This window comes from Paenibacillus xylanivorans (genome assembly GCF_001280595.1).
Classification (GTDB): Bacteria; Bacillota; Bacilli; order Paenibacillales; family Paenibacillaceae; genus Paenibacillus; species Paenibacillus xylanivorans.
Genome location: NZ_LITU01000021.1, coordinates 8,635 through 56,722 on the forward strand (window position 1 = coordinate 8,635; position 48,088 = coordinate 56,722).

The following is a 48,088-nucleotide window of genomic DNA, read 5'->3' on the forward strand; positions in this document are numbered from 1 at the left end:
TTGTCAGCCATCTGCTGTGGATTCATCTGTACAAAAGTATAGAAGAATGTGAACCCGAAAATCATCACTACATAGAGTAACATACCCAGAGGTTTGTGAGTAGTGAGATTCGCTCCGATCCACTGTGCCCATGTACGATCAGCCCAGAAGTTTGCGATGATCGATGGGAACATCAACAGAGATGAAGCAAAGATGACAGGGATAACACCTGCTGCATTAATCTTCAGCGGGATATGTGTGTTCTGTCCACCGTACATTTTATTACCTACGACACGTTTAGCGTACTGTACAGGAATTTTCCGAATCGCCTGCTGGATGTAAATGACACCTATGATAATCAGCACAATAACAATTGCGACGATTACCCCTTTAAGAATGTTCATGAACAGTTGATCAGCTTGGATGAAGTCGGATTCGATCGTTTGTTTGATAATATTAGGCACCGTTGATAGGATACCCGCAAAGATCAAAATCGAAATCCCGTTTCCTATGCCCTTCTCGGTGATCTGCTCACCAAGCCACATTAGGAATGAAGTACCGGCCGTAAGTACAATTGCGATCAAGATATAATCTGCAAATGTTGCGTTAGGCACCATTTCTGTATTGTACAAGCGGTTGAATCCGATCGACGTACCAAACGCTTGAATCAATGCCAGACCTACCGTTAAATAACGGGTCAGTTGTGCAGATTTCTTCTTACCTTGTTCACCCTGCTTTGCCCACTCCGCTAATTTAGGAATAACGTCCATGGAAAGCAGCTGCACTATGATAGACGCAGTGATGTAAGGCACGATCCCGAGCGCAAATATCGAGAACTGAAAGAGCGCTCCACCCGAGAACGTATTGAGAAGTCCAAAAACTTCTTTACCCGCAGAATTTGTCGCTTCGAAAACCTCTTTATTAACCCCAGGTACTGGAACGAAGGATCCGATGCGGTAAATGATCAGTACAAAAAGGGTAAATAATACCCTTTTGCGCAGATCTTCAACCCGCCAGATATTCTTTAGGGTCTTGAACATTAAATCACCTCGGTTTTACCGCCGGCAGCTTCAATTTTCTCCACCGCAGATTGAGAAAACTTGTTAGCTTTAACAGTTAACTTCACAGTGACTTCACCGTTACCCAGAATTTTGATTCCGGATTTAGCGTTTTTAACTACGCCATTCGTCATCAAGAATTCTGGAGTTACTTCAGTACCCGCAGCAAAACTGTTCAGGTCTTCAATATTCACAACTGCATATTCTTTGCGAGTTGGGTTTACGAAACCGCGTTTTGGCAAGCGACGATACAATGGATTTTGTCCACCTTCGAAGCCCGGACGAACACCACCGCCGGAACGAGCGTTTTGTCCTTTGTGACCGCGACCTGATGTTTTACCAGTACCACTACTTGGACCGCGACCAAGACGTTTACGTTCTTTGCGGGATCCAGGAGATGGTGAAAGCTCATGTAACTTCATCGTTCGTTGCACCTCCTTAAAGATTTGTGGGATTAACCCTTTTAAGCTTCTACTTCTTTAACAGCTACCAAGTGGCTTACTTTGTTAATCATACCACGAATGGCAGGATTGTCGTTTTGAACCACTTTGCTGTTGATTTTGCGCAAGCCCAATGTTTTCACAGTTGTTCTTTGCGTCTCCGGACGTCCGATCAAGCTACGGACGAGGGTAATTTCTAATTTAGCCATGAGATTCCCTCCTTAACCCAGAAGCTCTTCGACGGATTTGCCGCGCAGTTTTGCCACGTCTTCAGCACGTTTCAAACGGGACAAACCTTCCAAAGTCGCATTGACCATGTTCATGGAATTCGAAGAACCCAGAGATTTTGTCAAAATGTCACCTACACCAGCAAGTTCGAGAACCGCACGTACAGGACCACCAGCGATAACACCAGTACCTTCAGATGCTGGTTTCAACAGAACGCGTCCTGCGCCGAACTTACCTGTTACCAAGTGAGGAATCGATGTTCCTACGAGTGGAACGTGTACAAGGTTTTTCTTAGCGTCTTCAATACCTTTGCGAATTGCATCAGGTACTTCGCCCGCTTTACCGATACCAGCTCCAACCCAGCCGTTGCCGTCGCCGACTACAACCAGTGCGCTAAAGCTGAAACGGCGTCCGCCTTTTACTACTTTAGCTACGCGATTAATATTTACAACTCTTTCAGTCAGTTCCAAAGTATTCGGATCTACACGCAAGTCGTTAACCTCCTTTTGAAAAATATCTTAAAACTCAAGTCCTGCTTCACGAGCCGCTGCAGCCAATGCTGCGATACGACCATGGTACAGATAACCGCTACGGTCAAATACGATGTTTGAAACGCCTTTGTCTTTCGCACGTTTAGCAACGAGTTCGCCGACTTTACGAGCAGATTCAACAGATGCGCCGTTTTGGATGTCACCGCTCAATTCTTTGTCTACAGTAGACGCGGAAGCGATCGTAACACCAGCTACATCATCGATGATTTGAGCATACATATGTTTACCAGAACGGAATACGTTCAAACGAGGACGTGCTGCCGTTCCTTGGATTTTCTTACGAACACGCAAGTGTCTTTTCAGACGTGCCTTGTTTTTATCTTGTTTCGTAATCATCTCAGGGATTCACTCCTTTCAGGTTACCTCGCTGGCTTCAAACCGGAAGCCACGGGGTATATTAGAAACACAAGAAGCAAGCAAGCCGAAAACCGCGCAAAGGCGGTAAGAAAAATCTTATTTCTTCTTACCGGCTTTACCTTCCTTACGGATGATACGCTCGCCTTCATATTTAATACCTTTACCTTTGTACGGCTCAGGTTCACGAACGGAACGGATTTTAGCAGCGTAAGCACCTACACGCTCTTTATCGATTCCTCGAACGATGATTTTCGTATTCGAAGGAACTTCGAATTCGATTCCCGCTTCCGGTGTAATTTCAACCGGGTGAGAGTAGCCAACGTTCAGAACGATTTTATCTCCGGATTTGCTTGCACGATATCCGACCCCAACCAGCTCCAGAGATTTTGCGAATCCTTCAGTAACACCACTCACCATATTGTTTACAACGCTACGCGTTGTGCCGTGCAAAGAACGGTGAGTTTTGTTATCGGAAGGACGCACAACTGTAATTTCGTTGTTTTCAACTGTTACCTTCATGTCTTTATGAAGTTCACGAGTCAAAGATCCTTTTGGTCCTTTTACCGTAATAACGGTGTTGTCCAGTGTGATGTCCACACCACTTGGTACTGTAATTGGTTTGCGACCAATACGAGACATATGTTGCACCTCCTATCTTGTGACGTTATATTACCAAACGTAGCAGACGACTTCTCCGCCGGCTTTTGATTGACGAGCTTCTTTGTCCGTCATGATACCTTTGGATGTCGAGATAATAGCGATACCCAGACCACCAAGTACACGAGGTACTTCGTTGCTTTTCGTGTAAACACGAAGACCAGGTTTACTGATTCTTTTCAGACCAGTAATAACACGCTCGTTATTTTGACCGTATTTCAGGAAAACACGGATAATCCCTTGTTTGTTATCATCGATAACTTCAGCGTCACGGATGAAACCTTCACGCTTCAGGATGTCGGCGATTTGTTTTTTCATTGTCGAAGCAGGCATTTCTACCGTTTCGTGACGAACTGTGTTCGCGTTACGAATACGAGTAAGCATATCTGCAATTGGATCAGACATAGTCATTGTGAGTTAACCTCCTTCCCGTTCAGGACTTTTTACCAGCTTGCTTTTTTCACGCCAGGAATCTGGCCTTTATAAGCTAATTCACGGAAGCAAATTCTGCAAATTTTGAACTTCTGCAGTACCGAATGTGGACGTCCGCAACGCTCACAGCGTGTATAAGCACGTACTTTAAACTTTGGTGTACGTTGTTGTTTAACTTTCATCGAAGTTTTTGCCACTTAGCCTGACACCTCCTAAATAATTTCGGAGAAAAGGGAGTCTTTCCAGACACCCGGAAACGTTATAGCAACATTATTTAACGAAAGGCATTCCCAGTTGCGTGAGCAATTCACGGGACTCTTCGTCTGTTTTCGCCGTTGTAACAATGACAATATCCATACCGCGGACTTTGTCTACTTTATCATACTCGATCTCTGGGAAGATCAGTTGTTCTTTCAGACCCAGTGTGTAGTTACCACGTCCGTCGAAAGCTTTGCTCGATACACCGCGGAAGTCGCGGACACGAGGAAGCGTAACGTTGAGCAGTTTATCGAGGAAGAAGTACATGCGCTCGCCGCGCAATGTTACTTTCACACCGATAGGCATGTTCTCACGTAGTTTGAAACCTGCAATAGATTTTTTAGCACGAGTGATTACAGGTTTTTGACCTGCGATCAATTGCAAATCGTTTACTGCGGAATCCAACACTTTGGAGTTTTGGACAGCGTCGCCCACACCCATGTTGATAACGATTTTCTCGATTTTCGGCACTTGCATTACCGTTGTATAGTTGAACTTCTGCATCAAAGCAGGAGCAATTTCGTTCAGGTAACGTTCTTTCATTCTTGCTGCCATGAATCATAGACCTCCTTTCTCATTCGGTTCAATTAGTCGATAATTTCTCCGGAACGTTTAGCAACGCGCACTTTCTTTCCGTTATCCAACACTTTGTAACCTACACGGGTTACTTTTCCGCTCTTTGGATCGATGTGCATTACGTTGGAAACGTGAATCGGAGCTTCCTTCTCGATAATGCCGCCTTGCGGATTTTGCTGGTTAGGCTTCTGGTGTTTTTTAATCATGTTAACACCTTCCACAAGGACGCGGTTCTCACGAGGATAAGCAGCGATGACACGGCCTTTTTTACCTTTGTCTTTACCGCTGATCACCATAACTGTATCTTCTTTTTTAACATGAAGTTTATTGTTATGGGATTCCAGAACTTTTTTCACTCTTGGCATTTCGTACACCTCCTGTTTCTAACATCACGAGATTAAGCTTTAGATAACTTCTGGGGCCAAGGAAACGATTTTCATGAAGTCTTTCTCGCGGAGTTCACGAGCAACAGGTCCGAAAATACGTGTTCCACGTGGGCTTCTGTCGTCTTTTACAACAACCGCTGCATTTTCATCAAAACCGATGTAGGAACCGTCTTTACGACGTACAGAACGTTTCGTACGAACGACAACCGCTCTAACTACATCACCTTTTTTGACAACGCCGCCTGGTGTTGCTTGTTTTACAGAACAAACGATCAGATCACCGATTTGAGCTGTACGACGTCCCGTACCGCCGAGTACGCGGATACACATCAGTTCCTTCGCACCGGAGTTGTCAGCCACAGTCAAACGTGTAAATGGTTGAATCATTTAGTATTCCTCCTTTCAGCTATGCTGCTGATGCATTAGATGATAACCGCTTTTTCTACGATTTCAGTAAGTCTCCAGCGTTTATCTTTCGAAAGCGGACGAGTCTCCATGATTTTCACCGTGTCACCGATTTTCGCAGTGTTTTCTTCGTCATGCGCTTTGAATTTTTTAGTAACCTTAATGCGTTTATGGTACAAGTTGTGTTTTTTGTAAGTTTCTACAGCAACAACAATCGTTTTGTCCATTTTATCGCTGACCACTTTACCGGTTTGCACTTTACGTGCGTTACGTTCTTCGCTCATTGTTGGCCTCCTTCCTGATTACGGACGGATTATACATCCGATCCCTAATTAACCGATTCCCAATTCTCTTTCACGGATAATGGTTTTAGCACGAGCTATTTCTTTCCGCACATCACGGATTCGAGTCGGGTTATCCAGCTGACCGGTAGCGAGTTGAAAGCGGAGGTTAAAGAGTTCTTCTTTAAATCCGGCAATCTTTTGCTCGATTTCAGCAGAGGTTAGGTTGCGAAATTCACTAGCTTTCATTTGCTTCACCACCCAATTCTTCACGTTTCACAAACTTTGTTTTGATTGGCAGTTTGTGAGCGGCAAGACGCATTGCTTCGCGTGCAATCTCCTCCGGTACACCAGCAAGTTCAAACATGATCTTACCTGGTTTCACAACTGCAACCCATTTTTCTACGTTACCTTTACCGCTACCCATCCGAACCTCGAGAGGCTTTTGAGTGATTGGTTTGTCTGGGAAGATCTTGATCCAAACTTTCCACCACGTTTGATGTAACGAGTCATCGCAATACGAGCCGCTTCGATTTGACGGTTCGTAATCCAAGCCGGTTCCGTAGCTTGCAGACCGTATTCACCAAAGTTCAGCGTAGTTCCGCCTTTAGCTTGGCCCTTCATATGTCCACGTTGTTGCTTACGGTGTTTTACACTTTTTGGTACCAACATGATTAGTTGCCTCCTTCCTTAGCAGCTTGTTTCTTAGCCGTAGGAAGAACCTCTCCACGATAGATCCATACTTTCACGCCGATACGGCCGTAAGTAGTATGAGCCTCTGCTGTACCGTAGTCGATGTCGGCACGAAGCGTGTGCAGTGGAACAGTTCCTTCGCTGTAGCCTTCCGAACGAGCAATCTCAGCACCGCCAAGACGTCCGCCCACTTGAGTTTTAATACCTTTTGCACCAGAGCGCATTGTTCTTTGAATAGCTTGTTTCAGAGCACGACGGAAAGAAACACGACGTTCCAATTGTTGCGCAATGCTTTCAGCTACCAGGATTGCGTCCAGGTCTTGGTTCTTAATTTCAGAAATGTTAATGTGTACTTTTTTACCGCCTGCGATTTTCGTAATTTGATTACGCAGATTTTCAACTTCCGAACCACCCTTACCGATTACCATACCTGGTTTCGCAGTGTGAATCGTTACGTTTACGCGGTTAGCCGCTCTCTCGATTTCAACACGAGACATAGCGGAGTCTTTCAATTTATTTTTCAGGAATTCACGAATTTTCACGTCTTCCATCAAAAGATCGCCGAAGTCTTTACCTGCATACCACTTAGATTCCCAGTCACGGATAATTCCGACACGGAGTCCGACTGGATTTACCTTTTGGCCCACACATTTCCCCTCCTTCTACTTTTCAGATACCACCAAAGTGATGTGGCTAGTACGTTTGTTAATACGACTTGCACGTCCCATTGCACGAGGACGGAAACGTTTCATTGTCGGTCCTTGGTTCACGTAAGCTTGCGAAATGACCAAGTTATTAACATCCAAAGAATAGTTATGTTCCGCATTTGCAATCGCGGAGTTAAGCAACTTCTCAACAATCGGAGAAGCGGATTTCGGAGTGTGACGGAGAATGGCAACCGCCTCACCAACTTGCTTGCCGCGAATCAAGTCAACAACGAGTTGAACTTTACGAGGAGCAATCCGGATAAACTTAGCATGTGCTTTTGCTTCCATTGTGTAACCTCCTCTCAAACATTAAAGATGTTCATTTATCTTCTTGTTTTCTTATCATCATCAGTATGGCCTTTGTACGTACGGGTTGGAGCGAACTCACCCAATTTGTGTCCGACCATGTCCTCAGTTACGTATACTGGCACGTGTTTACGTCCATCATATACGCCAAAAGTGTGTCCGATGAATTGTGGGAAAATTGTAGAACGACGGGACCAGGTTTTAATAACAAGCTTTTTACCGGATGCTTCCATGTCTTCTACCTTTTTCAGCATGTAGCCATCAATGAATGGCCCTTTTTTCAAACTGCGACCCATGTGGAGATCCTCCCTTCAAACGTTGCTATTATGCATCCGCAGATGCCTCACGAAATCATGCACAGTGTGTATTACTTCGTGCGGCGGCGAATGATGTATTTATCAGAAGCTTTATTTTTCTTACGCGTTTTGTAACCAAGAGTAGGTTTACCCCATGGTGACATTGGCGATTTACGTCCGATTGGAGCACGACCTTCACCACCACCGTGTGGGTGATCGTTAGGGTTCATTACTACACCACGAACTTCAGGACGTTTACCCAACCAACGGCTACGACCGGCTTTACCGATTTTGATGAGCTCGTGGTCTTGGTTACCAACAGATCCAATTGTTGCGCGGCAAACTTTCAAAATACGACGAACTTCTCCGGAAGAGAGACGAACGGAAACGTATTTTTCTTCTTTACCAAGCAATTGAGCTTCTGTACCAGCAGCACGAACCAATTGTCCGCCTTTACCTGGTTTCAACTCGATGTTGTGGATAACAGTACCTACTGGAATATTTTCGAGTGGCAATGCGTTTCCGATTTTGATGTCTGATTCAGGTCCGGAGAATACTTGATCTCCAACTTTCAAACCTTTAGGAGCGATGATATAACGTTTTTCACCATCAGCATAGTGAATCAGAGCGATGTTAGATGTACGGTTCGGGTCATATTCAATCGTAGCAACGCGGCCCGGTATTCCATCTTTAGTACGTTTGAAGTCGATGATACGGTATTTACGTTTGTGTCCACCACCATGGTGACGAACTGTAATTTTACCTTGGTTGTTGCGGCCTGCTTGTTTGCTCAATGGGGCCAACAACGATTTCTCCGGCTGATCTGTGGTAATTTCCTCAAATGTAGAAACGGACATGTTCCGTCTTGCCGGGGAAGTTGGTTTATACTTTTTGATTGGCACTGGGTTTCCCTCCTTACTTCAAAAATTCAATTATACAGTTTCAAAGAACTCAAGCGTTTTGCTGTCTTGTGTCAGCGTTACAAACGCTTTTTTCCATTCGCTAGTATATCCGGAATAACGTCCGTACCGTTTTGGCTTAGCTGGAACACGAAGCGTGTTCACGTTTTTCACTTTTACGTTGAAAATAGCTTCCACGGCTTTCTTGATCTCGGTTTTGTTTGCACGGATATCGACTTCAAATACATATTTCAAGTCATTCATCATGTCAGCTGTACGTTCCGTAATAATCGGACGTTTTACAATATCACGAGGATCCTTCATTACGCGAGCACCTCCTCTACCTTCTGAACTGCTTCTTTCGTAATGATCAGTTTGTCGTGCGAAAGCACGTCAAGAACATTAATGCCGTCAGCAGCTACGAATTTCACGCCTGGAATATTCCGTGCGGAAAGAGCTACATTATCATCATAGCTAGGAGCTACGATCAAAGCCTTACGTCCCACTTTGAGGTTACTCAAGATGGCTGCGAATTCTTTAGTTTTAGGCGTGCTCAACGTGAGAGCGTCCAAAACGATAATGTCATTGTCAAGCACTTTGGATGAAAGGGCTGATTTGATCGCCAAACGGCGAACTTTCTTAGGCAGTTTATACGCATAGCTCCGTGGTGTTGGACCAAATACGATACCGCCGCCTTTCCACTGTGGTGAACGAATTGAACCTTGACGAGCGCGACCTGTACCTTTTTGTTTCCAAGGCTTACGTCCACCGCCACGTACTTCAGAACGTCCTTTTACTTTGTGGGTACCTTGACGAAGGGAAGCGCGTTGCATAAGAACTGCATCGTATAGAACGTGTTGGTTCGGCTCAATTCCGAAAACCGCATCGTTCAATTCAACTTCGCCTACTTGGCTACCATCTACATTGTAAACTGATACTTTTGGCATTTTGTGTTCCTCCTTTCTTCAGTGGTTATTTTTTCACCGTTTCTTTAACTTTAATGAGACTGTTTTTCGGTCCAGGAATGGAACCTTTCACGAGCAACACGTTACGCTCAGCGTCTACTTTAACTACTTCAAGACGTTGGATTGTAACAGTATCATGCCCCATGTGTCCTGGCAGGCGTTTGCCTTTAGGAACGCGGTTAGCTTGGATCGAACCCATTGAACCAGGGCCACGGTGGTAACGCGAACCGTGTGACATAGGTCCAGTGCTTTGTCCCCAACGTTTGATAACGCCGGCAAAACCTTTACCTTTAGAAACACCCGTTACGTCAACGAATTCGCCTTCAGCGAAAATGTCAGCTTTCAGTTCTTGGCCAACTTCATATTCTGCGATGTTGATACCGCGAACTTCACGAACGTAGCGCTTAGGGGCAGTATTCGCTTTTTTAGCGTGACCTGCTTCTGGCTTGTTAGCATTTTTCTCTTTCTTATCGGAGTAACCGATTTGAATTGCTTCGTAGCCATCGTTCTCAATGTCTTTCTTTTGCAAAACAACACAAGGGCCTGCTTCGATAACCGTTACTGGTACAACGTTACCCTCAGGTGTAAATACTTGAGTCATTCCGAGTTTTTTTCCTAAGATTGCTTTCATGTTGACACCTCTTTTCCTTTATACATGGTCTTTGTTGTAGCTTGTATTACAATTTAATTTCGATATCTACACCGGACGGCAGATCCAAGCGCATCAAGGCATCCACAGTTTGTGGAGTCGGGTTAACGATGTCGATCAAACGCTTATGTGTGCGTTGTTCGAATTGTTCCCGAGAATCCTTGTACTTGTGCACCGCACGAAGAATAGTAATGATTTGTTTTTCAGTAGGAAGCGGAATCGGACCGGATACACCTGCACCCGAACGTTTTGCTGTTTCAACAATTTTCTCCGCGGATTGATCAAGAATTCTGTGGTCGTAAGCTTTCAAACGAATACGAATTTTTTGCTTTGCCATTTTAGTCCCTCCTTCTATCGCCCAATTTTTTATCGGACATACTCCGTGAAAATTTTCTAGCCACTGTCCCATGGCAAAGGGGCCGGGTGTGCCAGTAACCTCTCACATCATCGCAACGTCACAGAACAACATTCATTATTATATAGAAAAGATGGGCGTATTGCAAGCATATTTAAGAAAAACATTTAAACTAATCTTTTCTCAAGAAATGACTTCGTTTAGTGCAGTGTTTACCTTCAATATCCATGCTGCCTTACCAATCCTTCTACACTCGCAAATGATGTTCATTTCGTATGACGCAGGTTCCGAAACTATTACATAATAAAAGAGTTCTTTATCCGATGTCGGATAAAGAACTCTTCCGAAACTTCGTTACAGTACAATGTTACTCGTTCCAGTACACTGTTGCATATGCTTACTCAGCGATAAGCTGAATTATTTTTGGATAGTTGCTACGGAACCTGCACCAACTGTACGTCCACCTTCACGAATAGAGAACTTAGTTCCTTCTTCGATCGCGATTGGAGAGATCAGTTGAACAGTAACCGTGATGTTGTCACCAGGCATTACCATTTCAGTACCTTCTGGCAAGTTGATGATACCTGTTACGTCAGTTGTACGGAAGTAGAACTGTGGACGGTATCCAGTGAAGAAAGGCTTGTGACGGCCACCCTCTTCTTTAGTCAAAACGTAGATTTGTGCAGAGAATTCTGTGTGTGGCTTAACAGAACCCGGTTTTGCCAAAACTTGTCCACGCTCGATTTGAGTACGATCAACACCACGCAGCAATGCGCCGATGTTGTCACCCGCTTGAGCGGAATCCAGCAATTTACGGAACATCTCAACGCCCGTAACTACGGATTTTTTAGTTTCTTCAGTAATACCAACGATTTCGATCTCTTCGCCGACTTTAACAGTACCACGCTCTACACGACCTGTAGCAACAGTACCACGACCAGTGATGGAGAATACGTCCTCGACAGGCATCAAGAAAGGTTTGTCAGTTTGACGCTCAGGCAGTGGGATGTACGTATCGATTTCTTTGAACATCTCAATGATTTTTTGAGCCCACTCGCCATCAGGGTTTTGCAGAGCTTCACGAGCGGATCCACGAGTGATTGGAGTGTCATCACCTGGGAATTCATATTCATTAAGAAGGTCGCGAACTTCCATCTCAACCAATTCCAACAACTCTTCGTCTTCAACCATATCACATTTGTTCAAGAATACAACAATGTAAGGTACGCCAACTTGACGGGAGAGCAAAATGTGCTCACGAGTTTGTGGCATTGGGCCGTCAGCTGCGGATACTACCAAGATAGCTCCGTCCATTTGTGCCGCGCCAGTGATCATGTTTTTAACATAGTCGGCGTGACCTGGGCAGTCTACGTGAGCGTAGTGACGAGTATCAGTTTCGTATTCAACGTGTGATGTAGAAATTGTGATACCGCGTTCGCGCTCTTCTGGAGCTTTATCGATTTGATCGAATGCGATTGCTGCGCCACCGTAAGTTTTGGACAATACAGTTGTGATTGCAGCAGTCAGAGTTGTTTTACCATGGTCAACGTGACCGATAGTACCAATGTTAACGTGGGGTTTATTACGTTCGTATTTAGCCTTTGCCATTTGAACGTGGCCTCCTTAAAATTATAATTTTATGTTTTCACTAAATGAAGTGCAAAGAATACATGACTCTTATGCACTTTCATTCAATGAGAGAAAACTACTCGGTTCCTTTTGTTTTGGCAACAATCTCTTCAGCGATGCTCTTAGGAACTTCTTCATAGTGAGAAAGCTCCATGGAGAATACGCCGCGTCCTTGTGTACCGGAACGAAGAGTTGTAGAGTATCCGAACATTTCAGACAAAGGTACTTTAGCACGGATGATTTGGGCTCCACTACGGGAATCCATACCTTCGATGCGGCCACGACGGGAGTTAAGCATACCCATAACGTCACCCATATACTCTTCTGGAACGGTTACTTCTACTTTCATGATTGGCTCAAGCAGAACCGGCTTACATTTGTCTTTCGCAGCTTTCAGCGCCATCGATCCGGCAATTTTAAATGCCATCTCGTTGGAATCGACATCATGGTAAGATCCGTCTACGATTGTAGCCTTAACGTCAACAAGCGGGAAGCCTGCGATAACGCCGTTTTTCATTTGCTCTTCGATACCTGCAAGAGCTGGTTGAATGTATTCTCTTGGAACAGAACCACCGACAACCTTACTTTCGAACTGGCTGCCTGTACCTGCCTCGAGAGGTTCGAACTCAACCCATACGTGACCGTATTGACCACGACCACCGGATTGACGAACGAATTTACCTTCAACGCGCGCTGGTGCACGGAAAGTTTCACGGTAAGCTACTTGTGGTTTACCCACAGTAGTTTCAACCTTGAACTCACGACGCATACGGTCAATGATGATATCAAGGTGAAGTTCACCCATACCTGCCAAGATCGTTTGGCCTGTTTCTTCATCAGTATGAGCACGAAGAGTAGGATCCTCTTCAGTCAACTTACCGAGAGCAACACCCATCTTATCTTGGTCAGCTTTGGTTTTAGGTTCAACGGCGATTTCGATAACCGGATCAGGGAAGTTCATTGACTCCAGGATAACCGGATTTTTCTCATCACACAGTGTATCACCTGTACCCGTATCTTTCAAACCTACAGCAGCTGCAATGTCACCGGAGTAAACTTCAGTGATCTCTTGACGGCTGTTAGCATGCATTTGAAGGATACGACCGATACGCTCACGTTTGCCTTTAGTGGCATTCAATACATAAGAACCGGATTGAAGAACACCGGAGTATACGCGGAAGAATGTCAATTTACCAACGTAAGGGTCAGTCATGATTTTGAAGGCCAATGCGGAGAAAGGCTCTTCATCGGATGACTTACGAATTGCTTCAGTTCCATCTTCAAGATGACCAGTGATAGATGCAACGTCTGTTGGAGCCGGCAAGTAGTCGATAACAGCATCCAACATCAGTTGAACACCTTTGTTACGATACGAGGATCCACAGATAACCGGGAAGATCTTAACATCAACAACACCTTTACGGAGGGCAGCTTTGATCTCATCAATAGTGATTTCTTCGCCTTCCAGGTATTTCATTGTCAAGTCTTCGTCGAGTTCTGCAACACGCTCAACCAATTCATTACGGAGTTCTGCAACTTGATCAGCAAATTCCGCAGGAATTTCGGTTTCTTCGATATCTTGTCCCAGGTCATCTTTGTACATATGAGCCTTTTGTGCAACGATATCAATGATACCTTTGAAATCATTTTCAGCACCGATTGGAAGTTGAATCGCAACTGCGTTCGCTTGAAGGCGATCACGCATGTCAGAGACAACGTTCAGGAAGTCAGCACCGATGATATCCATTTTGTTTACATAAGCGATACGAGGTACGCCGTACTTATCAGCCTGTCTCCATACGGTTTCGGACTGAGGCTCAACGCCTTCTTTCGCACTGAATACACCAACTGCTCCGTCCAATACACGAAGGGAACGTTCAACTTCAACAGTGAAGTCAACGTGTCCCGGGGTATCAATGATGTTAACGCGGTGGCCTTTCCAAGCAGCGGTAGTCGCAGCGGAAGTAATTGTAATTCCGCGCTCCTGTTCCTGTTCCATCCAGTCCATTGTCGCAGCGCCTTCGTGTACTTCACCGATTTTGTGCGTACGTCCTGTGTAGAACAAGATCCGCTCAGTTGTCGTGGTTTTACCCGCATCAATATGAGCCATGATCCCGATATTACGTGTATTTTTCAAGGAGAACTCTCTTGCCATGAAATGGGTCTCCCTTCAAAATTGAAGTTATTATTGTGAACCGAATCCTACCAACGGTAGTGAGCAAACGCTTTGTTCGCTTCAGCCATTTTGTGCGTATCTTCACGTTTTTTAACGGAAGCGCCTGTGTTGTTGGAAGCGTCGATGATCTCAGCCGCCAAACGCTCTTCCATTGTTTTCTCACCGCGGTTGCGGGAGTAGTTCACGAGCCAACGTAATCCCAAAGCAGTACGTCTCTCTGGTTTTACCTCGATTGGTACTTGGTAGTTGGCACCGCCGACACGGCGAGCTTTAACTTCCAGGACTGGCATGATATTCTTGATTGCTGCTTCAAATACTTCCATAGGGTCATTACCCGTACGTTCTTGAATCAACTTAAACGCATTATACAGAATGCTTTGAGCAACACCGCGTTTTCCGTCGAGCATGATGCGGTTGATCAAACGAGTAACCAGCTTGCTGCTGTATACCGGATCTGGCAACACGTCTCTTTTCGTAACTGGACCTTTGCGTGGCATGGATATCCCCCTTTCTTTCTTCATGAGCACATCCTACACCTCCTGGGATTAACCCAGAAGATATTCAGGACTGCTACTTATAATATTTTAGGCTTTTTTAGCTTTTGGACGTTTAGCACCGTATTTCGAACGAGCTTGCATACGGTTGTTCACGCCTGCAGTATCAAGAGCTCCGCGAACGATGTGATAACGAACCCCTGCAAGGTCTTTAACTTTACCTCCACGGATCAACACAACACTGTGCTCTTGAAGGTTATGTCCGATACCCGGGATATAAGCAGTTACCTCGAGACGGTTCGTCAAACGAACACGGGCATACTTACGAAGTGCAGAGTTTGGTTTACGTGGAGTCATTGTACCTACACGAGTGCAGACACCACGTTTTTGTGGGGCACTGATGTTAGTTGATTCACGTTTCAAAGCATTGAACCCTTTTTGCAAAGCTGGTGATTTGGACTTTTCAACTTTAGCTTGACGTCCTTTACGTACCAGTTGGTTAATAGTTGGCATGTGATTGCCACCCCCTTCCTCAATTTTTCATGTTTCTTTATAAACCCTCTTACGCTAAGTCCACAGACCCAGGCGGTTCATAAAAAGACAAATGAAAAGTTTTTGCCTTGGAGAATCCCTAAAAGTTCTCGGACAAAAACGTTCCTTACCGTATCATTTTACGACAGCAGCCATTGCTGCTCCCACTCCAATCCCGCAAGCTTTGCCGAGATTTTTCATTGTGTCCACTTTCGTGCACTTCACATTGTGTTGTTCACACAAAGCAATGATTTTGGAAGTAAGCTGCGGATCACAATCTTCAGCCACATAAACTTCAGAAGCCATACCTGCCTGAACCATCCGCGTGGTCTGTTTGGTACCTATTTTGACATGAGCATCTTGCAGACCTTTTTCATTAGACATTGTTCATTCCTCCGAATAGGACCAAATACAATCAGCTACTCACGCACCTTTGATATATTAGCATCTAGCGTAAGCAATGTCAATGCTAATCCTAAAACATTTTATATAAAGTTTTGCCTCGCCGGGAAACGTCCTTCTGTATGAAACAGCCGTCGCCTCCCGGCGTACAAAACCTTAGTTCACCCTTATAATAAGGACGAATCTAGTTAAATATCTTAATCAACCGAAACTGGCTCAAGTTCTTCTACCGAAGATTGGCCATCTTCCGGCTCAGCAAATTTGATGCTGCGGTAACGGTGCATACCTGTACCTGCAGGAATCAGTTTACCGATGATTACATTCTCTTTCAGACCGAGCAACTGATCGACTTTACCTTTGATTGCTGCATCTGTCAGTACACGTGTAGTCTCTTGGAACGAAGCCGCCGAGAGGAAGGAGTCTGTTTCCAGGGATGCTTTCGTAATACCGAGCAAGATTGGTTTCGCAACCGCTGGCTCTTTATCACTCAGAATCGCTGTCTTGTTAGCTCTTTCGTACTCATGCGTATCCACGAACGATCCTGGCAACAATGTAGTGTCCCCTGCATCGACGATACGGATTTTACGCAACATTTGACGGATCATAACTTCAACGTGTTTGTCATTGATTTCTACGCCTTGGTTACGGTATACGCGTTGTACTTCCTGCAAAATGTAGTTCTGTACGCCACGTACGCCTTTAATGCGCAGCATTTCTTTTGGATCGATAGAACCATCTGTCAACTCGTCGCCTGCTTCAATTTCCATGCCTTCGCTAACGCGTACACGGGAACCGTAGGTAACAGAGTAAACTTTGGATTCTGCTTCACCTTGAATTTCAATTTCGCGACGATCTTTCGCTTCGCGAATTTCTTTAACAACACCGTCGATCTCACTGATTGTTGCTTGACCCTTAGGATTACGAGCCTCAAACAACTCCTGGATACGCGGCAAACCTTGCGTAATATCGTCTCCGGCTACACCACCGGTGTGGAATGTACGCATTGTCAACTGTGTTCCTGGCTCACCAATGGATTGCGCTGCGATAATACCAACTGCTTCACCGATCTCCACGTGTTTACCAGTCGCCAAGTTGCGACCATAACACTTCTTGCAGACACCGTGACGCGCACGGCAGCTAAGTACGGAGCGAATTTGTAGTTTGGTTACGCCAGCTTTGATGATTGCCTCTGCTTTATCAGAGTCAATCAGTTCATTACGGTGTGCAATAATTTCTTTTGTTTCCGGATGACGAACAGTCTCGAAGCAGTATCTGCCTTCAATACGGTCGTAGAGATCCTCAATAACCTCTTTACCATCCTGGATACGGCTTACCGTAAAGCCTTTATCTGTACCACAATCATCTTCACGCACGATCACGTCTTGTGCCACGTCTACGAGACGACGAGTCAGGTAACCTGAATCCGCTGTACGCAGGGCCGTATCGGCCAAACCTTTACGGGCACCGTGAGTCGAGATAAAGTATTCGAGTACCGTCAGACCTTCACGGAAGTTCGATTTGATTGGGAGTTCAATGATTCGACCGGATGGGTTGGCCATCAGACCACGCATACCGCCCAATTGGGTGATCTGCGATTTGTTACCCCGTGCTTTGGAGTCAACCATCATCATGATGGAGTTGTAGCGATCCATCGATTTCATCAGAATCTCGGTGATATCATCTTTCGATTTCGACCAGATATCGATGATGCGGTCATAGCGCTCTTCGTTCGTAATCAGACCACGACGGTACTGATTCGTAACGATTTGTGCTTTTTCCTCAGACTGTCTAAGAATTTCAAATTTCTCAGGTGGAACGATAACATCAGACACCGCTACAGTGATACCAGCACGAGTCGAGTATGTGAATCCAAGTTGTTTGATTTTATCCAAAATAACGGCTGTTTCCGTTGTGTGATAAATTTCAAAACAACGTGCGATGATAGAACCGAGATATTCTTTGCCGACGCCACCAGCCAAAGGAGCATTCATGATCGCTTCTCTAAGGTCAGCACCCTTCTCATAAACAAATGAATGCTCAGCGGTACCCTGGTAGAGGTTCGCACGAGTTGCATCATTGATGTAAGGGAAGCTTGCCGGGAAGATTTCATTAAAGATGATTTTGCCGACAGTAGTCAGCATCATTGCATCTTGTTGCTCATCGGTAAAGATTGTTTTGCCAAGTGCTCTAACCGGAATCGCTACACGTGCATGCAAACCTGCAGTACCACGTTGGTACGCGGATACAGCTTCGTTAACCGTACGCAAGATCATGCCCGTTCCCTTTTCTTCCTTGTTGTCCATGGTCAGGTAGTAAGAACCAAGAACCATATCCTGGGAAGGGGTAACAACCGGTTTACCGTCTTTCGGGTTCAAAATGTTACCTGATGCAAGCATCAAAATACGTGCTTCCGCTTGAGCTTCAGCAGACAATGGAACGTGCACGGCCATTTGGTCACCGTCAAAGTCGGCATTGTACGCCGTACATACGAGCGGGTGAAGACGAATCGCTTTACCTTCAACGAGAATCGGTTCAAATGCTTGAATACCGAGACGGTGAAGCGTAGGGGCACGGTTCAGAAGAACCGGGTGCTCCTTGATTACTTCTTCAAGAACATCCCATACTTCAGGACTTACGCGCTCAACCTTACGTTTAGCGCTCTTGATGTTGTGGGCAAGCCCTTTATTTACAAGCTCTTTCATCACGAAAGGCTTGAACAGTTCAAGCGCCATATCTTTAGGCAGACCACACTGATACATTTTCAGATAAGGTCCAACTACGATAACGGAACGACCAGAATAGTCAACCCGTTTACCGAGCAAGTTCTGACGGAAACGTCCCTGTTTACCTTTCAGCATATGGCTGAGAGATTTCAATGGACGGTTACCAGGACCCGTTACAGGGCGTCCACGACGGCCGTTGTCGATTAATGCGTCAACAGCTTCCTGCAGCATCCGTTTTTCATTTTGCACGATAATGTCTGGCGCGCCCAAATCAAGCAAACGTTTCAGACGGTTATTCCGGTTGATTACACGGCGATACAGGTCATTCAGGTCAGACGTTGCAAAACGTCCACCATCCAGTTGTACCATCGGACGAAGTTCCGGCGGGATAACTGGAAGTACATCCATGATCATCCACTCAGGTTTATTACCCGAGTTGCGGAATGCTTCGATTACTTCCAGACGTTTGATTGCACGGTTACGACGTTGTCCTTGTGCAGTGCGGAGCTCTTCCTTAAGGAATTCAAGCTCTTTGTCTATATCAAGGTCTTGAAGCAATTTCTTAACTGCTTCTGCACCCATGCCAGCCTGGAACCCATATCCGTATTTCTCACGGTAGCTGCGGTATTCCTTCTCGGACAACAGCTGTTTTTTCTCCAGTGGAGTTTCTCCTGGATCAGTTACTACATATGATGCAAAATAAATAATCTCCTCGAGAGATCTTGGAGACATATCCAAAGCGAGACCCATGCGGCTCGGAATACCTTTGAAGTACCAGATATGCGATACCGGAGCAGCGAGCTCAATATGGCCCATCCGTTCGCGGCGTACTTTCGCACGTGTGACTTCAACGCCACAGCGATCACAGACAACGCCTTTATAACGGACGCGTTTGTATTTACCGCAATGACATTCCCAGTCTTTTGTAGGGCCAAAAATCTTTTCGCAGAACAGCCCTTCTTTTTCCGGTTTCAACGTACGATAGTTGATCGTTTCCGGTTTTTTCACTTCTCCGCGGGACCAAGAACGAATTTTTTCTGGGGAAGCAAGCCCGATCTTCATGTATTCGAAATTGTTGACGTCCAACAAGGAGCAACCCTCCTTAACCAAGTCCTGTATTCTAGGTTACGCCCCCTCCGGCCGAAGCCGGAGCAAGACGCGAGCCTGATGAAAAACGCCGGTCATCATGCGCCCGAAGCGGTTACTCCGCTCCGACCTCTGTACCCTCAAGGTTGAGGCTGAGCTTATCGCTCGCAGCGTCATCTTCATCGTCCATTTCTTTCATTTCAATCTCTTGCTCATCTTCGCTCAAAATCTTAACGTCCATACCCAAGCTTTGCAGCTCTTTGATCAATACTTTGAATGACTCAGGAACACCTGGTTCCGGAACATTCTCGCCTTTGACGATGGACTCATATGTTTTCACCCGACCTACAACATCATCGGACTTAACAGTCAAGATCTCTTGCAGTGTATAGGCCGCACCATAAGCCTCAAGCGCCCATACTTCCATCTCCCCGAAACGTTGTCCACCGAACTGGGCTTTACCACCCAGAGGCTGTTGCGTAACGAGTGAGTAAGGACCTGTGGAACGAGCATGAATTTTATCGTCAACCATGTGCGCCAGCTTGATCATATGCATGACGCCAACAGTAACTTCACGTTCAAACTCTTCTCCAGTACGACCGTCGTACAGAACGGTTTTACCATTTCGCTGCATACCTGCTTCTTCCATCGTATCGAAGACGTCATACTCCTTCGCTCCATCGAATACAGGAGTAGCTACGTGAATACCGAGCTGCATGGCTGCCATACCCAAGTGAACTTCAAGCACTTGACCGATGTTCATCCGGGAAGGTACGCCCAGCGGGTTAAGAACGATTTGAACTGGTGTACCGTCCGGCAGGAAAGGCATATCTTCTTCCGGCAGGATACGGGCCACGACCCCTTTGTTACCGTGACGTCCGGCCATTTTATCACCCTCGGAAATTTTCCGTTTTTGAGCGATATAGACACGAACGAGTTGGTTAACACCTGGAGGCAGTTCATCACCGTTTTCACGGGTGAAGACTTTTACATCAACTACGATACCGTCAGTACCGTGAGGTACACGCAAGGAAGTATCACGCACTTCGCGTGCTTTCTCACCAAAGATCGCATGCAGGAGACGTTCTTCTGCAGTCAGTTCTGTTACACCTTTTGGTGTTACTTTACCAACCAGAATGTCACCGGCACTGATTTCCGCACCGATACGGATAATACCGCGCTCATCCAGATTACGCAGCGCTTCTTCCCCAACGTTAGGGATATCACGCGTGATCTCTTCAGGTCCGAGCTTAGTATCACGTGCTTCAGACTCATACTCCTCGATATGGATAGATGTGTAGACATCTTCCTTCACGAGTTTTTCGCTGAGCAGGATCGCATCCTCGTAGTTGTAACCTTCCCAAGTCATGAAGGCAACAACGACGTTACGTCCCAGTGCCAATTCACCCATTTCCGTCGAAGGACCGTCTGCAAGGATGTCGCCAGCTTTGACAACAGCACCTCTTTTGACAATCGGACGTTGGTTAATGCATGTTCCTTGGTTCGAACGCATAAATTTGTGTAATTTATATTTAACGATATCGCCTTTGACTTCTTGACCATCGACTTCTTCAATACGACGCAACCAAATCTCATTCGCAGAAGAACGTTCAATAATCCCGTCATATTTGGAGACAATACATACACCGGAATCTTTCGCGGCTTTATGTTCCATACCTGTACCAACAAGCGGTGCTTTTGGAATCAAGAGTGGAACGGCCTGCCGCTGCATGTTCGATCCCATGAGCGCACGGTTGGAGTCATCGTTCTCAAGGAACGGGATGAGCGCCGTAGCGACGGATACAACTTGTTTAGGAGATACGTCCATGTAGTCAACGCGCTCACTCGGCATCGTAAGGATGTTATCCGACTGCTTGTTGTAACGTACAATGATCGCTTCTTCTTCAAATGTACTATCTTCATTCAGCTTCGCATTCGCTTGAGCGATTACATAGTTGTCCTCTTCGTCTGCTGTCAGGTAATCGATTTGCTTGGTTACGACACCAGTCTTAGGATCTACCCAGCGATAAGGAGCTTCAATGAAACCATATTCGTTCACACGGGCAAATGTCGACAAGGAGTTGATCAAACCAATGTTTGGTCCCTCTGGTGTCTCGATTGGACACATCCGGCCATAGTGGGATGGATGCACGTCACGGACTTCCATGCCGGCACGCTCACGCGTCAAACCACCTGGTCCGAGAGCGGACAGACGGCGTTTATGCGTCAACTCACCCAGCGGGTTCGTTTGATCCATAAACTGTGACAATTGGGAGCTACCGAAGAACTCTTTAATGGATGCAATAACAGGACGTATGTTAATCAAAGCCTGAGGCGTAATTACGTTAGCATCTTGAATGGACATTCTCTCACGAACCACACGTTCCATACGGGATAAACCGATACGGAATTGGTTTTGCAAGAGTTCACCAACCGAGCGGAGACGACGGTTACCCAGATGATCGATATCATCCGTGCTTCCGATGCCATGCAGAAGGTTAATGAAGTAACTGATAGAGGAAATGATGTCAGCCGGTGTAACGTTCTTCACTGATTTATCAATGTTTGCATTGGCAATCAGTTTAACGACCTTACCATCCTCAATTGGTGAAAAGACATCAATCGTTTGCATCGGGATATCATTGGCATCCAAAACGCCGTTAGCCACGTGATATGTCCGGAAACCAACGCTCTTCTCCAACTGCGACATGATTTCATCCAACAGACGACGGTCTATCATTTGACCTGCTTCGGCAATGATTTCACCGGTTTCGGTATCCACAAGAGACTCAGCCAAACGTTGGTTGAACAAACGGTTCTTAATGTGAAGCTTTTTGTTGATTTTGTAACGACCCACATTAGCGAGGTCATAACGTTTTGGATCAAAGAAACGAGCGACGAGCAAGCTTTTCGCGTTATCAAGCGTTGGCGGCTCGCCTGGACGAAGACGCTCATAAATCTCAATCAGCGCTTTCTCCGTAGAATCGGTATTGTCTTTGTCCAGCGTGTTGCGGATATATTCGTCATTACCGAGCAGATCCAGAATCTCAGCGTCTGTGCCAAAACCAAGTGCACGCAGGAGAACCGTCACCGGTATTTTACGTGTGCGGTCGATCCGGACGTAAACAACATCCTTCGCGTCCATCTCCAGTTCGAGCCAAGCGCCGCGGTTAGGAATAACTGTAGCGGTATACGTTTTTTTGGCGTTTTTATCTACTTTGGTACTGAAGTAAACGCTAGGAGAGCGAACCAACTGGCTGACAATAACCCGTTCCGCACCATTAATAATAAATGTGCCGGTGTCGGTCATCAGCGGGAAATCTCCCATGAATACTTCCTGCTCTTTGACTTCGCCGGTTTCCTTATTAATGAGCCGGACTTTGACCCGAAGCGGTGCTGCATAAGTAACGTCACGCTCTTTCGCGTCGTCTACTGTATACTTCGGTTCACCGAGACTGTAGTCGATAAATTCCAAAATCAAGTTACCTGTAAAATCCTGGATCGGCGAGATATCCTGGAACATTTCGCGCAACCCTACCTCCAAAAACCAATCGTAAGATTTTTGTTGGATTTCAATCAGGTTCGGAACTTCGAGTATCTCGTTAATTCGTGCATAACTGCGCCGAGTGCGTCGACCATATTGAACAAGATGTCCTGCCAACTTAAACTCACCCCTCAATGTCTACTCACTTTAAAAATTTCGTTGCGAACCTCTGTTTGTAACCTTATAATGGTACACATACAGAGCAAAGCAATGCATCCACAAATAAAGAAAAGCCCTTACTCGAATGTCGTTCGAAAAAAGAGCAACTTTGATCGGCGGATGTCTTTCCAAATCATACTTATCCCCAGTTTGCCCAAAATGTACATATTATACGCCAAACGTAGGCATAATAAGCCCGTTCGGCGTAAAAAAAGGTTGACATTTTTAGTTAGCTAAAGCCAAGTAGGGCATCTTAATACTGACATTTCACAATAATACCACGACCTGAATTTCAAGTCAATAGTCCTATTGCAAAAAAAATGCTCCCCTGCTTACTTTACAAATCAGGATTTAGTCTAAAGGCGTTTCTTCCATTTTTACCGCTTTGAAAATTCGGTAGCCTTTATCCTTCGTTACTTCCTCCACTCGTCCAAAGAGAGATTCCAGCTTCGCTTTCGCCGAAGGCGCTCCCTGCTTTTTCTGAATGACAATCCATAACGCTCCGCCCACCTTCAAATGACGATGTGCCTGTTCAAAGATCGTATGCACGGTTTCCTTACCCGCACGGATCGGAGGATTGGTTAGAACCGCGTCAAAGTCTTCCTTTTTAACTTCAGCCAGAAGATTGCTTTGCATAACGGTTACATTCGTTATGCCATTCGCTTTTGCATTTTCCCTGGAAAGCTCAACTGCTCTCTCATTGATATCGATCATGGTGACATGTCCATCCGGTACAAGTTTAGCTGCTGTAAGACCAATTGGCCCATACCCGCAACCCACATCCAGTACATGAGCTCCAGCAGGCAACTCTATAGCATCAATCAGCACTCTGCTGCCGTAATCGATTCCGTTTTTGGAAAATACCCCTGCATCCGTAACGAGTCGTAATTTCCATCCGCGTAGCTCCGCTTCTGTAGCCCGTCTGTCATGTGCCACCTGCGGTTTGTCCGAATAATAATGATTGGACATGTCCTCACTCACTTTCCATTTACAATTACAGCAACAAACCCCTTGATATAAGTCAAGGGGTTTGTTGTTTTGTTCATTTAGCTAATGAAAGCCAAATTATTTAACTTCGATTGTAGCGCCTGCTTCTTCAAGCTTAGCTTTAACCGTTTCTGCTTCTTCTTTGCTAACTTTTTCTTTCAATGCTTTTGGAGCATTGTCAACTACTTCTTTTGCTTCTTTCAGGCCAAGACCTGTGATTTCGCGAACTGCTTTGATAACGTTGATTTTGGAAGCACCAGCGCTAGTCAAGATTACGTCGAACTCGGATTGCTCAGCTTCTGCAGCAGCAGCGCCTGCACCTGCAGCAGCTACTGGAGCTGCAGCAGTTACGCCGAATTCTTCTTCGATTGCTTTAACGAGATCGTTCAGTTCCAGTACAGTCATGCCTTTGATTGCTTCCAAGATTTGCTCTTTACTCATGATTGAACCTCCATATATAATATTATTTTTTTTATTTCATCACTGCCTAAGCAGCATTTAGATCAAGTTGCTTACGCGCCTTGTTCTTCTTTTTCTGCAACTGCTTTAACCGCAAGCGCGAAGTTGCGCACTGGCGCTTGAAGCACGCTGAGGAGCATGGAGAGGAGACCTTCGCGGGATGGCAATTCTGCCAATGCTTTGACTTCTTCTACTCCAATTACGCGACCTTCTACAACTGCACCTTTCAATTCCAGTGCATCGTTCTTTTTCGCGAAGTCGTTCAGAATTTTGGCTGGAGCCACAACGTCGTCTACGCTGAATGCAATTGCACTAGGACCTGTCAGTACTTCATTAAGTTCTGTCAGTTCTGCTGCAGCTGCTGCGCGGCGAAGCAACGAGTTTTTCAGCACTTGGAATTCGATTCCGGCTTCACGAAGCTGCTTACGCAGCTCAGTTACTTGGGCAACGTTCAATCCGCGATAGTCAACAACAACGGTCGTAGCGCTCTCGCGCAATTTTGCTGTTACTACATCAACGGACTCTTGTTTTGCTTGAATCACTTTTGCGTTTGCCAAACTGTACACCTCCTGATCAAATTTATCCCATTAAGAAAAGCCTCCGTAGAATCACGAAGGCTTGATATATACTCATAACCGATTTGCATCGTTCTAAGTTCTATAATCACACCTCGGCAGGAAATTAAGCCAAATGGCACCTACTGTCTACGGCAAGCATATTCAAATGTCAACGGTCAGCCACTCGGACTCACAACTTTTATAGATTATCAGAACAGGACAAGCCTGTCAAGTGATATTATCTAAAAGATGCTGCGTTCACGCGTGCGCCAGGGCCCATCGTGGAAGAAAGACTTACATTCTTCAGATAAACACCTTTTGCTGCCGCCGGTTTAGCACGAGTCAAAGCATCCATGAGAGCTTTAAGGTTCTCATTCAGTTGCTCTGCAGAGAAAGAAGCTTTACCGATCGGTGCATGAATTTGACCTGCACGATCCAGACGATATTCGATTTTACCGGCTTTAATTTCTTGAACAGCCTTGGATACATCGAAAGTTACCGTTCCGGCTTTAGGGTTAGGCATCAGGCCTTTACCGCCGAGCAGACGGCCCAATTTACCTACTTCACTCATCATATCCGGTGTCGCTACGCAGACGTCGAATTCGAACCAGCCTTGTTGAATTTTGTTGATCATGTCTGCATCACCAACATAATCCGCGCCAGCCGCTTCCGCTTCTTTCGCTTTGTCACCTTTTGCAAATACCAATACGCGTTGTGTTTTACCTGTGCCGTGTGGCAAGACAACAACACCACGTACAGCCTGGTCTTGTTTACGCGGGTCTACGCCCAAGCGTACTGCCGCTTCGATAGTTTCATCGAATTTTGCAGTGGCTGCCTTCTTCACAAGCTCTACAGCTTCAGAAGGCTCGTATGTTGCTTCGCTGTCAATCAGCTTAGCAGCTTCCAGGTATTTTTTACCGTGTTTAGCCATGTTATATTCCTCCTTTGTGGTGTTAGCGGATATACCTCCCACATCAACCGGCCGCGAATCGGCCGGCTTTACGAAGCCATGTTTCAGATGAAAAATTAGTCTTCGATGGTGATACCCATGCTGCGGGCAGTACCTTCGACCATACGCATTGCGGACTCAACGTTCGCTGCATTCAGGTCAGGCATTTTTTGTTCCGCGATTTGACGTACCGCATCACGTTTAACGGTAGCGACTTTTTTCTTGTTCGGTTCGCCAGATCCTTTTTCTACTTTAGCTGCCACTTTCAACAGAACTGCTGCTGGTGGAGTTTTAGTAATGAAAGTAAAGGAACGGTCTTCGAATACTGTGATTTCAACAGGAATAATCAATCCCGCTTGATCGGCTGTACGAGCGTTGAATTCTTTACAGAATGCCATGATGTTGACACCTGCTTGACCCAAAGCTGGACCTACCGGAGGCGCTGGATTCGCTTTACCTGCTGGAATTTGCAGTTTTACCATTTTGATTACCTTTTTTGCCATGATTGACACCTCCTTGCAAAATAGTGGTTAACGGGCCTCTCAGCCCTCCCACAAGAAACTTGAAGAAACTATATCTTCTCCACTTGCGTGTATTCCAACTCAAGCGGTGTTTCCCGTCCAAACATGTTCACGTGCACTTTCAACTTGCTTTTGTCTACCAAAATTTCTTCCACGGAGCCCACAAAATTCGCAAAAGGACCAACTTTAATACGTACGGATTCCTTAATATCGAATTCAATTTTAGGCTTAGGCTCAACCATGCCCATATGCTTCAGAATTTGTTCCACTTCTTCAGGCAGCAAGGCTGTTGGTTTGGACCCGGAACCTGTCGAACCGACAAATCCCGTAACACCTGGTGTGTTGCGAACAACATACCAAGAGTCATCCGTCTGGACCATTTCGACCAAGACATAACCGGGGTAAACTTTACGCATAACGATTTTTTTCTTACCGTCTTTGTTTACCACTTCTTCTTCCATAGGAACAAGAACGCGGAAAATCTTGTCTTCCATGCCCATGGACTCTACGCGTTTTTCCAAATTGGCTTTGACCTTATTCTCATACCCTGAATAGGTATGAACGACGTACCATCTTTTTTCCATATCAAGCCACCTGGGACCCTTCTTAAATAATCGCTTCGATCACAGCGGAGATGCCGATATCAATGACCCAAAAAAACAGCGTCATAACCACAACAGTACCAAGAACGATCAATGTGTAGTTGGTCAGCTCTTTACGATTAGGCCAGCGAACTTTTTTAAGTTCAGCCCAGCTTTCAGAGAAAAAGGAAATCAGAGATTTGAAACTACGTTTCACGCCGACTACACCTCCAAAAAACTATCTGGTTTCGCGATGAGAAGTCTGCTCGTTACAAAACTTGCAAAATTTCTTCATCTCCATGCGGTCGGGGTGATTACGCTTGTTTTTCGTCGTAGTGTAATTTCTTTGTTTGCAGTTCGTACAAGCCAAAGTAATAATTACCCGCATGATGTACACCTCCCGAAGACTTCCACATTGAAGCGGAGTCTCTAAATTAATCCTAAAAAAAAGCCGCGAATTTAGGCCTACCTAAAACACTTTATCATATGGGTATAACCCTGTCAATGAAAGAATAACCTTTCATCATTGGGTAAAAGTTCCTTACAAACACATTTAGTTTCGCATCTCTGTTTTTTCTCTTCTCCTGCATGGACCAAGCGATTACTAGTATAATCATTCTTTCACTTTATAAACTTGAGGCAGCAAAAAAAGACTCAAACCCCGAGCCTTTTCCGTCAACGACAACATGTGTTCAATTATCTCGAACTTCCAGGTACTTTTCAAGTTTACGCTTCACGCGCTGAAGTGCATTATCAATGGACTTCACATGTCTGTCCAAATCCACTGCAATCTCTTGATAAGATCTCCCGTCCAGATACAACATCAATACTTTACGTTCCAGATCACTCAAAATCTCAGACATCTTATCTTCCAGGCCCACAAACTCTTCCTGATTGATGATAAGCTCTTCCGGATCGCTGACCTGTGTTCCACAAATCACATCGAGTAACGTACGATCGGACTCTTCGTCATAAATAGGCTTGTCCAGTGATACATAAGAATTAAGCGGAATATGCTTCTGACGTGTTGCTGTCTTGATTGCCGTAATAATCTGTCGTGTAATACACAGCTCGGCGAAGGCTTTGAAAGAAGCGAGCTTGTCCCCTTTGAAATCCCTAATGGATTTATAGAGTCCAATCATTCCTTCTTGAATGATATCTTCCCGGTCAGCCCCAATCAGAAAATAAGATCTTGCCTTGGCGCGTACAAAGTTACGATATTTGTTAATCAAAAACTCCAGCGCTTCGCTTTCACCTTCACGGACCGCTTCGACAATGTCTTCGTCACTTTGGTAATCATACTTAGATAACATGATATCTTTGAGGTCGACACTCACAGACAATCCCTCCGGCTGCAACGCAAGGTACCCCGTTACTCTACTCTATGAAATATAGGATCAGTATATATGATGGTACCTCACACCGTCAACCACGCTCTGCCTAAAAAAGAAGATCAATAACATAATTGTCAAGAGTTTCAAAATTCTAATTTCTGTAAAACCATACTCTTATTCCCGGCGCCATCGCTCAAACTGCTTCAAAACTTCTGGACTTAACTTCCCGCCGAGTGTATTTCGCGTTGCTTTAGCCTGATCTTCTTCCAGACGTTTCTGTAACTCTTTTTCGTTCTGCTCTACTTCGATCAGCAATTCCCTTGCGGATATACGTAGAGCTCCCTGTCCAAAAATGACATGCTGCTCTACCATATCGCTTGTAGCCACATAGATTTGGCGTCTTCGCGTGCTTAGTTCCCGAACGAGTCTCTCAATGCATTCGTCTGCCGTCTCTTTTTCCTTTGTAAAAAAGATCTGCACTTTGCTCTGGGTAAAGGATTTACCGAGTCCAGGCACGAGGTAGGCGTCAAAAACAACAATGACTCTCAAGCCGGAGAATGCCTGATAATCGGCTAGACGAGAGAGAAGCCTGTTGCGAGCCTCCTCCAATCCACTCTCTGCCAATCGGGATAACTCCGGCCAGTCACCAATCATGTTGTACCCGTCTACAAGAAGCACATCACGGGAATCAGCCATATCTTCTAGTCCTGCGCTTGACGCGAGCGGAGCACTTCATACATGACAACCCCCGCTGCCACGGAAGCATTCAGGGAATTAATCTGTCCTTGCATCGGTAATTTGATCAGCACATCACATTTCTCACGAATGAGCCGTCCCATCCCCTTGTTCTCGTTCCCGATCACGAGGGCTACCGGGCCTGTAAAGACTCCGTTCCCGAACACGCTCTCCTGAGCAGCAACATCCGTACCCACAACCCATACGCCCTCTTCCTTAAGACGATCAATGGTTTGCCCCAGATTGCTTACACGAGCAACTGGCACGTACTCTACCGCACCTGCTGATGTTTTGGATACGGTCACTGTAACTGCAGCTGAGCGCCGTTTGGGTACAATGACACCATGGGCACCTGTGCAGTCAGCCGTCCGCAAAATCGATCCAAGATTATGAGGATCTTCAATCTCATCCAGCAAAATCAAAAATGGATGTTCATTTTTTGCAGCCGCTGCAGCAAGAATGTCTTCAACCTCCACATAAGCGTAAGGTGCCGCTTGCGCCACTACTCCCTGGTGTTGAATTCCCGGAACCGTCTGATCCAGTTTACGCTTGTCTACGTGCTGAATGACAATACCTAGTTTTTTTGCTTCCGAGATAATCGGTTGAGTCAAATGTTTTTGCGCTGTATCTGCAATCCATATTTTATTAATGGTCCGGCCTGAACGCAGCGCCTCCGTCACGGAGTGCTTACCGGCGATCCATTCTTCTTCCATCTTTGTTCGATCCTCTCTATAACGCCCTGTAATTCACTGCGCCATGATCAGCGCACCTTACAGAAGCGGCTTTGTTGTAATTTATATTATTTTGTAGGTAATTGCGAATTTTGTTCGGCATGCTCGATACCCCGACGAATCAGTTCAATCATGCGATCATGCCGACCACTGCTATAAAGGTAACCGATGAGACATTCCAAAGCTGTGGCATGTCTATATTCCAAAACATCTGCGTTTTTGGGAATACTGCCGGACTTGGCGTTGCGTCCTTGTCTGACAATGTCACGTTCTTCCTCGGTCAGTTCAGCCTCAATACCTGTGAGAATACGACTCTGTGCCTTCGCGGATACCAAACCGGTCGCACTACGGTGCAGATGGTTGGGACGCATATTGGCTTTAGATAACAGATACTGCCGTACAGCTACCTCATATACCGCATCACCGATATAGGCGAGAGCGATGGGAGGAATCAACCGGGCAGGCCGGGAGGGTGGATAAGGAAACCATCCCCCCTGGTCAACGCTCAGAGATTGTTCATCTGTCTGTAGTTCCTCCCGTTGCTCGGCATGCTCGACGGATTCAGACAACTTATTCAGTTGTTCCTCGCTCATTTGCGCCGCCATCTCATTCCTTGAGCCGTATCCTCAAGCAAGATGCCCTGCGCAGACAGTTCATCCCGAATTTCATCAGCCCGTGCCCAGTTTTTGGTCTTACGTGCTTCGTTACGTTCTACAATTAGACGTTCGATTTCTTCGTCCAAAAGTTCCGGTTCAGCATCAGTATAGATGCGAAGCACCGCATTCAGCTCACTGAACAATTCCAGCAGAGCGCGAATATCCGCAGCGTTCACCACATCTTGTTGCAGCAGTTGGTTAGCTTCCCCGGCCCACTCAAACAGGGCCGTAATCGCATCAGGAGTATTAAAGTCGTCCTGCATTTTCTGATGATACTGCTGACGGATTTGCTCCAGCCTAGCAGCAAACTCTGCTGACACAGCCTGGTCCACACTTACAGCCTGCAAACGATGTTTTAGGTTGCCCACGCTATTTGCAATCCGGTCCACACTATTCTGTGCCTGTTCCATTGTATCTTTCGTAAAGTTCAACGGATTGCGATAGTGAGTTGACAACATGAAATAACGAATGGCTTCGCGTTTATATTGATTGCGAAGGTCTTTCACAAGTACACCGTTACCGAGTGATTTCGACATTTTTTCATTATCAATACGGATAAATCCATTATGCATCCAGTAGTTTGCCAGCGGTTTTCCAGTCAACACCTCGGATTGAGCGCATTCGCACTCATGATGCGGAAACTGCAAATCCTGCCCCCCACCGTGGATATCCAACGTATCGCCCAGGTACTCCCGTGCCATAGCAGAGCACTCAATATGCCAGCCAGGACGACCATCGCCCCATGGACTGGACCAGAAGATCTCACCCGGTTTCGCAGCCTTCCAGAGCACGAAGTCTTCCGGATGCTCTTTCCGCTCATCTACGCCGATGCGAATTCCGAACTGCAATTCCTGAAGGTTTTGCTTCGAAAGTTTGCCATACTCCGCGAATTTGCCTGTGCGATAATATACGTCACCGCCATTTTCATACGCGAAATCCTTTTCAACCAGTTCACGGATAAAATCAATAATGAGCGGCATGTTTTCCGTCACTCTTGGATTACTGCTTGCCTTTGGAATACCCAGCCCTTCGAGATCTTTGTAGTAAGCCGCAATAAACTTCTCGGCGACATGAGGAACATCCGTCCCGAGCTGCTCGGCTTTACGAATGAGCTTGTCATCGACATCCGTGAAGTTCACAACATAGTTCACCTCATGCCCGGTCTGTTCGAGGTATCCGCGAACCGTGTCGAAAAAAATAACCGGACGTGCATTCCCAATATGAATGTAATCATATACCGTCGGCCCGCACACATACATTTTCACTTTCCCCGGCTCTTGGGGAACAAAATCCTCTTTGGTACGACTCATCGTATTGTAAATTTGAAGCGTCATAGTCACTTTCCTTTCATCCGTTTCCATCATTATTCTATTGTACCACGGGAAAACTCACTTTCACGGGTACTCTGCAAAGTACGCACTTCTTCACGCAATCGTTCGATTTCTTGCTGCATGCTGCGCAGGGAATCGATGACCGGATCGGGAAGCTGCTGATTCAGACGGTCCACCCGGCGACCATCCTGTTTCACGATTCTGCCCGGTATGCCTACAACGGTGCTATTTGAAGGGACTTCCTTCAGCACAACCGAGTTCGCACCAATATTACATTGATCCCCCACGCTGAAGGAACCCAGCACCTTTGCCCCGGATGAGATAACCACATTATTGCCAATTGTCGGATGTCTCTTCCCTTTTTCTTTACCCGTTCCTCCAAGGGTGACCCCCTGATAGATGACAACATCGTCGCCAATTTCACACGTTTCCCCAATCACGACGCCCATGCCATGGTCAATAAACAACCGATTGCCAATCGTAGCTCCGGGATGGATTTCAATACCTGTCATAAAACGACTGACCTGTGAAATGAACCGGGCGAAAGAAAACCATCTCCGCTTGTATAAAAAGTGTGCCACCCGGTGCGCCCATATCGCATGCAGCCCCGAGTAGGTAAATACAACCTCAAACCATCCCCGGGCCGCCGGATCGTTTTCAAACACCGCCTGGATATCTGATCTGATCTTCTTGAACATGCTCGTTCCCCTCTTGTTCAGGTCTTCGTCCTCCGGCTTACCGGATGGCGCGGCCCTCATGGTAGTGTACTTCCGACTCGACCTAAATAGAAAACGCCCCTGCAGCTATTTAAGCTGCAGAGGCGTTTATCGCGGTCCCACTCTGCTCGGTTCATGCCTTAACATACAAGAACTAAGCAGCCTGTTATAGCTGCCTCATATCCTTGCACAAGAATGAACCCTCAACAGTTCCGTAACGGGAACCAACCGTCACAACCTATCCTAACGTTTTCCTCTCTTCTACAAAACAAGAGGCGGGGCCGGATTCGGCTGTGCAGCTCACGGGTGCATTTCGACTGGCGGACAGCGGATGGCTCACAGCCACCGCAGCAAAGAATCTTGTTCTTTACTGCGGGACCATCCTCTCTGAATCTGTCCGGTTCGGCCTACTTCTCCCGGTCTTTGCTGTTTTTATGATGAATGATAAAATCATACCATTTAACCTTTGTGTTGCTATTATAGCTAAAAGGTTATGGACTGACAACAATCTTCCTTCATATCGGTCTGAACGGAGTTCCATCTTTAAGTCCAAAGTAGACTAAAACAGGGGCATTACTTACGCTCCTTTTACCTGAGCATGCAATCGATCAATAACCTTATCACGGCCAAGCAATACAATCGTTTGGTTTAGATCGCGGCCATGAGTCTGTCCTGTCAGAGCTACACGGATTGGCATAAACAGCTGTTTGCCCTTAAATCCGGTCTCCTTCTGGACTTCCTTGATCAGCGCAGCCATCTTGCTTGGTGTAAATTCGTCGCTTGCCTGTACTTTATCAGCAAATGCTTTCAGAACGGTTGGCACCTGCTCCTCAGCCAGTACAGCGGCACCTTCACTTTCCAGCTCCAGGTGGGAACGGAAGAACACTTCCGACAACTCCACGATATCGGAGGCAGAATTCATCTGTTCCTGATAGAGATGAACAAGCGTATATGCCCATTCTTTCTGTTCTGGAGACAGCTCAGTGGAAATACGTCCCGCTTTTTGCAGATGTGGAATCGCCATTTCGGCAATGCGATCCGGGTCCGCATTTTTGATGTAATGGTTGTTCAAGTGGGCCAACTTGTGGGTATCAAATACCGCCGGGCTCTTGGACAGACGCTTCGTATCAAAAATGGAGATTAACTGATCCTGCGAGAAGATTTCTTCTTCTCCTTCAGGCGACCAGCCAAGCAGGGAGATGAAGTTAAACATCGCTTCCGGCAAATAACCGAGTTGATCATATTGTTCAATAAACTGAATTACGGACTCATCCCGTTTGCTCAGCTTTTTGTGGTTTTCATTCACGATCAGCGTCATATGACCGAAATGCGGAGGCTCCCAGCCAAGCGCTTCATAGATCATCAGCTGGCGCGGTGTATTAGAGATGTGATCCTCGCCACGCAGGACGTGGGAGATCTTCATCAGGTGATCATCCACAGCAACCGCATAGTTGTAAGTGGGAATGCCGTCTTTTTTCACAATGACGAAGTCGCCAGATTCCTTGCTGTTAAATGAGATTGTACCTTTTACCATGTCATCAAACGTATATATCTGTTCCGTCGGCACACGGAAACGAATACTCGCCACACGACCTTCCGCTTCAAATGCACTCTGTTGCTCCGGTGTCAGATCACGGTGTTTGCCCGAATAACGCGGAGTTTCTCCACGTGCCGTCTGTTCCTCGCGCTCTTGCTCCAGCTCTTCTTCCGTGCAATAGCAGCGGTAAGCCAGACCTTTGTCCAGCAATTCCTGCGTATATTTACGATAAATATCCAGACGTTCCGTCTGACGGTATGGTCCATACTCTCCGCCGACATCAATACTTTCGTCCCACTCGATTCCGAGCCATTTCAGGTATTTCAGCTGGCTTTCTTCACCACCGGCAATGTTGCGTTTCACGTCCGTATCCTCAATACGAATAATGAATTTGCCGTTGTTATGTTTGGCATACAAATAGTTAAACAGCGCTGTACGGGCATTCCCGATATGCAGGTGTCCCGTTGGACTCGGCGCGTAACGCACGCGAACTTCGGTGCTCATAATATCCCCTCCGTCTCTAATTGGTTGATGATATCACACGCGAACAAGGCAAACAACTGATTGGGCTGCTATGCCCTCTCCCCGTCCGGGGAATCCCAGTTGCTCTGTTGTTGTCGCTTTGACATTCACCTGAGTTACATCCGCTTCCAGTGCCTTGGCAATAACCTCGGCCATCTGCGGAACGTAAGGTGCCATCTTCGGTTTCTGTGCAATAATGGTTGAATCGATATTCCCCAGACGGTATCCGCGATCCTTCACTAACTGCCACACATGCTCCAGCAGTTTCAGACTATCAGCATCCTTGAACTCCGGATCGGTATCCGGGAAGTGTTTGCCAATATCCCCGAGTGCAAGTGCACCAAGAATGGCATCACTGATGGCATGTAGCAGCACGTCTGCGTCCGAGTGCCCCAACAGTCCTTTTTCATAAGGAATGGTGACCCCCCCAATAATGCACGGGCGTCCCTCTACCAGCTGGTGTACATCAAATCCTTGTCCTACACGTATCATCGCTTCTTCTCTCCTTTGAGCAAAAACGCGGCGTATTCCAAATCTTCCGGCGTCGTTAATTTGATGTTCGTATAACTGCCTTCCACAACCCTGACCGACATTCCCTGGCGTTCAGCCAGCATCGCGTCATCCGTTCCTAGAAATCCGTCCCGGTCCGCCAATTCGTACGCAAGCAGCAGGGAAGAAAGACGAAAAGCCTGCGGGGTTTGAATGCTCCACAGACTGCTGCGGTCTGGCGTCGCCGTAACGATTCCCTCCGCATTGACTTGTTTGATCGTATCCTTCACTGGAACGGCCAATACAGCTGCTCCATCCGACATGGCGGCTTTCATACACCCCATAATCTGCTCACGGTTTATAAAAGGACGTACCCCGTCGTGAACGAGAACCCATTCCGTCCCCAGTGCCTTAAGGCCTTCGTGGACTGAATGCTGTCTCTCTTTCCCTCCGGGGATGACACGGACACGTGATTCCAGTCGGTATTCTTTTACCCAATCCTGGCAGCGTTCAACATCTGCAGCTCCCGTTACCAGCACCATTTCGCTGACCTTATCCAGAGCCGCAAACACTTCAATCGTATGTATGAAAATGGGCTTGTCCTGCAGCAGCAGAAACTGCTTGCTCTCGGTCGTTCCCATACGGGTTCCTCGACCTGCCGCCACAATGACAACACCCCACCCTTTATCCATGCCGCAATCCCTGCCTTGTCTGTCAGTTTATCGTTCAGAGATATAAAATATCTACTTTCGATATAAAATACCGTTAAACGATACACTACCCATCATACCGCTTTATTGGGCTTTTTCCAACAGTTTCGGCTTAGCAAAAATCATTCGTCCCGCTGACGTCTGCAGCACACTAGTCACCAGCACTTCCATCATCATGCCGATATACTCGCGTCCGCCTTCCACAACGATCATGGTGCCATCGTCCAGATAGGCTACACCCTGGCCATGCTCCTTGCCATCCTTGATAATCTGAACCAAAATCTCCTCACCCGGCAGTACTACCGGCTTAACCGCATTGGCGAGATCATTGATGTTTAGCACGGATACTCCTTGCAGTTCACAGACCTTGTTCAGGTTGAAGTCGTTAGTGACAACTTTGCCCTGAAGTACCTTGGCGAGCTTGACCAGCTTGCTGTCCACTTCGGAAATTTCCTCGAAATCTCCTTCGTAGATGAGCACTTTGACGTCAAGTTCCTTCTGAATTTTATTCAGAATATCAAGTCCGCGCCGCCCTCTGTTCCGCTTGAGCAAGTCCGATGAATCCGCGATGTGCTGCAACTCCTCCAGAACGAATTCCGGGATTACAATCGTTCCCTCGATAAACCCGGTTTTGCATATATCTGCGATGCGACCATCGATAATTACACTGGTATCCAAAATTTTGTGCTCCTCCAGCCGTCTGTCCTCGTCCACCTCGGGATGACCCCAGCGTCCTGACATCCAGAAGGCCGCCAGATCGTCTTTCTTCGCCATGGCAAGCATGTAACCTGCATAAGCACTAATGACCGTCAGCGCCACCTGAAGCACCTCTCCGGCTGTTCCCAGCCATGCTACACAAGGATATAAGAGCAAGGCGACCAATAACCCTGCAACGGTACCCGCCGCACCTGCAGCCAATTCATTCATCGGTACTTTGGCCAGAGAATCAATCCCATTTTGCAATCTGGTTGCCATTAATGTTCCACCGATGTTACATACAGACATAAACATTACTGCTCCTAGTAGCGTTGCTACCCCAGCGCCTAACAGTCCCGCTGATTGAATCCATTCAGCCATCCAAGGGACGGATTTTCCTGCCAGATGATATGCCGTGTAACCGAACCATGCACCGCACAATCCTGTAAAAGTTAAAATGCCTTTTTTCCACATAAGTCCCTGCACCTCCTTCAATATATCTTCATCTTTATATCCAGTATGATCCAATTTCCAGATTGCTAATCCCGCTTTACAAGAACTTTTTGGAAATGTTGCAATCGTCAGTTGAAAGAAGGTAAATTATTGGCATATAATGAATTCAATTCATATCCCGAGGTGAGTAGCAAAATGAGTACGCTAAGTTTACAGGCTTTTCAGGATCAAGTTTCCGAGCTGTTGCTGCGTCATCGCAGCCTGATTGATGTACTGTCCAAAACGGGACAAGCCGGGGCCTCTGTCAACCGTGCCGTGTCCAAGGCCATTACCGAATGCGGCTGCATTGAGCTGCACGCCACCAAGCAGAAATATGCCCCGGAGAGCGATATTGCTCAATCCAAAGGGCTGCTGGAAACGCATGTGGAAGGTGAATTGTGCGAGAATTGTAAAGAGGTGATCAGCTCTGAACTGGGGCGGAACCTGTTTTATATGTCGGCCCTCTGCAATCTGCTGGACATCAACATGGAAGAAGTCGTAAATCACGAGTCACAGAAATGTTCGACGTTAGGGATGTTCAATTTGTCGTAAACAATACGTATTTCGTTGCAAATGGTTAAGTTACCGTATAGATTTGGAAAACAAAAATAAGCACGCATTCTCCGTTCAGGAGCGTACGTGCTTTCTTTGTATTGTTTTGATATACGAGACACAGACCAACCGACTTCCGGAATGATGGAATACCTATCGATCAGAAGGACGGGAAGACTTCTCTTCCTTACGCTTTTTGGCCCGGTTACGTGAGGCTGCCGTCCGCATATTATGCTTCATTCCATATAGAGCGTATAACACAAGTGGAATAAAGATCAATTTGGACAATTGTTCTGGGAACATGACCGCCACCACTACCGCAAAGACGATAACCCATGGCGCAATCCAGATCGCTTTACGCGGCAGACCTACCTTTTTGAAATTGGGATATTTCAGCGAACTTACCATCAGATACGATAACAACAACGTGGCAATCATCATACTCACGGGACCGATATCCTTGTTAAACAGGGATAGTGTAGCTAGTACCCCTCCGGCTGCTGGAATCGGCAAGCCTGTGAAATAACCGGGGATACCGGGACGAACGTTAAACCGGGCAAGCCGGATGGCTCCACAAATTGGAAAGCTTGCGGTTGCGATCCAGGCGAGAACCGGAGTTGCATCCTGAAACGAGACCATAAATATAATCAGGGCCGGAGCTGCACCGAATGAAACCATGTCAGACAAAGAATCCAGCTCTTTACCAAATTCACTCTGGGCATTAAGTGCACGTGCCACCCGACCATCCAGGCCATCCAGCAACATCGCAATAATGACCAAAATCGCAGCCAAACTATAATTACCATCAATCGCAAGCAGGATTGCCATCATTCCAAGAAACAGATTACCCAAGGTAAAGAGATTCGGAATGAATCTGGTTAACATCGTTGTTTCACCTCATTATTTTCATGCCGTTATAGGCAAACCCTTACATCTGTCTGTCAATAAACATCTGCTCCTGCAAACGCTTGAGACCTTCCTTAATGGTACGGGCACGTACCTCTCCAATCCCGTCCACTTCGTCCAGTTCTTCAATTGTAGCCATAATGACATGAGGCAATTGTTCAAATTGATCCACCAGGTTATGGATAATGACATTTGGCAGGCGGGGTATCTTATTTAATACCCGATATCCACGAGGTGCAACCGAATCTTCGGACGTAGCCGCTGACGAAGGGTATCCCAGCAGACGTACAGTATGATGTGCATCCAGCAACTCATCGTCCGACAATCTTTTCAGACCAACGATAATCTCGCGGATTTTGTCATCACTGTCATCACGGGCATAGTCCTTATACAGCAACCAGGCTTCCTCTTCCGTTGTACCGACGAGTTCCTCCATCTGCATGGAGATCAGACGTCCCTCATTGCCGAGTTCATGAATGTAACGTTTGATTTCTGTTTTGATACGCATAACCATTTCTGTACGCTGAATGACATTGACCACCTCAGGAATCGTCACCAGTTCCTCGAACTCGGAGGCACTCAGATTCGTAAGGGACTGTGTCAATACAGCCTTGTATTTCTCCAAGGTTTGAATCGCTTGATTCGCCTTGGTTAAAATCACTCCAATTTCCTTGAGGGAATACCGTAGTGTTCCTTGGTATAAGGTGATAATATTCCGGCGCTGCGATATAGATACGACTAATTTACCCGTTTGTTTCGCGACACGCTCAGCCGTCCGGTGACGGATTCCCGTCTCAGATGAAGAGATGGATGAGTCAGGAATGAGCTGAGTATTGGCGTATAGAATACGCTTCAAATCCTCGCTAAGGATAATGGCACCGTCCATCTTGGCGAGTTCATATAGATAGTTCGGGGAGAAATCACAGTTAATCGAGAATCCTCCATCCACCACTTCCATCACTTCAGGGCTGTATCCTACAACCAGCAGTGCACCCGTCTTGGCGCGCAGCACGTTCTCCAGACCTTCGCGGAAAGGTGTACCTGGTGCAATCAGCCTTAACAATTCGTTCATATTATCCAGTTGGCTCGAATCTTTCATCTTGTTATGCCCCCTAATCTAAAGCAACCGCTAGTGCATCTGCCACGGTATTCACACCGATCAGTTGTATCCCGCGAGGATGTTTCCAGCCCTTTAAGCTTTTTTCTGGTAAAATGACACGCTTAAAACCCAATTTCTGGGCTTCTTTCACACGTTGTTCAGCCCGTGAAACAGCCCGAACCTCACCCGTCAAACCGATTTCGCCAAAGATGACGTCATCCGGCTTGGTCGGTACGTCCCTCAAACTGGATGCGATGCTGACCGCAACCGCCAAATCGATAGCTGGTTCATCCAGCCGCACGCCCCCAGCTACATTCAGATACGCATCCTGCGTTTGCAAAAACATCCCCATTCTCTTCTCAAGCACAGCAATAATGAGGTTCAGCCTGTGATGATCTATGCCTGTTGCCATGCGACGTGGAGAAGGAAAGTGTGTAGAAGAGATCAGCGCCTGCAATTCCACGAGCAAAGGACGTGTACCCTCCATGCTGGCAACTACGGTAGAACCCGCCACACCAAGTGGACGTTCCGACAGAAAGAGTTCTGATGGATTTCCCACTTCACGAAGTCCTTCTTCACCCATCTCAAAAATGCCAATCTCATTGGTCGAACCAAAACGGTTCTTTACCGCACGTAAAAGGCGATACGTATGATGCCGTTCTCCTTCAAAATAAAGAACACAGTCCACCATATGTTCCAGCATACGTGGACCGGCAATGGCGCCTTCTTTCGTAACATGCCCCACAAGCACGGTTGCAATGCCTCGGCCTTTGGCGATTCGCATGAACCGTGACGTACATTCCCTTACCTGAGCTACACTGCCGGGTGCACTGGTGACTTCTGGCAGATATACAGTTTGAATGGAGTCGATGACAAGAAAATGCGGCTGGATCTGCTCCACCGCTTCCTCAACCCGTTCCATATTGGTCTCACAAAGTACGTATAACTCTGGAGACAGCGCACCCAGACGGTCAGCCCGCAATTTGGTTTGCTTGACTGACTCCTCACCTGAGACATATAACACGCGTAAACCTGAATGGGTCAATGCATGAGATGTCTGCAACATCAAGGTTGATTTTCCGATTCCAGGGTCTCCGCCCACCAGAACGAGAGATCCTGGAACAATTCCGCCGCCCAAAACCCGGTTCAGCTCTTCAATTCCAGTCTGTACACGCGGTTCCTGACCGCTATCTATATCTATGATGGGAAGTGGCTTATCTTTACTCTCAAAGAGAGGGGAATTTCTCCCTTGTGTTTTGACCACCGTTTCGGTTTCTTCCACCATTGAATTCCAAGACTGACAACCCGGACATTTGCCGTACCATTTGGGGGCTTCATAGCCGCATTCCGTACACTGAAACTTGGTTTTAACTTTGGCCACTTCAGCACTCCTAGGATTTATTTTATAACAGCATTTTGCATTTTTCGACGAATTTTGCCCTAAACTCCCTGACGTGCAGGGTTAATAAAAGTTTACCATTGTTTGAGATTTTTCGTAAAGGATTATCGCAAACTTTACACATGTTCGTAGCCACTTCAAAGTTTATTTTCTGATAAACAACAGCTTTGGGTCTCTGACTGACATATAAAACAAAAAAATCCTTCCCGACTAAAGCCAGGAAGGATTTTTATTTTATACATCAGACTCGTAGAACTCGTTAAGTGTCACTTATTTCGTTTCGATTTCCTCATTGGAAGGAACAACAACGTCCTTTTTCGTAACAGATAATGCTCCGTTCTCTTCGTCGATGAGCAACGAATCACCTTTAGTCACGTTACCAGTGAGCAACTCTTCGGACAATTTGTCTTCGATATGCTTCTGGATCGCCCGACGAAGCGGACGAGCACCATAGGCTGGATCGAAGCCTGCTTTGGCCAGGAATGCTTTGGCATTGTCGGTGAGCTCGAAATCGACCTCATGCTCACGTAGCCGTTTACGAAGCTCTTCGCTCATAAGTGTAACAATCTCAGCAATATGTGTCTCTTCAAGAGAGTGGAACACGATAATTTCATCAATCCGGTTAAGGAACTCAGGACGGAAACTTTTCTTCAGTTCATCCATCACTTTACCCTTCATGTTGTCGTAATCCGCACCTGCATCCACGACTGCCGTAAAGCCCAGTGTAGAGTTACGTTTGATCGCTTCTGCACCCACATTGGATGTCAAAATAATCAACGTATTACGGAAGTCCACGACGCGACCTTTGGAGTCGGTCAGACGACCATCCTCAAGCACTTGCAGCAAGATGTTGAATACTTCCGGATGTGCTTTCTCGATTTCATCGAGCAGGACGACGGAATAAGGTTTCCGACGAACTTTCTCAGTCAGCTGTCCACCTTCTTCGTATCCAACGTATCCCGGAGGCGCTCCGACGAGTCTTGAAGTGGAATGCTTCTCGCCATACTCGGACATATCAATCCGGATGACTGCATTTTCATCTCCAAACATCGCTTCAGCAAGCGCACGAGCCAGCTCGGTTTTACCTACCCCGGTTGGACCCAGGAAGATGAATGAACCCATTGGACGTTTCGGATCTTTAAGTCCAGCACGAGCACGGCGAACCGCACGGCTGACAGACTTCACAGCCTCATCCTGACCAATGACACGTTCATGCAGAATAGACTCCAGATTCATCAGGCGTTGTGTCTCTTCTTCTTTCAGTTGGTTCACAGGGATTCCTGTCCAGCTGGCTACCACTTGTGCGATATCCTCAGGAGTGACCTCGGAATCGGTACGACCTTGTTTTTCTTTCCATTGATTCTTCGTTACATCCAGCTCTTCACGAATTTTTTGTTCCGTGTCACGCAGTGCTGCTGCTTTTTCGAACTCCTGGCTTTGTACCGCTGCGTCTTTTTCTTTACGGATATCTTCGAGACGGCTTTCCAATTGTTTGAGGTTTGGTGGGATGGTGTAAGAGTTTAATCTTACTTTGGAACCCGCCTCATCAATCAGGTCAATCGCTTTGTCCGGCAGGAAACGATCTGTAATGTATCGGTCAGACAGTTTAACCGCCTGCACAATCGCTTCATCTGTAATTTTTACCCGGTGATGCGCTTCGTAGCGGTCACGCAAGCCGTGTAAGATCTGAATAGCTTCTTCTGGAGAAGGCTGATCCACCGTAATCGGTTGGAAACGACGCTCCAGGGCAGCGTCCTTCTCGATATATTTGCGGTATTCATCCAGTGTTGTTGCACCAATGCACTGTAATTCTCCACGAGCTAGAGCGGGTTTCAAAATGTTCGAAGCATCGATTGCGCCTTCCGCTCCACCTGCACCAATCAGGGTATGCAATTCGTCGATGAACAATACAATGTTACCCGCTTGACGAATTTCATCCATGATTTTTTTCAGACGATCTTCGAATTCACCACGATATTTTGTACCTGCAACAACGGATCCCATATCCAAGGTCATGACACGTTTGTCACGCAAAGTCTCTGGAATTTCGTTGGCGATAATTTTTTGTGCAAGTCCTTCAGCGATGGCTGTTTTACCTACACCTGGCTCACCGATCAGTACTGGGTTGTTTTTGGTACGACGACTCAGTACCTGAATAACACGTTCAATCTCTTTACTACGTCCAATCACTGGGTCCAGGTTGTTTTCCTTGGCATACGCCGTGAGATCACGTGCCAGGCTGTCCAGTGTTGGTGTGCTGACATTGGCAGGCGTACCGTTATGACTGGATACGGCTTCACTGCTGCCAAGCAGTTGCAGCACTTGTTGACGTGCCTTGTTCAGGCTGATACCCAGGTTGTTCAGCACACGTGCCGCAACCCCTTCGCCTTCACGAATCAATCCGAGCAGAATATGCTCTGTGCCTACATAGGTATGGCCCAATTTGCGTGCTTCATCCATAGACAGTTCAATCACTTTTTTCGCACGAGGCGTATATGCAATGTTCGTAGGTTGCTCTTGGCCACGGCCAATCAGCGTTTCTACTTCATCTTGAATTTTTTCCAATCCGAGTCCCAGGCCGATCAGCGCTTTGGCTGCGATGCCTTCGCCTTCACGAATGAGGCCGAGCAAAATGTGCTCTGTACCGATGTTATTATGACCAAGACGGACAGCTTCTTCCTGCGCCAATGCGAGCACCTTTTGGGCCCGTTCCGTAAATCTTCCAAACATCATATCTCCTGCACCTCCATGGTTTTGGATAAAACGGGGGCCGTTGAAAGGATCCCACCGTATTCTTCATATCTTTTTTGTTTGCAGCCGTGCTGCGAATAAAATTACTCAGCATTTATTATAAAATGCTCTATTATATAAAAGCCGCAGATGCGGCGTGAAACCTTTGTTATAACTCTTGAACAACCTAAGATTGATTGGCTGCACTAATCGTATCACGAATCAACTGAGCCCGATAAATGTCACGCTCATCTGTCCGCATGTCTTCCCCAAATGTTTTCTGCAAAAATCCCGGCTGCGTCATCACATTCAACTCATTCATCACGGTTATGGACAAGCCGTCCAACAAGCCGAGATCTACACCAAGCCGAACATCAGACAGACGCTGTGCAGCTTCCTTGGAATCGACGATGGCTGCATGGGACAAAATGCCGTAAGAACGCATAACTCTGTCGGTAATCCGCAATCTGGAGTCGGTAATTAACCGTTCTCTGGCGGTACGCTCATGCCCGATCATCTGTAACACAACACTATGCAGGTTATCGATGACTTCTTGTTCCGTCTGCCCCAGTGTAATCTGGTTCGAGATCTGGAACAGGTTACCCATCGCCTCACTGCCTTCACCGTAAATTCCCCGTACAGTCAGTCCGACTTGGGAGACTGCGGTTAGAATGCGGCCGATCTGCTGTGTCATCACCAGAGCGGGCAAATGCATCATCACAGATGCTCTTACACCTGTACCTACATTCGTAGGACAGCTGGTTAAATATCCTCTGCGGTCATCAAAAGCATAATCCACATGCGCTTCAAAAGCATCATCTATGGCGGAAGCTTTCTCCCAGGCTTCCTTCACCTGGAACCCCGGATAGAGGCACTGGATACGAAGATGATCCTCTTCATTAATCATAATACTGACAGACTCATCCTCACTGAGAATAACAGCACCATTTCTGGATTCGTTCGCAAGACTGGGACTGATTAAATGTTTCTCCACCAGCACCCGTTTGTCAAGGTCATCGATATCAATCAGATCCAGGGTATGAAAATCTCCAAAGGCGTGAACGTCATCGTATTGAAGTACTTCGCTCAGCTTATTCAGCACTTCTTCCGATTGCTCATTGGAAGCTAGCATCGGAAACGGATAATGCTGCAGGTTGCGTGCGATCCGGACCCGGCTGCTAATGACGATTTCGGAATCAGCCGCATCACTACGCATCCAGTCGCTGAGCGCCTTCTCTGTAAAACGCAGATTAGGCATTACGCATCCCTCCTACTCATCACAAACTTTACTCCTGAGCTATTTCTTTTTCAAGTTCCCTGATCTGATCACGAATTTGAGCGGCTTCTTCAAACTCCTCTTGTGTGATGCTCTCCTGAAGATCCCGTTTCAAATCAGCAATCTGTCTTTTGACCTTGATCCGACCACCCGCTCGTGCAGGCACTTTACCAACATGGGAAGTGCTGCCATGAACCCGTTTGAATAGCGGGTCTAAACGACTGTCAAAATATTTATAACATGAACTACAGCCGAAACGGCCGATTTTGCTAAACTGTGAATAGGTCATGCCACATTCTTCACAACAAAGGGACTGCGCAGGTGTTGTTCCCGCACTGCCATTCTTGCCTGTGGGTTCAAAATCAAGCAACCCTGACAATAGGTTGTGAATGGAAAATCCATTGGATGTTCCGGGAATCATTTCCCCTTTTTCCCGAGCACATGACTCACAAATATGAAATTCCGTCTTCTCTCCGTTCACGATTTTGGTGAAATGGAGTGTTGCCGGACGTTTGTTGCATTCTTGGCACAGCACAATGATGTACCCCCTTGATCCCGATAGTTTTCATTTACCGAGCAAAGATATTAACATCGCCTTCAACATTCTGGCACGAATTTGATCCCGGTAAGGAAGTTTGACCAATATAATCTCTCTCGATACAGCTGCCCGCATCAACCCGGCTTCCCTTTTGCTCAAGAAACGTGCTTCTTCCAGTTGGTAGATCAGACCTTCAGCAGCTGTCTGCCCAATCTCATCTCCAATACTATGGTGCAAATGGTTATGCAGAGCCGAGTGAGCCGGCAATTCAATCCGCTGTATGCGAACATAACCGCCGCCGCCACGTTTACTCTCTACAAGGTAACCTTTTTCGAGTGTAAATCGAGTGCTGATGACATAATTGATCTGGGAAGGCACACATGAAAATTCATCAGCCAGATCATTACGTTGAATTTCGACCATTCCTTCGGGACTTTCATGCAAAATACTCTTCAGATATTGTTCGATAATATCAGAGATATTACGCATCCACTCATCCTCCACTGTCTGAAACGTTAAGTCAATAAGGACCCACACGCCCCTACAGAGTACACCTTCTCAACCCATTTAACCAATCAAGGAAACAGCGAAACTGATCTTCCACGATCGTTAACAGGAGAGCGAAGGACGCTCGAAGGTCCTTTAATATTGCCTTTATCCGCTGATGTGTATTACCCTTAAAATGGCTCCCACCACCGGATTGCAGAAAGAAAGCTACGTAAGTATTTAACCTTTAGTTGACTTTGACTTTCTTTGACTTTATATACATTATAGCATATTTTGTGGTTTTGCCAAGAGGGAGCACTATTCATTTTTTACGATTTTACACGAAATATTCGGCTGACACAAAAAAAACCTCTCCAAAAGAGCTGGAGAAGTCTATTTTTCTCACACTAGCAACGGATTGCTATGTAAGCTAAGTCTATGATATTGAGCCAGAACTATCTCGTCATAAGAGTCTGAATGGATCAGAAAAAATCAAGCAAATACGTCTCTCGTTCAGGAATCGCTCGTTCCAGCGCCTTAATCGCTCCTGTCGGTCCTTCGATTTTGCCTATTTGAGCCATCTCCGTGGGTCTGCGATACCCCATCAGCATTGCGGTGAGCGCCTGGATGTCTACTTTAACAGTCTGATCTTTAGCTGCCGGCTCAGTTGTTTTCCAAATCGAAGCTGTACCGTTCATCGCCACATTCAACTGCCACACCCCTTCATTCCATGGTGCGTGGGCATCCTCTACCTGAAGATTAATCTGTACTGGTGAGTCTTGGCTCGCAAAAGGATACTGCGAAATAAATTGTTCTACACTCACAATACGCGCCATGAAGAAGGGTACAATTTCCTGCTGAATTCGCGGGTTATCCAATTGAAAAGCAAGCATGTCACTGGCTGGTGCCTGCAAGGTGACTTCCTCTATCATGGAATCATGGTTGGTTATAAAGGTCCACAAACCTTGCCTTGCCTCTTCGTTCAGATAAATGATCTCTCTAATGGTAAACTTTCTTTCCTTAACCTCATATAAAACATAGCCTTGTGCTTTACCAGCTTCATCATAATATACAACCTTTTGGTTGGCTCCATTAGTAAGAACTGAATTCTCCCATCTCGCATCATCCCGGATCAGGGTTCCGTTATAACGCTCAGCATACGCACTGTATACTTCCTTTAATATGCTGAGTCCCGGATCTCCACGCCGAATTGTTCCTGGGGTTGCCTTTTTTGCAGGCAGATGAGCTGTAGGCACTTTATATCGTTTAAACTCAACATACGTCTCCCATCCATATCTCCGATAAAAAGCAAAAGAGAACGGATGCAAAAACGATATACTTTGTTTGTTACGGTTCATTTCCTCCAGCGCATGCTTCAACAGCCCAGCTACCCAGCCTTTACGTCTATATTCTGGCCATGTCGCTACTCCCGCAATACCGCCCATCTCGAACGATCTCCCATGAATATAGGTTTGAAAAGGAATAATGTGAAGTTTGGCACCCAATTGTCCCTCCTCAAATACACCCCATATATCCTGTGAATCAAATTGACTCCGTCGCTTCTCTGTTTGTTCTTCACTCATTACCACTTGAAAAGCATACTCGGAGAGTGCCATAGCTGGCTCAAAATCATCTACGGTTAATTTCTGAATTTCCATGTCGTCCTGCACCCCGTTCTCTAAGTTATGATATCTTTCAAATCATGGCCTGATACGTGATGTATGTATCCATTTATGAGTGTGTCAGAGGAACGGGACAAAGTCAAACAAGAGATGCACGGGCATCTCTCGGGGAATAACTTTTTTCGTGTATTATAATTGTTTCACCTGTGATCTATAGTAAAAAAACGCAAATAAAAACCACCACCGAATAACATC

At 46.3% G+C, this 48,088-nt stretch carries 55 protein-coding genes, 1 pseudogene and 1 other annotated feature; of the genes and pseudogenes, 1 reads left to right on the forward strand and 55 read right to left on the reverse strand.

Translation table 11 applies throughout. From position 1 onward, the window contains the following. The 47 genes and pseudogenes from secY to AMS66_RS02120 all read right to left on the reverse strand — a co-directional run. Nucleotides 1-1,019, reverse strand: a 1,019-nt coding sequence (gene secY / locus AMS66_RS01890; RefSeq protein WP_053779203.1) for a preprotein translocase subunit SecY, incomplete at its 3' end; no start/stop codon positions are given. Continuing rightward, nucleotides 1,019-1,459: a 50S ribosomal protein L15 gene (gene rplO / locus AMS66_RS01895; protein WP_053779204.1), complete on the reverse strand. Its 441-nt coding sequence runs from the start codon at nucleotides 1,457-1,459 to the stop codon at nucleotides 1,019-1,021. The genes secY and rplO, both read right to left, overlap by 1 nt. Nucleotides 1,460-1,500: 41 nt before the next feature. Beyond that, nucleotides 1,501-1,686 carry a 50S ribosomal protein L30 gene (gene rpmD / locus AMS66_RS01900; RefSeq protein ID WP_017692092.1) on the reverse strand — a complete coding sequence of 62 codons (186 nt, stop codon included), beginning with the start codon at nucleotides 1,684-1,686 and terminating at the stop codon, nucleotides 1,501-1,503. 12 nt (nucleotides 1,687-1,698) lie between these two features. Further along, entirely contained in the window at nucleotides 1,699-2,196 is a 498-nt protein-coding gene (gene rpsE / locus AMS66_RS01905) for a 30S ribosomal protein S5 (protein ID WP_017692091.1), read from the reverse strand. A gap of 27 nt (nucleotides 2,197-2,223) precedes the next feature. Further along, nucleotides 2,224-2,592 carry a 50S ribosomal protein L18 gene (rplR, locus tag AMS66_RS01910; RefSeq protein WP_024633575.1) on the reverse strand — a complete coding sequence of 123 codons (369 nt, stop codon included), beginning with the start codon at nucleotides 2,590-2,592 and terminating at the stop codon, nucleotides 2,224-2,226. A 117-nt stretch (nucleotides 2,593-2,709) separates the two neighbouring features. After that, a complete protein-coding gene (gene rplF, locus AMS66_RS01915) occupies nucleotides 2,710-3,252 on the reverse strand; it encodes a 50S ribosomal protein L6 (RefSeq protein ID WP_024633576.1) in 543 nt (180 codons plus the stop codon). Between the two features lie 30 nt (nucleotides 3,253-3,282). Then, complete coding sequence (rpsH, locus tag AMS66_RS01920) at nucleotides 3,283-3,681, reverse strand: 30S ribosomal protein S8 (protein WP_053779205.1); 399 nt, start codon at nucleotides 3,679-3,681, stop codon at nucleotides 3,283-3,285. Nucleotides 3,682-3,713: 32 nt separating this feature from the next. After that, complete coding sequence (locus tag AMS66_RS01925; RefSeq protein ID WP_013312154.1) at nucleotides 3,714-3,899, reverse strand: type Z 30S ribosomal protein S14; 186 nt, start codon at nucleotides 3,897-3,899, stop codon at nucleotides 3,714-3,716. A 73-nt stretch (nucleotides 3,900-3,972) separates the two neighbouring features. Next, complete coding sequence (rplE, locus tag AMS66_RS01930) at nucleotides 3,973-4,515, reverse strand: 50S ribosomal protein L5 (RefSeq protein ID WP_024633577.1); 543 nt, start codon at nucleotides 4,513-4,515, stop codon at nucleotides 3,973-3,975. 32 nt (nucleotides 4,516-4,547) lie between these two features. Then, on the reverse strand, nucleotides 4,548-4,901 hold the full coding sequence (rplX, locus tag AMS66_RS01935) for a 50S ribosomal protein L24 (protein ID WP_024633578.1): 354 nt from the start codon (nucleotides 4,899-4,901) through the stop codon (nucleotides 4,548-4,550). 39 nt (nucleotides 4,902-4,940) lie between these two features. Continuing rightward, entirely contained in the window at nucleotides 4,941-5,309 is a 369-nt protein-coding gene (gene rplN, locus AMS66_RS01940) for a 50S ribosomal protein L14 (protein WP_024633579.1), read from the reverse strand. A 35-nt stretch (nucleotides 5,310-5,344) separates the two neighbouring features. Beyond that, complete coding sequence (gene rpsQ, locus AMS66_RS01945; protein ID WP_017692084.1) at nucleotides 5,345-5,611, reverse strand: 30S ribosomal protein S17; 267 nt, start codon at nucleotides 5,609-5,611, stop codon at nucleotides 5,345-5,347. Between the two features lie 48 nt (nucleotides 5,612-5,659). Then, nucleotides 5,660-5,857, reverse strand: a complete 198-nt coding sequence (gene rpmC, locus AMS66_RS01950; RefSeq protein WP_017692083.1) for a 50S ribosomal protein L29 — start codon at nucleotides 5,855-5,857, stop codon at nucleotides 5,660-5,662. Next, nucleotides 5,847-6,280 (reverse strand): annotated as a pseudogene (rplP, locus tag AMS66_RS01955) (50S ribosomal protein L16). The gene rpmC and the pseudogene rplP overlap by 11 nt, the downstream one beginning before the upstream one ends. 2 nt (nucleotides 6,281-6,282) lie before the next feature. Continuing rightward, nucleotides 6,283-6,948 (reverse strand): 30S ribosomal protein S3, encoded by a 666-nt coding sequence (gene rpsC / locus AMS66_RS01960; RefSeq protein ID WP_024633582.1) that lies wholly within the window; start codon nucleotides 6,946-6,948, stop codon nucleotides 6,283-6,285. Between the two features lie 15 nt (nucleotides 6,949-6,963). Beyond that, complete coding sequence (gene rplV, locus AMS66_RS01965) at nucleotides 6,964-7,296, reverse strand: 50S ribosomal protein L22 (RefSeq protein WP_024633583.1); 333 nt, start codon at nucleotides 7,294-7,296, stop codon at nucleotides 6,964-6,966. A 35-nt stretch (nucleotides 7,297-7,331) separates the two neighbouring features. Beyond that, on the reverse strand, nucleotides 7,332-7,610 hold the full coding sequence (gene rpsS, locus AMS66_RS01970; protein ID WP_053779207.1) for a 30S ribosomal protein S19: 279 nt from the start codon (nucleotides 7,608-7,610) through the stop codon (nucleotides 7,332-7,334). 71 nt (nucleotides 7,611-7,681) lie between these two features. Further along, the gene (rplB, locus tag AMS66_RS01975; protein ID WP_024633585.1) at nucleotides 7,682-8,512 is read right to left on the reverse strand and encodes a 50S ribosomal protein L2; all 831 of its coding nucleotides are present in this window, start codon (nucleotides 8,510-8,512) and stop codon (nucleotides 7,682-7,684) included. Between the two features lie 30 nt (nucleotides 8,513-8,542). After that, the gene (gene rplW / locus AMS66_RS01980) at nucleotides 8,543-8,833 is read right to left on the reverse strand and encodes a 50S ribosomal protein L23 (RefSeq protein ID WP_024633586.1); all 291 of its coding nucleotides are present in this window, start codon (nucleotides 8,831-8,833) and stop codon (nucleotides 8,543-8,545) included. Then, nucleotides 8,833-9,456: a 50S ribosomal protein L4 gene (gene rplD, locus AMS66_RS01985; protein ID WP_017692076.1), complete on the reverse strand. Its 624-nt coding sequence runs from the start codon at nucleotides 9,454-9,456 to the stop codon at nucleotides 8,833-8,835. Before rplD ends, rplW begins: the two co-directional genes overlap by 1 nt. Nucleotides 9,457-9,481: 25 nt before the next feature. Next, nucleotides 9,482-10,105 (reverse strand): 50S ribosomal protein L3, encoded by a 624-nt coding sequence (gene rplC, locus AMS66_RS01990; protein ID WP_053779208.1) that lies wholly within the window; start codon nucleotides 10,103-10,105, stop codon nucleotides 9,482-9,484. Between the two features lie 46 nt (nucleotides 10,106-10,151). Beyond that, the gene (gene rpsJ, locus AMS66_RS01995) at nucleotides 10,152-10,460 is read right to left on the reverse strand and encodes a 30S ribosomal protein S10 (RefSeq protein ID WP_017692074.1); all 309 of its coding nucleotides are present in this window, start codon (nucleotides 10,458-10,460) and stop codon (nucleotides 10,152-10,154) included. A 435-nt stretch (nucleotides 10,461-10,895) separates the two neighbouring features. After that, nucleotides 10,896-12,086 (reverse strand): elongation factor Tu, encoded by a 1,191-nt coding sequence (gene tuf, locus AMS66_RS02000; protein WP_053779209.1) that lies wholly within the window; start codon nucleotides 12,084-12,086, stop codon nucleotides 10,896-10,898. A 97-nt stretch (nucleotides 12,087-12,183) separates the two neighbouring features. Continuing rightward, complete coding sequence (gene fusA, locus AMS66_RS02005) at nucleotides 12,184-14,262, reverse strand: elongation factor G (RefSeq protein WP_053779210.1); 2,079 nt, start codon at nucleotides 14,260-14,262, stop codon at nucleotides 12,184-12,186. A gap of 47 nt (nucleotides 14,263-14,309) precedes the next feature. Continuing rightward, entirely contained in the window at nucleotides 14,310-14,780 is a 471-nt protein-coding gene (gene rpsG, locus AMS66_RS02010; RefSeq protein WP_024633590.1) for a 30S ribosomal protein S7, read from the reverse strand. Nucleotides 14,781-14,867: 87 nt separating this feature from the next. Continuing rightward, nucleotides 14,868-15,290 (reverse strand): 30S ribosomal protein S12, encoded by a 423-nt coding sequence (rpsL, locus tag AMS66_RS02015; RefSeq protein WP_017692070.1) that lies wholly within the window; start codon nucleotides 15,288-15,290, stop codon nucleotides 14,868-14,870. 153 nt (nucleotides 15,291-15,443) lie between these two features. Beyond that, nucleotides 15,444-15,692: a ribosomal L7Ae/L30e/S12e/Gadd45 family protein gene (locus tag AMS66_RS02020; RefSeq protein ID WP_053779211.1), complete on the reverse strand. Its 249-nt coding sequence runs from the start codon at nucleotides 15,690-15,692 to the stop codon at nucleotides 15,444-15,446. A gap of 215 nt (nucleotides 15,693-15,907) precedes the next feature. Beyond that, nucleotides 15,908-19,522: a DNA-directed RNA polymerase subunit beta' gene (rpoC, locus tag AMS66_RS02025; protein ID WP_053779212.1), complete on the reverse strand. Its 3,615-nt coding sequence runs from the start codon at nucleotides 19,520-19,522 to the stop codon at nucleotides 15,908-15,910. A gap of 112 nt (nucleotides 19,523-19,634) precedes the next feature. Further along, complete coding sequence (gene rpoB / locus AMS66_RS02030; protein ID WP_053779213.1) at nucleotides 19,635-23,180, reverse strand: DNA-directed RNA polymerase subunit beta; 3,546 nt, start codon at nucleotides 23,178-23,180, stop codon at nucleotides 19,635-19,637. A 393-nt stretch (nucleotides 23,181-23,573) separates the two neighbouring features. Then, nucleotides 23,574-24,191, reverse strand: a complete 618-nt coding sequence (locus tag AMS66_RS02035; protein ID WP_053779214.1) for a class I SAM-dependent methyltransferase — start codon at nucleotides 24,189-24,191, stop codon at nucleotides 23,574-23,576. Between the two features lie 96 nt (nucleotides 24,192-24,287). Continuing rightward, entirely contained in the window at nucleotides 24,288-24,650 is a 363-nt protein-coding gene (gene rplL / locus AMS66_RS02040) for a 50S ribosomal protein L7/L12 (RefSeq protein WP_053779215.1), read from the reverse strand. Between the two features lie 71 nt (nucleotides 24,651-24,721). Continuing rightward, complete coding sequence (rplJ, locus tag AMS66_RS02045) at nucleotides 24,722-25,225, reverse strand: 50S ribosomal protein L10 (RefSeq protein ID WP_053779216.1); 504 nt, start codon at nucleotides 25,223-25,225, stop codon at nucleotides 24,722-24,724. A gap of 23 nt (nucleotides 25,226-25,248) precedes the next feature. Then, nucleotides 25,249-25,396: a sequence feature (ribosomal protein L10 leader region), on the reverse strand. A gap of 67 nt (nucleotides 25,397-25,463) precedes the next feature. Further along, the gene (rplA, locus tag AMS66_RS02050) at nucleotides 25,464-26,156 is read right to left on the reverse strand and encodes a 50S ribosomal protein L1 (RefSeq protein WP_024633597.1); all 693 of its coding nucleotides are present in this window, start codon (nucleotides 26,154-26,156) and stop codon (nucleotides 25,464-25,466) included. Nucleotides 26,157-26,251: 95 nt separating this feature from the next. Further along, complete coding sequence (gene rplK / locus AMS66_RS02055) at nucleotides 26,252-26,677, reverse strand: 50S ribosomal protein L11 (RefSeq protein ID WP_053779217.1); 426 nt, start codon at nucleotides 26,675-26,677, stop codon at nucleotides 26,252-26,254. A gap of 68 nt (nucleotides 26,678-26,745) precedes the next feature. After that, nucleotides 26,746-27,279 carry a transcription termination/antitermination protein NusG gene (nusG, locus tag AMS66_RS02060; protein ID WP_053779218.1) on the reverse strand — a complete coding sequence of 178 codons (534 nt, stop codon included), beginning with the start codon at nucleotides 27,277-27,279 and terminating at the stop codon, nucleotides 26,746-26,748. Between the two features lie 22 nt (nucleotides 27,280-27,301). Then, entirely contained in the window at nucleotides 27,302-27,493 is a 192-nt protein-coding gene (secE, locus tag AMS66_RS02065; RefSeq protein WP_053779219.1) for a preprotein translocase subunit SecE, read from the reverse strand. A 21-nt stretch (nucleotides 27,494-27,514) separates the two neighbouring features. Next, nucleotides 27,515-27,664 (reverse strand): 50S ribosomal protein L33, encoded by a 150-nt coding sequence (rpmG, locus tag AMS66_RS31480; RefSeq protein WP_072735843.1) that lies wholly within the window; start codon nucleotides 27,662-27,664, stop codon nucleotides 27,515-27,517. A gap of 304 nt (nucleotides 27,665-27,968) precedes the next feature. Further along, on the reverse strand, nucleotides 27,969-28,613 hold the full coding sequence (sigH, locus tag AMS66_RS02070) for an RNA polymerase sporulation sigma factor SigH (RefSeq protein WP_024633601.1): 645 nt from the start codon (nucleotides 28,611-28,613) through the stop codon (nucleotides 27,969-27,971). A gap of 171 nt (nucleotides 28,614-28,784) precedes the next feature. Continuing rightward, the gene (locus AMS66_RS02075; RefSeq protein ID WP_053779220.1) at nucleotides 28,785-29,306 is read right to left on the reverse strand and encodes an NYN domain-containing protein; all 522 of its coding nucleotides are present in this window, start codon (nucleotides 29,304-29,306) and stop codon (nucleotides 28,785-28,787) included. A 5-nt stretch (nucleotides 29,307-29,311) separates the two neighbouring features. After that, nucleotides 29,312-30,058 carry a 23S rRNA (guanosine(2251)-2'-O)-methyltransferase RlmB gene (gene rlmB, locus AMS66_RS02080; RefSeq protein ID WP_053779221.1) on the reverse strand — a complete coding sequence of 249 codons (747 nt, stop codon included), beginning with the start codon at nucleotides 30,056-30,058 and terminating at the stop codon, nucleotides 29,312-29,314. 86 nt (nucleotides 30,059-30,144) lie between these two features. Beyond that, nucleotides 30,145-30,669, reverse strand: a complete 525-nt coding sequence (locus tag AMS66_RS02085; protein WP_082350521.1) for a Mini-ribonuclease 3 — start codon at nucleotides 30,667-30,669, stop codon at nucleotides 30,145-30,147. Beyond that, nucleotides 30,666-32,066 carry a cysteine--tRNA ligase gene (gene cysS, locus AMS66_RS02090; protein WP_053779222.1) on the reverse strand — a complete coding sequence of 467 codons (1,401 nt, stop codon included), beginning with the start codon at nucleotides 32,064-32,066 and terminating at the stop codon, nucleotides 30,666-30,668. Before cysS ends, AMS66_RS02085 begins: the two co-directional genes overlap by 4 nt. A 29-nt stretch (nucleotides 32,067-32,095) precedes the next feature. Continuing rightward, on the reverse strand, nucleotides 32,096-32,761 hold the full coding sequence (gene cysE, locus AMS66_RS02095) for a serine O-acetyltransferase (protein ID WP_053779223.1): 666 nt from the start codon (nucleotides 32,759-32,761) through the stop codon (nucleotides 32,096-32,098). A gap of 595 nt (nucleotides 32,762-33,356) precedes the next feature. After that, nucleotides 33,357-34,820 (reverse strand): glutamate--tRNA ligase, encoded by a 1,464-nt coding sequence (gltX, locus tag AMS66_RS02105; protein ID WP_053779225.1) that lies wholly within the window; start codon nucleotides 34,818-34,820, stop codon nucleotides 33,357-33,359. A gap of 33 nt (nucleotides 34,821-34,853) precedes the next feature. Beyond that, nucleotides 34,854-35,330, reverse strand: coding sequence for a 2-C-methyl-D-erythritol 2,4-cyclodiphosphate synthase (gene ispF, locus AMS66_RS02110; RefSeq protein ID WP_053779226.1), 477 nt, complete (start codon nucleotides 35,328-35,330; stop codon nucleotides 34,854-34,856). Next, nucleotides 35,327-36,019, reverse strand: coding sequence for a 2-C-methyl-D-erythritol 4-phosphate cytidylyltransferase (ispD, locus tag AMS66_RS02115; RefSeq protein ID WP_053779227.1), 693 nt, complete (start codon nucleotides 36,017-36,019; stop codon nucleotides 35,327-35,329). The genes ispF and ispD overlap by 4 nt, the downstream gene beginning before the upstream one ends. A 102-nt stretch (nucleotides 36,020-36,121) precedes the next feature. Beyond that, nucleotides 36,122-37,207 (reverse strand): PIN/TRAM domain-containing protein, encoded by a 1,086-nt coding sequence (locus AMS66_RS02120; protein WP_053779228.1) that lies wholly within the window; start codon nucleotides 37,205-37,207, stop codon nucleotides 36,122-36,124. A gap of 174 nt (nucleotides 37,208-37,381) precedes the next feature. Here AMS66_RS02120 and AMS66_RS02125 point away from each other — a divergent pair, with 174 nt between their 5' ends. Continuing rightward, nucleotides 37,382-37,777: a nucleoside triphosphate pyrophosphohydrolase family protein gene (locus AMS66_RS02125; RefSeq protein WP_024633611.1), complete on the forward strand. Its 396-nt coding sequence runs from the start codon at nucleotides 37,382-37,384 to the stop codon at nucleotides 37,775-37,777. 153 nt (nucleotides 37,778-37,930) lie between these two features. On the opposite strand, the gene pssA is transcribed toward AMS66_RS02125, so the two are convergent. The 8 genes from pssA to AMS66_RS02165 all read right to left on the reverse strand — a co-directional run bounded on the left by pssA (nucleotide 37,931) and on the right by AMS66_RS02165 (nucleotide 47,869). Continuing rightward, a complete protein-coding gene (gene pssA, locus AMS66_RS02130; RefSeq protein ID WP_053779229.1) occupies nucleotides 37,931-38,662 on the reverse strand; it encodes a CDP-diacylglycerol--serine O-phosphatidyltransferase in 732 nt (243 codons plus the stop codon). 43 nt (nucleotides 38,663-38,705) lie between these two features. Continuing rightward, the gene (disA, locus tag AMS66_RS02135) at nucleotides 38,706-39,782 is read right to left on the reverse strand and encodes a DNA integrity scanning diadenylate cyclase DisA (protein ID WP_053779230.1); all 1,077 of its coding nucleotides are present in this window, start codon (nucleotides 39,780-39,782) and stop codon (nucleotides 38,706-38,708) included. Between the two features lie 13 nt (nucleotides 39,783-39,795). After that, nucleotides 39,796-41,163, reverse strand: coding sequence for a DNA repair protein RadA (gene radA, locus AMS66_RS02140; RefSeq protein ID WP_024633614.1), 1,368 nt, complete (start codon nucleotides 41,161-41,163; stop codon nucleotides 39,796-39,798). 288 nt (nucleotides 41,164-41,451) lie between these two features. Beyond that, nucleotides 41,452-43,914, reverse strand: a complete 2,463-nt coding sequence (clpC, locus tag AMS66_RS02145) for an ATP-dependent protease ATP-binding subunit ClpC (RefSeq protein WP_053779231.1) — start codon at nucleotides 43,912-43,914, stop codon at nucleotides 41,452-41,454. 184 nt (nucleotides 43,915-44,098) lie between these two features. Then, nucleotides 44,099-45,169, reverse strand: coding sequence for a protein arginine kinase (locus AMS66_RS02150; protein ID WP_053779232.1), 1,071 nt, complete (start codon nucleotides 45,167-45,169; stop codon nucleotides 44,099-44,101). A gap of 28 nt (nucleotides 45,170-45,197) precedes the next feature. Further along, entirely contained in the window at nucleotides 45,198-45,722 is a 525-nt protein-coding gene (locus tag AMS66_RS02155) for a UvrB/UvrC motif-containing protein (RefSeq protein ID WP_053779233.1), read from the reverse strand. A gap of 30 nt (nucleotides 45,723-45,752) precedes the next feature. Next, nucleotides 45,753-46,214 carry a CtsR family transcriptional regulator gene (locus tag AMS66_RS02160; RefSeq protein WP_053779234.1) on the reverse strand — a complete coding sequence of 154 codons (462 nt, stop codon included), beginning with the start codon at nucleotides 46,212-46,214 and terminating at the stop codon, nucleotides 45,753-45,755. A 479-nt stretch (nucleotides 46,215-46,693) separates the two neighbouring features. Further along, on the reverse strand, nucleotides 46,694-47,869 hold the full coding sequence (locus tag AMS66_RS02165; protein ID WP_053779235.1) for a GNAT family N-acetyltransferase: 1,176 nt from the start codon (nucleotides 47,867-47,869) through the stop codon (nucleotides 46,694-46,696). Nucleotides 47,870-48,088: the final 219 nt, after the last annotated feature.

What these genes read in the sequence shown, in the direction of transcription:
- rplC (WP_053779208.1), bottom strand. Translation starts at nt 10,105, where the DNA reads ATGAAAGCAATCTTAGGAAAAAAACTCGGAATGACTCAAGTATTTACA.
- rpsH (WP_053779205.1), bottom strand. Translation starts at nt 3,681, where the DNA reads ATGACTATGTCTGATCCAATTGCAGATATGCTTACTCGTATTCGTAAC.
- clpC (WP_053779231.1), bottom strand. Translation starts at nt 43,914, where the DNA reads ATGATGTTTGGAAGATTTACGGAACGGGCCCAAAAGGTGCTCGCATTG.
- rpsJ (WP_017692074.1), bottom strand. Translation starts at nt 10,460, where the DNA reads ATGGCAAAGCAAAAAATTCGTATTCGTTTGAAAGCTTACGACCACAGA.
- pssA (WP_053779229.1), bottom strand. Translation starts at nt 38,662, where the DNA reads ATGTTAACCAGATTCATTCCGAATCTCTTTACCTTGGGTAATCTGTTT.
- rplR (WP_024633575.1), bottom strand. Translation starts at nt 2,592, where the DNA reads ATGATTACGAAACAAGATAAAAACAAGGCACGTCTGAAAAGACACTTG.
- AMS66_RS02120 (WP_053779228.1), bottom strand. Translation starts at nt 37,207, where the DNA reads ATGTGGAAAAAAGGCATTTTAACTTTTACAGGATTGTGCGGTGCATGG.
- rplK (WP_053779217.1), bottom strand. Translation starts at nt 26,677, where the DNA reads ATGGCAAAAAAGGTAATCAAAATGGTAAAACTGCAAATTCCAGCAGGT.
- AMS66_RS02085 (WP_082350521.1), bottom strand. Translation starts at nt 30,669, where the DNA reads ATGAGCGAGGAACAACTGAATAAGTTGTCTGAATCCGTCGAGCATGCC.
- AMS66_RS02020 (WP_053779211.1), bottom strand. Translation starts at nt 15,692, where the DNA reads ATGTCTAATGAAAAAGGTCTGCAAGATGCTCATGTCAAAATAGGTACC.
- disA (WP_053779230.1), bottom strand. Translation starts at nt 39,782, where the DNA reads ATGAAAGATTCGAGCCAACTGGATAATATGAACGAATTGTTAAGGCTG.
- rlmB (WP_053779221.1), bottom strand. Translation starts at nt 30,058, where the DNA reads ATGGAAGAAGAATGGATCGCCGGTAAGCACTCCGTGACGGAGGCGCTG.
- rpsS (WP_053779207.1), bottom strand. Translation starts at nt 7,610, where the DNA reads ATGGGTCGCAGTTTGAAAAAAGGGCCATTCATTGATGGCTACATGCTG.
- rplN (WP_024633579.1), bottom strand. Translation starts at nt 5,309, where the DNA reads ATGATTCAACCATTTACACGTTTGACTGTGGCTGACAACTCCGGTGCG.
- ispD (WP_053779227.1), bottom strand. Translation starts at nt 36,019, where the DNA reads ATGGATAAAGGGTGGGGTGTTGTCATTGTGGCGGCAGGTCGAGGAACC.
- rplF (WP_024633576.1), bottom strand. Translation starts at nt 3,252, where the DNA reads ATGTCTCGTATTGGTCGCAAACCAATTACAGTACCAAGTGGTGTGGAC.
- rplX (WP_024633578.1), bottom strand. Translation starts at nt 4,901, where the DNA reads ATGCCAAGAGTGAAAAAAGTTCTGGAATCCCATAACAATAAACTTCAT.
- rpsQ (WP_017692084.1), bottom strand. Translation starts at nt 5,611, where the DNA reads ATGAGCGAAGAACGTAACGCACGTAAAGTGCAAACCGGTAAAGTGGTC.
- rplW (WP_024633586.1), bottom strand. Translation starts at nt 8,833, where the DNA reads ATGAAGGATCCTCGTGATATTGTAAAACGTCCGATTATTACGGAACGT.
- cysE (WP_053779223.1), bottom strand. Translation starts at nt 32,761, where the DNA reads ATGTTCAAGAAGATCAGATCAGATATCCAGGCGGTGTTTGAAAACGAT.
- rplD (WP_017692076.1), bottom strand. Translation starts at nt 9,456, where the DNA reads ATGCCAAAAGTATCAGTTTACAATGTAGATGGTAGCCAAGTAGGCGAA.
- rpsL (WP_017692070.1), bottom strand. Translation starts at nt 15,290, where the DNA reads ATGCCAACTATTAACCAACTGGTACGTAAAGGACGTCAAGCTAAAGTT.
- rpsG (WP_024633590.1), bottom strand. Translation starts at nt 14,780, where the DNA reads ATGCCACGCAAAGGTCCAGTTACGAAAAGAGACGTGTTGCCAGATCCG.
- AMS66_RS02165 (WP_053779235.1), bottom strand. Translation starts at nt 47,869, where the DNA reads ATGGAAATTCAGAAATTAACCGTAGATGATTTTGAGCCAGCTATGGCA.
- ispF (WP_053779226.1), bottom strand. Translation starts at nt 35,330, where the DNA reads ATGATACGTGTAGGACAAGGATTTGATGTACACCAGCTGGTAGAGGGA.
- AMS66_RS02125 (WP_024633611.1), top strand. Translation starts at nt 37,382, where the DNA reads ATGAGTACGCTAAGTTTACAGGCTTTTCAGGATCAAGTTTCCGAGCTG.
- rplV (WP_024633583.1), bottom strand. Translation starts at nt 7,296, where the DNA reads ATGGAAGCAAAAGCACATGCTAAGTTTATCCGGATTGCTCCTCGTAAA.
- rpmG (WP_072735843.1), bottom strand. Translation starts at nt 27,664, where the DNA reads ATGCGGGTAATTATTACTTTGGCTTGTACGAACTGCAAACAAAGAAAT.
- AMS66_RS02150 (WP_053779232.1), bottom strand. Translation starts at nt 45,169, where the DNA reads ATGCCTAATCTGCGTTTTACAGAGAAGGCGCTCAGCGACTGGATGCGT.
- AMS66_RS02035 (WP_053779214.1), bottom strand. Translation starts at nt 24,191, where the DNA reads ATGTCCAATCATTATTATTCGGACAAACCGCAGGTGGCACATGACAGA.
- rplO (WP_053779204.1), bottom strand. Translation starts at nt 1,459, where the DNA reads ATGAAGTTACATGAGCTTTCACCATCTCCTGGATCCCGCAAAGAACGT.
- rplA (WP_024633597.1), bottom strand. Translation starts at nt 26,156, where the DNA reads ATGGCTAAACACGGTAAAAAATACCTGGAAGCTGCTAAGCTGATTGAC.
- rplL (WP_053779215.1), bottom strand. Translation starts at nt 24,650, where the DNA reads ATGAGTAAAGAGCAAATCTTGGAAGCAATCAAAGGCATGACTGTACTG.
- rplE (WP_024633577.1), bottom strand. Translation starts at nt 4,515, where the DNA reads ATGGCAGCAAGAATGAAAGAACGTTACCTGAACGAAATTGCTCCTGCT.
- AMS66_RS02075 (WP_053779220.1), bottom strand. Translation starts at nt 29,306, where the DNA reads ATGGCTGATTCCCGTGATGTGCTTCTTGTAGACGGGTACAACATGATT.
- cysS (WP_053779222.1), bottom strand. Translation starts at nt 32,066, where the DNA reads ATGACGCTTCAAATTTACAATACGATGAGTCGTACCAAAGAGGATTTT.
- nusG (WP_053779218.1), bottom strand. Translation starts at nt 27,279, where the DNA reads ATGGAAAAAAGATGGTACGTCGTTCATACCTATTCAGGGTATGAGAAT.
- rpmD (WP_017692092.1), bottom strand. Translation starts at nt 1,686, where the DNA reads ATGGCTAAATTAGAAATTACCCTCGTCCGTAGCTTGATCGGACGTCCG.
- fusA (WP_053779210.1), bottom strand. Translation starts at nt 14,262, where the DNA reads ATGGCAAGAGAGTTCTCCTTGAAAAATACACGTAATATCGGGATCATG.
- rpmC (WP_017692083.1), bottom strand. Translation starts at nt 5,857, where the DNA reads ATGAAAGCTAGTGAATTTCGCAACCTAACCTCTGCTGAAATCGAGCAA.
- tuf (WP_053779209.1), bottom strand. Translation starts at nt 12,086, where the DNA reads ATGGCAAAGGCTAAATACGAACGTAATAAACCCCACGTTAACATTGGT.
- AMS66_RS02160 (WP_053779234.1), bottom strand. Translation starts at nt 46,214, where the DNA reads ATGCGTAATATCTCTGATATTATCGAACAATATCTGAAGAGTATTTTG.
- gltX (WP_053779225.1), bottom strand. Translation starts at nt 34,820, where the DNA reads ATGAGCACCGAAGTTCGCGTGCGTTACGCGCCGAGTCCAACGGGACAC.